This window comes from Olsenella absiana (genome assembly GCF_036408855.1).
Classification (GTDB): Bacteria; Actinomycetota; Coriobacteriia; order Coriobacteriales; family Atopobiaceae; genus Olsenella_K; species Olsenella_K absiana.
Genome location: NZ_JAZGJQ010000013.1, coordinates 1 through 57671, shown reverse-complemented (window position 1 = coordinate 57671; position 57671 = coordinate 1). Strand labels below are relative to the sequence as shown.

Annotated in this window: 38 protein-coding genes (1 of these 38 running past the window's edge); 15 read left to right on the top strand and 23 right to left on the bottom strand. The window is 66.4% G+C overall.

What is annotated here, in order from left to right; all coding sequences use genetic code 11:
• Positions 1–728 carry the 3' portion of a sigma-70 family RNA polymerase sigma factor gene (locus VXJ25_RS09080; protein WP_330958898.1) on the top strand. The gene continues 439 nt to the left of window position 1, outside the view, so only the last 728 of its 1167 coding nucleotides appear in the window; its start codon lies beyond the left edge, outside the window; its stop codon occupies positions 726–728.
• Positions 721–1857 carry a hypothetical protein gene (locus VXJ25_RS09075; protein WP_330958897.1) on the top strand — a complete coding sequence of 379 codons (1137 nt, stop codon included), beginning with the start codon at positions 721–723 and terminating at the stop codon, positions 1855–1857. The genes VXJ25_RS09080 and VXJ25_RS09075 overlap by 8 nt, the downstream gene beginning before the upstream one ends.
• A gap of 471 nt (positions 1858–2328) precedes the next feature.
• On the opposite strand, the gene rpoD is transcribed toward VXJ25_RS09075, so the two are convergent.
• Genes rpoD through VXJ25_RS09030 form a run of 9 tightly spaced genes read right to left on the bottom strand, consistent with a single transcriptional unit; the run spans position 2329 to position 14134 of the window.
• Positions 2329–3684, bottom strand: coding sequence for an RNA polymerase sigma factor RpoD (gene rpoD, locus VXJ25_RS09070; protein ID WP_330958896.1), 1356 nt, complete (start codon positions 3682–3684; stop codon positions 2329–2331).
• 42 nt (positions 3685–3726) lie between these two features.
• Positions 3727–5823, bottom strand: a complete 2097-nt coding sequence (gene dnaG / locus VXJ25_RS09065; protein ID WP_330958895.1) for a DNA primase — start codon at positions 5821–5823, stop codon at positions 3727–3729.
• 1 nt (position 5824) lies between these two features.
• Positions 5825–6961 carry a riboflavin kinase gene (locus tag VXJ25_RS09060; protein WP_330958894.1) on the bottom strand — a complete coding sequence of 379 codons (1137 nt, stop codon included), beginning with the start codon at positions 6959–6961 and terminating at the stop codon, positions 5825–5827.
• The gene (truB, locus tag VXJ25_RS09055) at positions 6961–7905 is read right to left on the bottom strand and encodes a tRNA pseudouridine(55) synthase TruB (RefSeq protein WP_330958893.1); all 945 of its coding nucleotides are present in this window, start codon (positions 7903–7905) and stop codon (positions 6961–6963) included. Before truB ends, VXJ25_RS09060 begins: the two co-directional genes overlap by 1 nt.
• Entirely contained in the window at positions 7902–8969 is a 1068-nt protein-coding gene (locus tag VXJ25_RS09050) for a DHH family phosphoesterase (RefSeq protein WP_330958892.1), read from the bottom strand. The genes truB and VXJ25_RS09050 overlap by 4 nt, the downstream gene beginning before the upstream one ends.
• Before the next feature lie 31 nt (positions 8970–9000).
• Positions 9001–9489 carry a 30S ribosome-binding factor RbfA gene (gene rbfA, locus VXJ25_RS09045; RefSeq protein WP_330958891.1) on the bottom strand — a complete coding sequence of 163 codons (489 nt, stop codon included), beginning with the start codon at positions 9487–9489 and terminating at the stop codon, positions 9001–9003.
• Between the two features lie 9 nt (positions 9490–9498).
• On the bottom strand, positions 9499–12183 hold the full coding sequence (gene infB / locus VXJ25_RS09040; RefSeq protein WP_330958890.1) for a translation initiation factor IF-2: 2685 nt from the start codon (positions 12181–12183) through the stop codon (positions 9499–9501).
• 43 nt (positions 12184–12226) lie between these two features.
• Positions 12227–13486 (bottom strand): transcription termination factor NusA, encoded by a 1260-nt coding sequence (gene nusA, locus VXJ25_RS09035; protein WP_330958889.1) that lies wholly within the window; start codon positions 13484–13486, stop codon positions 12227–12229.
• A gap of 18 nt (positions 13487–13504) precedes the next feature.
• Positions 13505–14134: a ribosome maturation factor RimP gene (locus VXJ25_RS09030; RefSeq protein WP_330958888.1), complete on the bottom strand. Its 630-nt coding sequence runs from the start codon at positions 14132–14134 to the stop codon at positions 13505–13507.
• A 198-nt stretch (positions 14135–14332) separates the two neighbouring features.
• Here VXJ25_RS09030 and VXJ25_RS09025 point away from each other — a divergent pair, with 198 nt between their 5' ends.
• A complete protein-coding gene (locus tag VXJ25_RS09025) occupies positions 14333–15271 on the top strand; it encodes a LysR family transcriptional regulator (RefSeq protein ID WP_330958887.1) in 939 nt (312 codons plus the stop codon).
• Positions 15272–15523: 252 nt separating this feature from the next.
• Here VXJ25_RS09025 and VXJ25_RS09020 read toward each other — a convergent pair whose 3' ends face one another.
• Positions 15524–17251 carry an ammonium transporter gene (locus VXJ25_RS09020; RefSeq protein WP_330958886.1) on the bottom strand — a complete coding sequence of 576 codons (1728 nt, stop codon included), beginning with the start codon at positions 17249–17251 and terminating at the stop codon, positions 15524–15526.
• A gap of 984 nt (positions 17252–18235) precedes the next feature.
• Here VXJ25_RS09020 and VXJ25_RS09015 point away from each other — a divergent pair.
• A complete protein-coding gene (locus tag VXJ25_RS09015; protein WP_330958885.1) occupies positions 18236–19204 on the top strand; it encodes a hypothetical protein in 969 nt (322 codons plus the stop codon).
• A 770-nt stretch (positions 19205–19974) separates the two neighbouring features.
• On the opposite strand, the gene leuS is transcribed toward VXJ25_RS09015, so the two are convergent.
• From leuS to VXJ25_RS08975, 8 genes are all read right to left on the bottom strand, one after another.
• The gene (gene leuS / locus VXJ25_RS09010) at positions 19975–22569 is read right to left on the bottom strand and encodes a leucine--tRNA ligase (protein WP_330958884.1); all 2595 of its coding nucleotides are present in this window, start codon (positions 22567–22569) and stop codon (positions 19975–19977) included.
• A gap of 612 nt (positions 22570–23181) precedes the next feature.
• The gene (locus tag VXJ25_RS09005) at positions 23182–24696 is read right to left on the bottom strand and encodes an IMP dehydrogenase (RefSeq protein WP_330958883.1); all 1515 of its coding nucleotides are present in this window, start codon (positions 24694–24696) and stop codon (positions 23182–23184) included.
• 186 nt (positions 24697–24882) lie between these two features.
• Positions 24883–26157, bottom strand: a complete 1275-nt coding sequence (locus VXJ25_RS09000) for a glycosyltransferase family 2 protein (RefSeq protein WP_407941931.1) — start codon at positions 26155–26157, stop codon at positions 24883–24885.
• Positions 26158–26217: 60 nt separating this feature from the next.
• Complete coding sequence (locus VXJ25_RS08995; protein WP_330958881.1) at positions 26218–27231, bottom strand: RluA family pseudouridine synthase; 1014 nt, start codon at positions 27229–27231, stop codon at positions 26218–26220.
• A complete protein-coding gene (gene lspA, locus VXJ25_RS08990) occupies positions 27228–27734 on the bottom strand; it encodes a signal peptidase II (RefSeq protein WP_330958880.1) in 507 nt (168 codons plus the stop codon). Before lspA ends, VXJ25_RS08995 begins: the two co-directional genes overlap by 4 nt.
• Before the next feature lie 14 nt (positions 27735–27748).
• Positions 27749–30559, bottom strand: coding sequence for an isoleucine--tRNA ligase (gene ileS / locus VXJ25_RS08985; protein ID WP_330958879.1), 2811 nt, complete (start codon positions 30557–30559; stop codon positions 27749–27751).
• 440 nt (positions 30560–30999) lie between these two features.
• The gene (locus VXJ25_RS08980; protein WP_330958878.1) at positions 31000–31722 is read right to left on the bottom strand and encodes an Abi family protein; all 723 of its coding nucleotides are present in this window, start codon (positions 31720–31722) and stop codon (positions 31000–31002) included.
• A 218-nt stretch (positions 31723–31940) separates the two neighbouring features.
• Entirely contained in the window at positions 31941–34847 is a 2907-nt protein-coding gene (locus VXJ25_RS08975; RefSeq protein WP_330958877.1) for an RICIN domain-containing protein, read from the bottom strand.
• Positions 34848–35083: 236 nt separating this feature from the next.
• On the opposite strand from VXJ25_RS08975, the gene ftsH reads away from it, so the two are divergent.
• Positions 35084–37009, top strand: coding sequence for an ATP-dependent zinc metalloprotease FtsH (gene ftsH / locus VXJ25_RS08970; protein WP_330958876.1), 1926 nt, complete (start codon positions 35084–35086; stop codon positions 37007–37009).
• Between the two features lie 176 nt (positions 37010–37185).
• Positions 37186–38148 (top strand): hypothetical protein, encoded by a 963-nt coding sequence (locus VXJ25_RS08965; RefSeq protein WP_330958875.1) that lies wholly within the window; start codon positions 37186–37188, stop codon positions 38146–38148.
• A 115-nt stretch (positions 38149–38263) separates the two neighbouring features.
• Here the strand turns inward: VXJ25_RS08965 and VXJ25_RS08960 are convergent, their stop codons facing one another.
• Positions 38264–38488, bottom strand: a complete 225-nt coding sequence (locus VXJ25_RS08960; RefSeq protein WP_330958874.1) for a hypothetical protein — start codon at positions 38486–38488, stop codon at positions 38264–38266.
• Positions 38489–38637: 149 nt separating this feature from the next.
• The gene (locus VXJ25_RS08955; RefSeq protein WP_330958873.1) at positions 38638–38916 is read right to left on the bottom strand and encodes a hypothetical protein; all 279 of its coding nucleotides are present in this window, start codon (positions 38914–38916) and stop codon (positions 38638–38640) included.
• Here VXJ25_RS08955 and VXJ25_RS09710 point away from each other — a divergent pair.
• From VXJ25_RS09710 to VXJ25_RS08915, 9 genes are all read left to right on the top strand, one after another.
• Positions 38801–39088 carry a helix-turn-helix domain-containing protein gene (locus VXJ25_RS09710; RefSeq protein WP_407941930.1) on the top strand — a complete coding sequence of 96 codons (288 nt, stop codon included), beginning with the start codon at positions 38801–38803 and terminating at the stop codon, positions 39086–39088. The two genes, VXJ25_RS08955 and VXJ25_RS09710, sit on opposite strands and share 116 nt — an antisense overlap.
• Positions 38977–39369: a hypothetical protein gene (locus tag VXJ25_RS08950; protein WP_330958872.1), complete on the top strand. Its 393-nt coding sequence runs from the start codon at positions 38977–38979 to the stop codon at positions 39367–39369. Before VXJ25_RS09710 ends, VXJ25_RS08950 begins: the two co-directional genes overlap by 112 nt.
• Positions 39370–39384: 15 nt before the next feature.
• Positions 39385–39906, top strand: coding sequence for a hypothetical protein (locus VXJ25_RS08945; protein WP_330958871.1), 522 nt, complete (start codon positions 39385–39387; stop codon positions 39904–39906).
• A 567-nt stretch (positions 39907–40473) separates the two neighbouring features.
• Complete coding sequence (locus VXJ25_RS08940) at positions 40474–41730, top strand: DEAD/DEAH box helicase (RefSeq protein ID WP_330958870.1); 1257 nt, start codon at positions 40474–40476, stop codon at positions 41728–41730.
• Positions 41731–41796: 66 nt separating this feature from the next.
• Positions 41797–43971 (top strand): helicase-related protein, encoded by a 2175-nt coding sequence (locus tag VXJ25_RS08935; protein WP_330958869.1) that lies wholly within the window; start codon positions 41797–41799, stop codon positions 43969–43971.
• On the top strand, positions 43953–46748 hold the full coding sequence (locus tag VXJ25_RS08930) for a DUF1156 domain-containing protein (protein WP_330958868.1): 2796 nt from the start codon (positions 43953–43955) through the stop codon (positions 46746–46748). Before VXJ25_RS08935 ends, VXJ25_RS08930 begins: the two co-directional genes overlap by 19 nt.
• Positions 46749–46769: 21 nt before the next feature.
• Positions 46770–50168, top strand: a complete 3399-nt coding sequence (locus tag VXJ25_RS08925) for a Swt1 family HEPN domain-containing protein (protein ID WP_330958867.1) — start codon at positions 46770–46772, stop codon at positions 50166–50168.
• A 38-nt stretch (positions 50169–50206) separates the two neighbouring features.
• Positions 50207–51829 carry an ATP-dependent nuclease gene (locus VXJ25_RS08920; RefSeq protein WP_330958866.1) on the top strand — a complete coding sequence of 541 codons (1623 nt, stop codon included), beginning with the start codon at positions 50207–50209 and terminating at the stop codon, positions 51827–51829.
• A 40-nt stretch (positions 51830–51869) separates the two neighbouring features.
• Entirely contained in the window at positions 51870–52721 is an 852-nt protein-coding gene (locus VXJ25_RS08915; RefSeq protein WP_330958865.1) for a DNA adenine methylase, read from the top strand.
• 218 nt (positions 52722–52939) lie between these two features.
• Here the strand turns inward: VXJ25_RS08915 and VXJ25_RS08910 are convergent, their stop codons facing one another.
• From VXJ25_RS08910 to VXJ25_RS08900, 3 genes are all read right to left on the bottom strand, one after another.
• Positions 52940–54100 carry an IS256 family transposase gene (locus VXJ25_RS08910; RefSeq protein ID WP_330958864.1) on the bottom strand — a complete coding sequence of 387 codons (1161 nt, stop codon included), beginning with the start codon at positions 54098–54100 and terminating at the stop codon, positions 52940–52942.
• A 229-nt stretch (positions 54101–54329) separates the two neighbouring features.
• The gene (locus tag VXJ25_RS08905) at positions 54330–55835 is read right to left on the bottom strand and encodes a ParB N-terminal domain-containing protein (RefSeq protein ID WP_330958863.1); all 1506 of its coding nucleotides are present in this window, start codon (positions 55833–55835) and stop codon (positions 54330–54332) included.
• A gap of 1046 nt (positions 55836–56881) precedes the next feature.
• Positions 56882–57671 (bottom strand): transposase (locus tag VXJ25_RS08900; protein WP_330958862.1); only part of this gene is annotated, 790 nt, incomplete at its 5' end.

Here is a 57671-nt window from a genome sequence, read left to right as displayed (position 1 = left end):
TGACGCCCGGGCCGCGCGTCCTTCTCCCCGACCGGCCACAATACCCGGGAACATTCGTGCCCCGGCCGCATGTTATGGGCAGAGAGGAGGGAGCCATGGGCAACGAAGCAAGGGGCAAGGGCGCGCCGCTGCGATCGGAGGAGTTCCTCGTCAGCGCGATGGAGCGCTTCGGCGGGTCGGTCTACCTGGTCGCGCTCAGCCAGACCCGCTCCGAGCAGGACGCTCAGGACGTGGCGCAGGACGTGTTCGTGCGGCTCTTCTGCAGCACGACGCGATTCGAGAGCGACGAGCACCTAAAGGCGTGGCTGCTGCGGGTGACCATCAACCGCTGCCACGAGCTGTACCGCGGCTTCTGGAGGCGGAGCGTCTCCACCCTGGACGGGGAGCGGGACCTCGACGTGGCGGCGCGCTCCGGCGCCGGCTGCGTCGGTGGCGCCGACGGTGCCGAAGCAGCCGCCGGCCGGCCCGGCGCTCTTGCCGAGGACCCCGCCGACGTGCTGGTTCGCCGGCTGGAGCGCACCCCCGTGTGGTCGGCGGTCGCGCGGCTGCCCAGCGACCAGCGCGCGGCGCTGGTGCTGTTCTACGTCGAGGGGTACAGGTGCGACCAGATCGCGCAGATCATGGGCGTGCGTCCGGCTACGGTTCGCACCAAGCTGCATAGGGCGCGGCTGCGCCTCCGCAAGATGCTGGAGAGGGAGGGCTACGAGGATGGATACGCATATGAGTGACACGCGCAGGGACCGCACGGGCGAGAAGGACGCGCTGGAAGGGCGCGCGGGCGAGGACCGCACGGGCGAGAAGGACGCGCTCGCAGGCGACCCCGTGGCGAGCGAGGTGCAGGAGTTCGCCAGGCTCGGGCGGGACGTGCGGCTCCCCCGGCGCGCGCAGGACTCGGTCCTGAGGGCGGCGCGCGCCATCCGTGACGGGCGCGTCGGGCAGCCTTCGGGCGGGAGCGCGGAAGAGTCCGAGCAGGCGGCTACGGGCGCACAGGCGGCTACGGGCGCGCGGTCGCGCCGTCCCGGGCCGCACCCCCTGACCAGGCGCGGGTTGATCAGGCTGGCCGTCGGCGCGGCCAGCGCCGGCGCCGTCTTCGCCATCGGCTCCGTCTACCGGCGCGGCGGCGACGTCGCGGGGGCCGCGAAGGACGGGTTCGCGCTGCGCGCCTATGCGAACGGCCTGCCGCAGGGCGACGGCAGCTCCGTGCTCGCCGGCCTCGGCAGCGGCGGGTCCGTCTCCGAAGGCGAAGACCGCCGGTGGATGGTGGCCTGCGACATGGACCTGAGCTGCACCGGCGCCGGCATCCGCAGGCTCACGTTCGAGCTGCTGGACGGCTACGCCGACGCAGAGGCCGGCGGCGGTCAGCAGCGGGCGCTGGCGTTCGTGCAGGAGAGCCACCAGGATGTCGGCTTCGGCGAGGAGGTGCCCTACCACCAGAACACGCAGTTCTCGGTCGACTACGACGAGCAGGGCGATGACGAGCTCCTTCCCTACTACCTCACGCGCAAGGTCGTCGCGTGGTTCCCGGCCACCGACGAGATCACGTCGCTCTCCGACGAGATGCGCGGGATGGACCCCGGAGCCGACCTCGACGCCAAGTGGCACAGGCTCATTGCGCTGTGCATGCAGGAGTTCGCGACGATGCTGGCGCAGTCGCGCCTCCGCGTGACGGCGGAGCTCTCCGACGGCACGACCCAGGCGCACGCCTACACCGTCGCACCGGTCGATGACTTCGTCGAGCGCTACGAAGACTTCGAGGCGCGGCGGGAGCAGGCGCCCGCCAGCGGCGCGGACTCGGCCGACGGTGCCGCGGACGGCGTCGACTACCCGCAGCTCTACCTCATCACGCTGGTCGAGTAGGACCTGCGGTCGGGGCGACGTCCGGGCCAGCAGATGCCACGGGCGAGGTGCCGCCGCGCCCCGCTCCGACGGCGCCCCCACGGCGAATCAGCCCCGGGTGCTGAAGCAGAGTGCTGAAACGTAATTACGCACGATTGGCTTTAAGGTTCCTAAAATGCCTGCAAATCCACAAACCCAAACTCAGTCGTGCGTAATTCGGCACCTGCAGGCGGCGTTGGAACCGCGTGTCTGCGGGGCGTCCGGCCGATAAACGAGCGAGAAGGCCCTCGCGCTGCTCGCGCGGGAGCCTTCTCGTGTGCAGTACGTGCCGGCCGAGACGTGCTTGCCGGCCGAGGAGTGCTTGCCGGCCGAGAAGCTGACCCCATAGGTGGGATGAGTAGCGCAAGTGCCGCCCGGCGTGGGCGGCACTTGGGACCGGTTGGGACTCAGTATCTGGTAACGAGGCATCTACCTGCGGTAACGCGGGTCGCCCTACTCCTCCATGTAGTCCTTAAGCCTGCCGGAGCGGCTGGGGTGGCGCAGCTTCACCAGGGTCTTGCTCTCGATCTGGCGGATGCGCTCGCGCGTGACGCCGAACTCGCGGCCGACCTCCTCGAGCGTGCGGGGATGGCCGTCCTCCAGGCCAAAGCGGAACTTGATGACCTTGCGCTCGCGGTCGGCCAGGCCGTCGAGCACCTGGTCGAGCTGCTCGCGCAGCATCGAGTCCGAGGCCGCCTCGGGCGGGGCCACCGCCGTGGAGTCCTCGATGAAGTCGCCGAGCTGGGAGTCCTCCTCCTCGCCGATCGGCGTCTCCAGGGAGACGGGCTCCTGGCTGATTTTCTGGATCTCGCGCACGCGGTCGGCGCTCATGCCCATCTCGGCGCCGATCTCCTCCGGGGTCGGGTCGCGCCCGAGGTCCTGGAGCAGCTGGCGCTGGACGCGAACGAGCTTGTTGATCGTCTCGACCATGTGCACCGGGATGCGGATGGTGCGCGCCTGGTCGGCGATCGCGCGCGTGATGGCCTGGCGGATCCACCAGGTGGCGTAGGTGGAGAACTTGAAGCCCTTGGTGTAGTCGAACTTCTCGACCGCGCGGATGAGGCCGAGGTTGCCCTCCTGGATGAGGTCGAGGAACAGCATGCCGCGCCCCACGTAGCGCTTGGCGATGGAGACGACGAGGCGCAGGTTGGCGCTGATCAGCGCCTGCTTGGCCTCGAGGCCCACCTGTTCGATGCGCATGAGGCGGCGCTGCTCGGCGCGGGTCAGCTCGATGTCGCCGTTCTCCGCGGCCTCCAGCTTCTGCGTCGCCTCGGTGCCCGCCTCGATCTTCATCGCGAGGTGGACCTCCTCGGAGGCGGTGAGCAGGTCGACCTTGCCGATCTCCTTCAGGTACATGCGCACCGGGTCGCCGGTCAGCATGACGGTGGAGGCGTCCGTGCGACGCGCGCGGGCGCGCGAGGAGCGCTTCTTGGAGGTGTGCGGCTTGGTCGACGTGGACCGGAGGGCCTCGCGGACCTCCTTGGTCTCGTTCACGACGCCGGAGTTCTCGTCGTCATCGTCGTCATCGTCGTCGTAGTCGTCCTCGTCCGAGCCGAGGTCGTCATCCAAGTCGGTGTCGTCGTCGCCGACCTCCTCGCCGGAGGAGGAGATGTCGACCCCCTTGGCCCTCACCGCGTCGTAGAGGTCGGAGAGCTCCTCGGAGTCGATGTCGATGTCCTTGACGGCGGCCTGGATGTCGTCCTCGGTCAGCACGCCGCCCGCCTTGGCGGCCTTCTTCTCGAGGTTGGACACGACTTTGTCCAGCTCCGCGGAGAGCTGGACGTCATTCTTGGATTTGTTTGCAGCCACTGATTTCCTTTCGAAAGAAATACGTCGATATGTTACCCAAACTCAGCGGTTCTCAACGTCAGAAAGCCGTCTCGACAATTCGTTCGCATGCCGCTGCATCTCGGTGGCCTCCTCGAACAGCCGCTTGGCGTCGTCGCCCAGGCCGGCGCCCTCCTGTGAGCGCAGCCTGGCGCGAATCTGGCGGATCTTGCGCCTGGTCGAGCACAGCTCCATCGTGTCCAGCACGAACGCCACCTTGTCGGAGAAGGACATCCCCTCCTGGCCGGCCAGCTCCCCCGAGGCCAGGATCCTGGGGGCCTCGGGCACGACGGCGGTGGCCGCCGCGACGACCTCGGCGGGCGCGGTGCCCTCCGGCGTCGCCAGGATCGCCCACGCGATGCCCTCGTGGCGCTCGTCGGTCCACGAGAAGGTCGCGATCCTCTCCGCGTAGGGTCTGAGCTGGTCGGGATAGGCGGCCATCATGCCCAGGAGCTCGCGCTCCGCCGCCACCTGCCTGCGCTCGTCGGCCGAGAGCGCAACCGCCTGCGGGCGAGAAGGACCTCCTCCCCAGGCTCCGCCGGAGCGGCCGTCCCAGGCTCCGCCCGCGGCGAGGTCGCCCTCCGCCTCGGCTGGCACGTAGTCGGTCACGTACTCCGAGCCGGGCTCCTCGTCGAAGCCCGGATACGGCTCCGCGTACGACGCCTGCCCTGGGCCGGCGTACGGCGCCGGGCCCGCCCCGCGGCCGGCACCCGCCCCGCGACCCGCGTACGGCGCCTGCCCGCCGCGCGCGCCGGCGCCCCCGCGCTGCCCGCGCGACCCCGCGCGCGCGGCGCGTGAGGGCGCGGGGCGCACGTCCTCCTCGCCCTGGAACCTCGGGGCCGGGGTCTCACGGATGACGCGCTTGGTCTCGGCCACGTCCATGCCCAGGGCGTCGGCGAGCTGCGTCGCGTAGCCGTCGAGCACGAAGGAGGTCTTGAGCGGCGCGAGCAGCTTGGCCATCTCCTGCAGGGCGGCCACGCGCCTGCCCGGCGAGGCGAGGTCGTAGCCCTCGAGGCGCTTCTCGAACACGAAGTCCATGAGCGGGCGCGCAGACTCGAGGATGGGCCCGAGCTCCTCGGGCTGGTGGGTCGAGAGGAACTCGGCGGGGTCCTGGTCGTCTGGCAGCACGACGCAGCGCAGGTCCGCCTCGGTCTTGTCGATGAACTGGATCGCGCGCTCGGCCGCGCGCTGGCCGGCGGCGTCGCCGTCGAACATGCAGACGATCCGCTTGGCGAAGCGCGAGAGCGTGCGCACGTGGTCGAGGGAGAAGGACGTGCCCAGCGCGGCGACCGCGTTGGTGTAGCCGGCCTCGTGCAGGGAGATGACGTCGGTGTAGCCCTCCGAGACGATGGCCGTGCCCCTGGCCGCGATCGACTCCTTGGCGCGGTCGAACGCGAAGAGGTGCTTGCCCTTGTGGAAGACGCTCGTCTCCTTGGTGTTGAGGTACTTGGGCTTGGCGTCGGTCAGGACGCGCCCGCCGAACGCGATCGTGCGCCCCTGCTCGTCGTGAATCGGGAACATCACGCGGTCGTAGAAGCGGTCGGAGGGGCGGCCGTCGCGCATCACGGCGAGGTCGCAGGCGAGCATCTCCTGGGTGGAGAACCCCTTGGACCTGAGGTGCGCCACGAGCGTGCCGCGCCCCGGCGCGAAGCCCAGGTGCCAGCTCCGGCAGACCGTCGAGCCGAAGCCCCTGCCGCCCAGGTAGCGCCTGCCTGCGTCGGGGCCGGCGCCGCGGCCGCGCAGCAGCATGGTGGAGTAGAACGACTCCGCCTCGCCCAGGCACTCGAGCAGGCGGTTGCGCCGGGGGCCCCTGTGGTTGGGGCCGCGCTCCTCGGAGAGCTCGATCCCGTCGCGCTCGGCCAGGTAGCGGATCGCGTCGGGGAAGTCGAGGCTCTCGCGCTTCATGACGTAGTCGAAGACGTCGCCGCCCGCGCCGCAGCCGAAGCACTTCCACAGGCCGGTCTGGGTGTTGACGTGGAACGACGGGGACTTCTCGTGGTGGAAGGGGCAGCAGCCCCAGAAGTCGGAGGCGCCGCGCTGCCGCAGCTCCACCGTCTCGCTCACGAGCGCAAGGATGTCAGTCGCCTGGCGTACCTTCTCCCTGTCCTCGTCGCTGATCACTTCACACCTCCAGGCCTGACCCGCCCAAGTTCCGCTGCACCCACTCTATGTTCCCAAGGACCACGCGCCTGAGCTCGTCGGTCGAGTCGAACCGCCGCGAGTCGCGCAGGCGCCGCACGAAGACCACGCGCACCGAGCGCCCGTAGAGGTTGCCCGAGAACCCTATGAGGTTCGCCTCCATGAACGCGGGCTTGGGCGCCGAGAAGGTCGGCGGGGCCCCGACGTTGGTCGCCGCCGGCCACGCGCTCGCGCCGGAGACCAGGTAGCACGCGTAGACGCCCTCGCGGGGCAGCGCGTCCAGGGGGTCCGAGACGACGTTGGCCGTGGGGAAGCCGAAGGCGCGGCCCTCCCCCCTGCCGTGCTCCACCACCCCGCGCACGAAGTGGCACCGGCCGAGAAGGACGTTGGCCTCCTCGAGCGAGCCGGCGGCCAGAAGGCCGCGCACCCTGGTCGCCGAGATGGGACTACCGCCGGAGGGCACGAGGTCGTGCGGGAGGACCTCGAAGCCGTAGGCGCGGCCGAGCCCGGCGAGCGAGGAGGGCGTCCCCTCGCCGCCGCGCCCGAAGCTGAAGTTGGTCCCCACGTGCACGGAGACGGGCGCGGCGATCGCGCAGAGCCGGTCGCGCACGAACTCCTCGATCCCGGTGGCCGCGAGCGCGGCGTCGAAGCGGAAGCGCACGACGGCGTCGGCGCCGAGCGCGAGCAGGCCGCGGGCGCGGTCAGCGCAGGAGAGCAGGCGCTCGTTGGGCGCGGGCGCGCCCAGGACCTCGGCCGGGTCCGGGTCGAAGGTGACGGCGACGCAGGGCACGCCGCGGCGCCGGGCGTCTGCGGCGGCGGCGGCGACAAGGGCGCGGTGCCCCAGGTGCAGCCCGTCGAAGGCGCCGATCGCGACGACCGTGCGCTGGCCCCGCTCGAGGCGCACCCCCGGCCTCGCCTCCACGACGGCCCCGGCGAGCTCGCGCTCCTCGCCGCGCACGCCCCAGAAGAGGGAGTCGCGCACGAGGCGGCGGGCGCCGGCCTCGTCGAGCGGCAGCTCCGGGGCGCGGCCCGCCGCGGTGGCGGCCGGGGCGGTCGCGGCGCGCGGGCCCTTATCGGCCGCGGCCGCGGGGCACGGGTCCTTCTCTGCCGGATCTGCCATCAGCGCACCCCCTCGACGCCGTCGGGGAAGTTGACGTCGCAGCAGAGCATGCCGCCGCGACGCCTCCAGACGCCCATGAGCCGGTCCGCGCGGCACAGTGCGACGCGGCCGCCCTCCGGCAGCGCGACCTCCTCGGCGCGGTCGCAGCCGAGCACGCGCCCGACCTCGATGCGCCGGCCGCAGGCGACGTCCGTGGGCTCCTTGCCCACGAGCTCGCGGTACGGCAGGCCGAGCATGGCGGCGGGGTCGAGGCAGCGCTCGGAGACGCGCGCGGCGCCGAGGGCGTCGACCTCCTCCAGCGTGAGGCAGCGCGTGAGGTCCACGCGTCCCGACGAGGTCCTGCGGAGGTTGGAGAGGTGGGCCGCCGTGCCGAGGGCGCGGCCCAGGTCGCGCGCGATGGCGCGCACGTAGGTGCCCTTGGAGACCCGAAGCGCGACCGTCCACTCGGCGGGAGCCACGGCGACGAGCTGTGCGGAGAAGACCTCGATCTCGCGCGGCTCGAGCTCGACCTCCTTGCCGGAGCGAGCGAGCGCGTAGGCGCGCTTGCCGTTGACGGAGATCGCGGAGTAGGCGGGCGGCACCTGGCTGTGCCTGCCCACGAGCGACGCCACGGTGCGCTCCGCGAAGGCGCGGTCGGCCAGCTCGGCCGGCACCGGGGCCTCGCGGACGGGGCGCCCCTCGGCGTCGTCCGTGTCGGTCTCCACGCCGAAGGAGACCTCGGCGACGTAGGTCTTCTCCTCCGCCGTGAGCAGGCCCATGAGCCTGGTCCCCTGGCCCACGCCCACGACCATGACGCCGGAGGCGGCAGGGTCGAGGGTGCCGGCATGGCCGACCCTGCCCTCGCCGAGCGAGCGCCTCACGCGCATCACCACGTCGTGGCTGGTCATCCCCAGGGGCTTGTCGACCCCCAGGAGCAGGTTGAGCCCGCTCTTGCCCCTCCTCACTCGGCCTCCCCCTCCGAAGCCGCGCCCTCGACGAGCTCGGTCAGCATCGGCATGACGGTCGAGAAGGCCTCGTCCACGTCGCCCTCGATGGTGAAGCCGGCGGCCGCCTTGTGCCCGCCACCGCCGACGCGCTGCGCCACCTGGGCCACGTCGAGCTCTCCCTTGGAGCGGAGGTTGCCCCTCACGCGCCCGCCAGGCACCTCCTTGAGGAAGAGCGCGACCTCGGAGCCGGCGACGCTGCGGACGTCGTCAATGAGGCCGTCGGACTCGTCGAGGTCCGCGCCCGTGCGCTCGAAGTCGCTCGCCGTCGCGTAGCTATAGGCGATCCTGCCCTTCTCGAAGGTCACGATGCGCCCCAGCACCAGCGACTCAAGGTGCAGGTACTGCAGGCGGAAGCTCTGGTAGACGTTGAGCGAGACGAGCGCGGGGTTGGCGCCCGCCTCCACCAGCCCGCTCGCCACGCGGAAGGCCTCGGCGTCGGCGTTCTGGTACTGGAAGCGGCCCGTGTCCGTGGAGATGGCGCAGAAGAGGCACTGCGCCATGTCGGGGGTGACCTCCACGCCGAGGAAGCGGACGAACTCCGTGACGATGACGCCGGCCGCGGCCGCCTCGGGGCGGATCACGTAGGCGTCGCCGAAGGGCTCCTCGCAGGGGTGGTGGTCGATGATGGCCACGTGCGGGGCAGCCTCGCAGATGGGCCGCGCGTTGTTGAGGCGCGAGAGGGCGGAGAGGTCCACGACCACGAACAGGTCGGGGACGCGGTCGTACTCGCTCGCCCTCACGAAGCCGTCGGAGCCCGGCAGGAACCGGTAGATCCTGGGCACCGGCGCGTCGTCGGCGAGCAGGTTGACCACCTGCTTCTCGGGCCAGCGCTCCCTGATCGCGAGCGCGAGCGCCAGCCCCGAGCCGAGCGCGTCGCCGTCCGGGGAGGTGTGCGCGCAGATCGCGACCTCCCCCGCCCCCTCGACGAGGGCGGCGATCCGGGCGAACCCGCGCTCCTGCTCCTCGAGCCCCTCGACGTCGCCTTGGGGCGCCCCCTGTGTCTGAGCCCTGTCTTCCGCCATGTCCCTCGCCATGCTCCTAGTCCTCTTCGGCCTACTCGGCTGCGGGCGCGCAGGCGCTGCCTGCGGCGCCGTCCGGCGCGTCGTCGGCGCCACCGGCCGCAGCAGCCCCGCTGTCCTCGGCTGCGCCCGCCCCGTCGCCGGCGGCGACGGGGTAGCCGTTCTCGTCCTTCTCCACGCCGATGGTCGGCGGGACGTTCTGGAGAGCGCGCGTGATGCGCTCCGCCTCGTCGGCCGTCGTGTCGATCTGGAAGATCAGCTCCGGCGTCACGCGCCACCCGAGCGCGTGACCGAGCAGGGAGCGGATCCTGCCCTTGGCGCGCTCGAGCGCCTGGGAGACCGACTCGTAGCGGTCGCTCTCGCAGCTCACGTAGGCCCGGAGGACCGACTTGTCCACCGACACCTCCACCCCCGTCAGGGTGACAAGGGCGAGCTCGGGGTCGGCGACCTCGAACAGGAGGATGCTGGCGAGCTTCTCGCGCGCCTGCTCGTTCACGCGGCGCGAGTTGCGGTTCTGCTTCATCTGGACCACCTACTCGGTACGGGCGACCTGCTCGATCTTGTAGGACTCGATCACGTCGCCGATGTGGATGTCCTGGAAGTTCTCGAGGCCGATGCCGCACTCGAAGCCGGCCTTGACGCTCTTGACGTCGTCCTTGTAGCGCCTGAGCGAGGCGATCTTGCCCTCGTAGACCACGATGCCGTCGCGGACGAGCCTGCACAGGTCGTCGCGGGAGACCTCGCCCTCCTGGACCATGCAGCCGGCGGCCATGCCGACCTTGGGGACCTTGAAGGTGTTGCGGACCTCGATCGTGGCGGTCTGGACCTCCTGCTCGGTCGGCTTGAGCATGCCGATGCGGGCGGCGTCGATGTCCTCGATGGCCTTGTAGATGACGGAGTAGGTGCGGATCTCCACGCCGTCGCGCTCGGCGGCCGCGCGGGCCTTGGCCTCCGGGCGCACGCCGAAGCCGATGATGATGGCGTTGGAGGCGTCGGCGAGGATGACGTCGGTCTCGGTGATGGCGCCGACCGCGGAGTGGATCACGTTGATCCTGACCTCGGACTGGTCCATCTTGTTGAGCGAGTCCACGAGGGCCTCGATCGAGCCCTGGACGTCCGCCTTGATGATGAGGTTGAGCTCCTTGACCTCCTGGTCCTCCATGGTCGCGAAGAGGTTCTCGAGGGTCACGTGCTTGACCTTGTTCTGCTCCTCGATGCGGGCCTTGAGGGCGCGGGACTCGGCAAGCTCGCGCGCGTCGCGGTCGTCCGTGAAGACGCGGAACTCGTCGCCGGCCATAGGGACGCTCGCCAGGCCGAGGATCTCGACGGGGTCGGAGGGCCTGGCCTCCTTGACGTTCTGGCCCTTGGGGTTGAGCATGGCGCGGACGTGGCCGTAGCTCGTGCCCGCCACGACGGCGTCGCCCACGTGCAGGGTGCCGCGGTTGACGAGGACGGTCGCGACCGAGCCGCGGCCGCGGTCGAGCTTGGCCTCGAGCACGAAGCCGGAGGCGAAGGTGTCCGGGTTGGCCTTGAGCTCCAGGACGTCGGCCTCGAGGAGGACGGACTCGAGCAGGTTGTCGATGCCGAGGTGCTTCTTGGCGGAGATGTCGCAGAAGATGTTCTCGCCGCCCCACTCCTCGGGGATGATGCCGTACTCGGTCAGCTCCTGACGGACGCGCGTGGGGTCTGCGCCGGGCTTGTCGATCTTGTTGACGGCGACGATGATGGGCACGTTTGCCGCCTTGGCGTGGTTGATCGACTCGATGGTCTGCGGCATGACGCCGTCGTCGGCAGCAACGATCAGGATGACGATGTCGGTCACCTTGGCGCCGCGGGCGCGCATGGCGGTGAAGGTCTCGTGGCCGGGCGTGTCGATGAAGGTGATGACGCGGCCGTTGATCTTGACCTGCGAGGCGCCGATGGCCTGCGTGATGCCGCCGGCCTCGCCCTCGGCGACGCCCGTGTGGCGGATCGCGTCGAGCAGCGACGTCTTGCCGTGGTCGACGTGGCCCATGACGGTGACGACGGGCGGACGGGGCTTCAGGTCCTTGGGGTCGTCGTAGAAGGAGAAGGAGTTCTCCTCCTCCTTGGTCATGATCTTGACGTCGCGGTGCAGGTCGTCGGCGACGAGCTCGATGAGGTCGTCGGACATGGACTGGGTCATCGTGAGCGGCGTGCCGAGAAGGAACAGGCGCTTGATGATGTCGTTCGCGGGGACCTTGAGGAGGTCGGCGAGCTCTGCGACCGTCGAGCCCTGCGGCACCTTGATGGTGTCGAGCTGCGAGAGGTCCTGGTCGTTGGCGATGGCCTTCTCGATGCGGGCCTCCTGCGCGGCCTCCGCCTGCTGCTTCTTGCGGCGCTCCTTGCGCTTGCGCCTGCGGCCGGCGGACTCCTCGGTGGCCTCCTTCACGGCCTCGCGGGCGTCGGCGAGCACGCGCTCGCGGTTGTACTCCTCCGCCTCGCGCGCCATGCGGCTGTAGCGGTCCTCGCCCTCGCCGGAGCGACGGGAGCCCTTGTGGCCGTGGCCGTGGCCGCGCCCGGCCGCGTCGCGCTCGGAGGGCGCCTCAGCCGCGCCGCGTGCGCCGGAGCGATCGGCGCCGCCGCGCCTGCCGTGGCGGGAGTCGTCGCCTTCGCCCTCGCCCCGCTGAGAGCGGGAGCGCCTGTCGCCGGAGCGGGCCTCGCGGGCCTCCTCCTTGGCGCGCTCCTTCGCGCGCTTCTCCTCCTCGGCGCGCTCCTTCATGATCTTGTCCTGCTGGGCGATCTGCTCGAGCAGGCTCGTGAAGGACGGCACGGACTTGGGGGCGTTGTCGCGGACGCGGTTGCGCTCGGCCTCCTCGGCGGCACGCTTCTCCTCGGCTGCGCGCTCCTCCTCGGCCTTCTTGCGCGCGGCCTCGGCGGCTGCGCGCTTGCGCTCCTCCTCGGCGCGCTCGGCCTCGCGGCGCTTCTCGGCCTCGAGGCGCTCGGCCTCGGCCTTGGCCTTGGCCTCGGCCTCCTCCTTGGCCTTGGCCTCCTCCTCGGCCCTCTTCTGGGCCTCGATCTCCTGGGCGCGGGCCTCGAGGATCGGCTTCAGCTTCTTGCGGACGATGGAGACGTAGGCGTCCTCCAGGGTGGAGGAGGCGGACTTTGCGGGGATCTTCATCTCGCGGAGGTGGCCGAGCATCTCCTTGCTGCTCATGCCGTACTCCTTGGCGAGGTCATGTACGCGAGTTTTGGCCATTTATCAACCTTCCAGACGATGCGGGCTCGGTGGGCGCCGCGGGTTAGATCAGGGAGTCGGGGTCGTTGGAGACGTCGTCCGTGCCGAGCTCCATGAGCTTCTCATGGATGCCGCAGTACTTGGACCCGGGACGCGCCATGTTGCGGCACTGGATCCCGGTCGGGCCGACGTACTCGCAGCGATGGCCGTCCTCGTCCTCCTCGTCGAGGAGGTCGGCCTCGGGGCGCTGGGGAAGGTCGTGCAGGATGTCCTTGGCGAGCGACTCGTTCTTGATGTCGATGTGGTAGCCGGTGAGGCGGGCGGCCAGGCGGGCGTTCTGACCCTCCTTGCCGATGGCCAGCGAGAGCTGGTCGTCGGGCACGATGACCGTGGCGTGGTTGTCCTCGGGATCGACGAGCACGCGGGAGACGCGCGCCGGCGAGAGGGCGTTGGCGACGCAGCGGGCCGGGTCGTCGCTCCACAGCACGACGTCGACGCGCTCGCCGCGCAGCTCGGAGACGACCGTGCGCACGCGGGAGCCCTTGGGGCCGACGCAGGCGCCCACCGGGTCGAGGTGGCTGTCGAGCGAGGAGACCGCGACCTTGGAGCGGATACCCGGCTCGCGGGCGACCGAGCGGACCTCGACGATGCCGTCGTAGACCTCGGGCACCTCGAGCTCGAAGAGGCGCTTAATCAGGTCGGGGTGGGTGCGCGAGATCACGATGGGCGGCCTCTGGCGCTCGCCGCGGACGGGCGGCTGGGTGCTGTTGGGGTCCCTCACCTCTACGATGACCGCCTTCAGGCGCTGGTTGTGGGAGTAGTGCTCCCCCACCGGGCGCTCGTTGCGCTCCTCGGGGTAGCGCCTGAGGTCGAAGTGGGGCAGCTCAGCCTCGACGCCCTCGCGGATCTTCACGATCGTGAAGTCCGGCGTGGACTGCAGCACGGTGCCGGTGATGATGTCGCCGACGCGCTGGGAGAACTCCTCGTAGATCTGCTGGCGGGCGGCGTTACGCACGATGGCGTTGATCTCGGCCTTGGCGTGCTGGGCCGCGATGCGGCTCGTGCCCTTGGGCGTCACGTCCTCCTCGTCGAACTCGGTGTACTCGCCGGTTTCCTCGTCGAAGGAGTCGTCGCGCGGGATGAGCTTGTAGACGTAGACCTTGCCGGTCGCGCGGTCGATCGTCACCTTGGCGCCGAAGTCGAGGTGCAGGACCTCGGCGTAGCTCTTGGCGAGGGACTGCTCGAGGCGGTCGAGCAGGTACAGCTCGTCGATATGCTTCTCCTGGCAGAGGGCCATGAGAGCTTCCATCATCTCAGATGCCATGAAATCGGTTCCTTCCCTCTATTCCGAGGCCTGGCCGGACGTGCCGCCGGCGGCCTTGTCCTTCTTGCTGGCGCCCGGCTCGGGGCCGGCGTCCTTCTCCCCCGCCGCGGGCCTGCCGGCGCCGGCGGCCTTGCGCTTGCCGGGGCCCTTGCCCGGCTTGGGCTTGGGGTCGAGGTCGGGCTTCACGTTGCACGACGCGACCTCCTCGAGCGGGAACGAGACGTCGCCCTCATCGCAGCTGAGGAGCACCCTGCCGTCCTCGAAGCCGACCAGCCTGCCCGTGTAGTGGCGCCGGCCCTCGCGGGCGCGCGTCTTGAGCGAGACCTGCTCGCCTGCGAAGCGCTCGAAGTCATGCGGGCGCCGAAGCGGCCTCGAAAGGCCGGGCGAGGAGACCTCGAGCGTGAAGGAGCTACTCACGGGGTCCATCTCGTCGATCAGCTCGGAGATCCAGGCGGTCTCCGCCGTGACCTCGTCGAGCGAGATCGACGGGGCAGACTCGTCGGCGTGGTCGATGCGCACGCGGACGGTCGGCGCACCGCTCGCGCCGACCACCTCGACGCTCACGATGTCGACGTCGTGGGCAGGCGCCTCCTGCTCGAGGCGAGCGAGGATGCGCTCCGCCAGGGCGTCAAAGGTTGCCGCAGACATTGGCCGTCCCTCCCATCCGGGTGCCTTGCACCCCTGCGCTACATACAGAAAGGAAGCGGGGCGAAAGTTCCACCCCACTTCCTTACAGCTACCTACATAGTCCATTGCACTATAACACGGGTTTCTCGCAAGTCAAGGACATGTGGAGGAAAACCGCCGGCTTTGGCTAGACTGGTGCGAGAGAGAAAGCGAGCGAACATGACCCTACGCCAGCTCAGGTACCTCATCGCCGTCGCGGAGCGCGGCTCGATAAACGCGGCCGCCCAGGGGCTCTACACGACCCAGTCCAACGTCTCGGCCTCCATCCAGGAGCTCGAGGAGGAGCTGGGGATCACCGTCTTCAACCGGACCAACCGCGGCGTCACGCTCACGACCGAGGGCACGGAGCTGCTCGGCTACGCGCGCCAGGTGGTCGAGCAGGCCGACATGCTCGAGGCTCACTACCAGGGTTCCGGCAAAGACGCCCTGCGCCTGTCCGTCTCCACCCAGCACTACGCCTTCAGCGTGCAAGCCTTCATCAACCTGCTCGACGAGTGCGAGGACGCGGACTACGACCTCACCATGCGCGAGACCTCCACCGGCCAGATCATCGACGACGTGGCGAGCTTCCGCAGCGAGGTAGGGATCCTCTACCTCGACTCGTACAACTCGCACGTGCTGGGCAAGGCCTTCCGCGACGCGCGGCTCGTCTTCGAGCCGCTCTTCGAGGCGGGGGTGCACGTCTTCGTGGGCGAGAAGAACCCGCTCGCCAGGAAGGACCTGATCGAGCTCTCCGACCTCGAGGGGCTCACGCGCTACTCCTTCGAGCAGGGTCGCGAGAACTCCTTCTACTACTCCGAGGAGCCCCTGAGCTACCTGCCGCACGCCAAGAACATCCGCATCTCGGACAGGAGCACCCTCACCAACCTGCTCATCCACCACAACGGCTACACGCTCGCGACGGGCGTGCTCACGAGCGCGATGCAGCAGGGCATCGTGTCGGTGCCGCTCGACACCAGCAGGACCATGCGGGTGGGCTACCTCATGCACCGCGACCGCAAGCCCTCGCGGCTTCTGCTCGCCTACATCGACGAGCTCAAGCGCATCGTGCGCGAGAACCCCACCATCTCGGCGGCGCCGGACCGGTCCAAGGAGTAGCCGCCGGAACGCGACCGGCGGCGCGCTGCGACCGGCGGCGTGCTGCGGCACCGACGCAGAGAGGGGCCGCCGGTCGCGTCGGGTGACGCGGCCGGCGGATCTGGTGCCCGTCGGGGAGGTCGACGGGCGGGCGGGTTCTGCGGACGTTCTGCGCGCGGGTCCTTCTCCCCTGCCGTCTGCGCCGGGAGACTGTCCCAGGTGCGGACCCCGATTCGTGCGGGCAACGCGACGCTGGTCGGGGTGTGCCCGGGCCTACGCGTCCTGGTCGACCAGGGCCTCGAGGTCCTGCTCGCCCGTGCGGACCTTGACCACGCGCTCGACGCCGTAGACGAAGATCTTGCCGTCGCCGATGTGGCCGGTGTAGAGGACCTTCTTGGCGCAGTCGATCACGCGCTGGGCCGCAATGCTGCCGACGATGACCTCGACCTTGGTCTTAGGCAGGAAGCGGGCGTCGATCGGGAGGCCACGGTACATGGCGTTGGCGCCCTTCTGGATGCCGAAGCCGGTGACGTGGGACACGGTCATGCCGGTGACGCCGAGCTTGTTGAGCTCGACCTTGAGCGGCTCGACCATCGACGCCTTGCACATGATGGTCACGTTGTGCATGGTGCCGGGCTTGGTGAGGTCGGGCTCGCCGATGACCTTGACGGCGGCGTCGCGCTTGGCGGGGCTGGCTGCCTCGTAGCTGGGCTCGCCGAGGTCGGTGCCCTCGTTGGGGTCGACGATGTCGAGGTTGGCGTAGGTCGGGTCGGAGATGGCGAAGCCGGAGTAGGCGGTGGGCAGGCCGTGCTCGGCGTAGTCCAGGCCGTCGATCTCGATCTGCTCGGGGACCCTGAGGCCGATGGTCTTGTCGATGATGGTGAAGATCACGAACATCACGACGAGGACGTAGGCGCCGACGGCCAGGATGCCGAGGAGCTGGACGCCGAGGGCGGCGGGGCCGTAGCCGTAGAACAGACCGGTGGAGGTGGAGAAGAGGCCGACGGCGAGGGTGCCCCAGGCGCCGTTGACGCAGTGGACGGAGATGGCGCCGACGGGGTCGTCGATCTTCGCGACCTTGTCGAAGAACTCGACGGAGAGCACGACCAGGATGCCGGCGACAAGGCCGATGAAGAAGGCGCCGAAGGGGTCGACAACGTCGCAGCCTGCGGTGATGGCGACGAGGCCGGCGAGCGAGGCGTTGAAGGTGAGGGAGACGTCGGGCTTGCCGTAGCGGACCCAGGTGAAGATCATCGCGGCGACGGTGGCGACGGCGGCGGCGAGGTTGGTGTTGAAGGCGATCAGGCCGGCGGAGACGAGGGTGTCGTCGCCGGTGAGCGAGACGGTGGAGCCGGTGTTGAAGCCGAACCAGCAGAACCAGAGGATGAAGACGCCGAGGGCCATGGCCGTCATGTTGTGGCCGAGGATGGCGCGGGGGTTGCCGTCCTTGTCGTACTTGCCGATGCGGGGCCCGAGCATCGCGGCGCCGAGGGCGGCCGTGGTGCCGCCGACGAAGTGGACCGCGAGGGAGCCGGCGAAGTCGTGCAGGCCGAGCGCGGAGAGCCAGCCGCCGCCCCAGATCCAGTGGCCGGAGATCGGGTAGACGATCAGGCTGATCGCGGCGGAGTAGAGGCAGTAGGCCTTGAAGTTGGTGCGCTCCGCCATGGAGCCGGAGACGATCGTGGCAGCCGTCGCGCAGAAGACGGTCTGGAAGATGGCGTAGACAAGGACCGGCAGGCCGCCGAAGTCGTAGCTCCCCAGGATGAAGGGGTCGAAGCGGCCGATCAGGGCGCCAGTGCCGCCGAACATGAGGCCGAAGCCGACGACCCAGTAGCACGGCGTTCCGATGCAGAAGTCCATGAGGTTCTTCATCAGGATGTTGCCAGTGTTCTTGGCGCGCGTGAGCCCTGCCTCGCAGAGCGCGAAGCCGGCCTGCATGAAGTAGACAAGGAACGCGCCGACCAACGTCCAACCAACATCGACTGAGCTAAAGATACCCATACGATCCTCCCTTGGGTACGGAGCCTCTTGGCTCGCTTCTGTCGGCGGCCCTCGGAGACCTGCGCGGCGCGGGCGCGGCGCGGGGCGGCCCCGGCCTCGCTGGCGATGCCTCGCAGGTGAGGGGCTTGCCGACCGGACGCTGACAGAGTGCCACGGAGGACGTTTCGTGGAGTTTTCGCCGACGCGGTTTTACTGGAGTGCAAGGGGGGCTACATGCGCCCGTAACACTGTTAACCAGGCCTGAAGCTGGGATTATACGGACGAGTCACCATTGTTTCTGAAACGTTGTGCGATGCTTTCGGCGTGCTTTCGCGCGCGAAGGCGGGGTTCGGTGGAGCTAGGCGGACAGACGTAGACGCTTGGGGGGAACCACGTGGGTTCGGCCAGGGAGGAGAACAGCCCCGGCGCAGCCACGCGGGCCACGGCGTGCATCCTTCCGAGTTGTGGACGGCTCCCCGTGCGGCCGGGCGCCCCCGGGGCGCCGCGGGCGGGCCCCCGGGCGCGGCGGGACGGGCGCGACCCCAGGAAGCACGTGCGCCGGGCGGGCCGCGGGGGCGGCCGGAGGCAGCGGGGGCGGCCCCGACCCGTCCACAAGTCCGAAAGGCGCACGGGCGCGCGGGCGGGGTTGCGCCGCGGGGCCGCGGGGCGGCCGCCGGCCCGTGCCGAGCCGGATGACGGGCAGCGGGGCGGAGACGGCCTCGGGCCATCCACAAACCCGAAAGGCGCACATATCAATAGTGAGATCTGCGATGGACCCCTTGCCGTTGCCCCCGAGCCCTTTGTACACGTCCACGACCTCGCCCTGATCACCGTTCGCGCAGAATTGGCGGCTTGTCTAAGCCGTGGTTCGCATGATGCGGGGACCATCTGCACCGCCAGGGCTCACTTGCGGTGCGCTGGCACAAAACAAGCATCAATCTTTTATCTTGCTTTTTGTGTTTACGCAGGTTATAAGGGTAATCCTAATGAATGGAGGATATGCCAATGGAAGCTATTCTCTGCGATGGAAGCGCCCTTCACTACTGGAGAACTCATGTTGACGCTACGGCTTCCACCCTCGGTAGAGGGCCGCTTCTTCCGAAGCGCCGCGGCCGCCTCTGTGTCGACGCCCCTTCCGCGGCGATCGTCAGGGACGTAAAGGAGCTAGGCCTCTGCGGAGACGGGACCGTCTGTCTTCTTGTCGGCAAGACTTCCTCGAAGCGAAAACTCAAGGGAGCGCGCGTCAGGGTCATCTCGAGCGAGGTTCCGAGCCGTTCCCTCGTACGTGTGACGGGGGACCTTTACGTGGTGACGCCTGAGCTGCTGTTCCTCATGGCGGCATCCAAGATGTCGCTTGTCCGACTGCTCGAGCTTGGACACGAGCTTTGCGGCACCTACAGGATGACGGGCTCGGGACCGACGTACAACACCGAACCACTTACCTGCGTCTCGTCCATCAGGAGCTATGTCAAGAAGGCGAAAGGCATCCGTGGAAGAGAACGCGCCCTGGTCGCCTGTAAGTATCTGGCTGACAATTCGGGCTCGCCGGCGGAGACAGCGCTCTCGATCATGTTCCGGCTTCCCTTGTACTACGGTGGATACGGCCTCGGTAATCCGCTGCTCAACCACAGGATCACTTTGAACAAGGGGGCGTCGCGACTTCTTGGAGGCCAGATGACGATAAGGCCCGACTTCTATTGGAGCCGGGCCCGATATCCTGTCGAGTACGACGGCACGCTCTACCACTCGACTAAGGCCGAGAACGACGCCGACGAGCGTCGCCGAAACGCCTACGCCGCCCTCGGCATGGGCGTAACCGTGGTGAAGCCAAGACACCTGCGACGCGTCGACCTGCTAGACGAAATCGCGGGAGCTATTCGGAAGAACACGGGCATTCGCGCCTACCGCCTTCCAGCCAATTACGCGGAAACTCACCATAGGCTATTCATGGAGGCTTGCCGCTACTGGGCGTAGCCTTGCTACTGGGCGTAGCCTTCGCGTGGTGGCGAGCCGAGGGAAGGCCTTACGCCTTCAGCTCTAGCCAGTTCCTGTTCGCGAGGCCATTCCACAGCTCGGGCCAGCGACGCGATGCCGAAGCCGCCGCCAGGAACCAAAGAGCGACAGCCAAGGATGGCAGCAAAGGCTCCACTCGGCCCGCATAGCTGCGGAACAAGCGGGGCCGAAGTCTCTTCAGGACAACAGAACCAGGGCATACGTTGGCATTGAGGTCGGGTCGCCCGGCTCCGGCGCAGCCACGCGGGCCACGGCGTGCATCCTCCCGAGTTGTGGACGGCCCCCCGTGCGGCCGGGCGCCCCCGGGGCGCCGCGGGCCGGCCCCCGGCGCTGCGGGACGGGCGTGACCCCGGGAAGCGCGTGCGCCGGGCGGGCAGCGGGCGCGGTCGGAGCCGGCGGGGGCGGCCCCGACCCGTCCACAAGTCCGAAAGACGCACGGGCGCACGGGCGGGGCTGCGCCGCGGGGCCCTAAGGAGTCTGGCGATCAGAAACTAGCAGCTCAAGGCAAAGGAAAACCGGCACCCTCGCGAGGTGCGGGGGTGCCGGCTAGCCTGGCATACCTGGTTGAGGCGACCCGTGGGCCTACCATCTCGGCCGTCCGGCGTCTCGGGTGTGCGGGCGTCTCGGGTGTGTCCATCTCGGCCGTGCGGGCGTCTCGGGCGCGGACACGTGGTCGTGCGCCCGTACGGGCGTGCGACAGCGCGGCCACGCCGCGCCGTAGCGCGGAAGCGCTAGATGGCCACGATGTTCACGAGCCTGCCGGGCACGACGATGACCTTCTTAATCGTCTTGCCCACGAGCTGGTCGGCCACGGCGGCCTTGGCGGCCTCCTCCAGCTCCTCCTTCGAGACGTCGGCCGCCACGTCGATGCGGGCGCGCACCTTGCCCTTGACCTGCACCGCGATCTGGATCTCGTCGCTCTTGGCCTGTTCGGGGTCGAACTCGGGCCACGGCTCGTTGTAGACCGAGCCCTCGCGACCGAGTGCCGCGTGGAAGAGCTCCTCGGCCCAGTGCGGGATGATCGGGGCGAGCATGGCGACCACGTCGTGTGCGACCCTCATGCAGAGTGCCGCGTCGCGCTCTGCGACCGGTACGTCGTTCACGTACTTGCTCGCGGCGTTCACGAGCTCCATGACCGCGGAGATGGCGGTGTTGAACTGGCCGCGGTCGAAGTCCTCGGTGCACTTGACGCCGTGCTCGTTGAGCTGGCGCCACAGCTCCTTGGACGCACCGGAGAGCTTGGAGGGGTCGAGCGCGGGGCTGCCGGCCGCGGTGCCGGCCGCAGTGCCGGCCGCGGCGCCCTCGGTGAGCAGCCAGACGATGCGCCAGGCGCGCTTGATGAAGCGGTTGGCGCCGGCCACAGCCTCGGGATCCCAGTTGAAGTCCTTCTCCGACGGAGCGATGAAGAGGATGGCGAGGCGCATGGTGTCCGCGCCGTAGGGCCCGATCACGCTGGAGGGAGGCACGACGTTGCCCTTGGACTTGGACATGGTGTCGCCGTTCTCGTCCTTGACCATGCCCTGGCAGAGCAGGTTGGTGAAGGGCTCGTCCACGTCGATCATGCCCAGGTCGCGGCAGACCTTGGTCCAGAAGCGGGAGTAGAGCAGGTGCAGGATCGCGTGCTCGATGCCGCCGATGTAGTTGTCTACGGGCATCCAGCGGTTGACCGCCTCCTTGGAGAAGGGCAGCTCGTCGTTGTGCGGGTCGCAGTAGCGCAGGTAGTACCAGCTGGAGCACGTGAAGGTGTCCATGGTGTCGGTGATGCGCTTGGCCGGCCTGCCGCACTTGGGGCAGGTGGTCTCGTAGAAGGGCGCGTACTCCGCAAGGGTCTCGCCGGCGCCCAGGTCGAGGTTCTCCGGCAGCCTGACCGGCAGATCCTCGTAGGGCACGGGGACGTCGCCGCAGCAGTCGCAGTGGATCATCGGGATGGGGTTGCCCCAGTAGCGCTGGCGGCTGATCAGCCAGTCGCGGAGGCGGAACTGCACCGTCTTGCGGCCGAGTCCGCGCTCCTCGAGATAGGAGATCATGGCGTCGACGGCCTCGGAGTGCTTGCCGCCACGCAAGCCGGTGAACTGGCCGGACTGCACGAGGTAGCCCTCGGCGGCCATGGCGCCGTCCCAGTCGACGTCGGTGACCTCGAGGTCGCGCACGTCCTTCAGGCGATCGTAGAGCGGGTCGTCCTTCTCGCAGATGATCGGCGGGATGGGCAGGCCGTACTTGCGGGCGAAGTCGAAGTCGCGCTGGTCGCCCGAGGGCACGCCCATGACGGCGCCGGTGCCGTAGTCGAGCAGCACGTAGTCGGCGACCCAGATGGGCGCGGGCCTGCCGTTGATGGGGTTGATCACGTAGCGGCCGGTGAAGACGCCGTGCTTCTCGCGGTCGGAGCCCTGGCGGTCGACGCTGGAGACCTTCTCCGTGGCGGCCTTGAGCTCCAGGAAGGCGGGCTCGTACTCGGTGCCGGCGACGAGCTCGGCGGCAAGCTCGCTCTCGGGCGGCAGCACCATGAACGAGACGCCGAAGAGGGTGTCGGCGCGGGTGGTGAAGACCGTGATCTTGCGGTCGGTCGGCGTCACGCCGTCCTTGTCCGCCAGGGTGAAGTCGATCTCGGCGCCCTCGGAGCGGCCGATCCAGTTGCGCTGCATGGCCTTGACGCGCTCGGGCCAGCCGGTCAGCTTGTCGAGGTCGTCCAGCAGCTCCTGGGCGTAGTCGGTGATCTTGAGGTACCACTGGGAGAGGTTGCGCTTCTCGGGGATGCTCCCGCAGCGCCAGCAGCGGCCCTCGACGACCTGCTCGTTGGCGAGCACGGTCTTGCAGCTGGGGCACCAGTTGACCGGCGAGGTGGCGCGGTAGACCAGGCCCTTCTCGTACATCTTGAGGAACATCCACTGGCCCCACTTGTAGTACTCGGGGTCGCAGGTGCGCACCAGGCGGTCGTAGTCGTACGAGAAGCCCATGCGCTTCATGGTGGCGATGGCCGTGTCCATGTTCTTGTAGGTCCACTTGGCGGCCTGCGTGTTGTGCTTGATCGCCGCGTTCTCCGCGGGGAGGCCGAAGGCGTCGAAGCCCATTGGGTGCAGCACGTCGTAGCCCCTCATGCGGGCCTGGCGCGCCATCGCGTCGCCGATGGTGTAGTTGCGGGCGTGGCCCATGTGGAGGTCACCCGAGGGGTACGGGAACATCTCCAGCACGTACTTCTTGGGCTTGGAGGGGTCCTCGTCGGTCTTGTAGAGCTCCTCGTCCTCCCAGGTCTTCTGCCACTTGGTCTCTATGGCCTGCGCGTCGTAGGCAGGCACCTCAAAGTCGTTCTGCTGAGTGCTGTCGCACATGTGAAACCCCTTCTCGCTACTTTGCATAGCCTGTCGATTCTAGCAGGTATCCCACGGAGCGGCGACGATGCGGAACCTGCTCGACATACTGCGCAGGCGGCGGCACGGTGGGCTGAGGCGCGGGGGCTGCGGCGGCTGCGCGGGGACGCGGGGGGCTGCGCGGGGGGCAGCGGCGCGCTTGGCCCCGCGCCCCGAGCGCCCCTTCGCACCGAAAGCACGCGCAGCGCGCTTGGACCCGGACCTCCAGCGCCCCCTCCCGCGCCGGAACTACGCACGGCTGCGTTTAAGGTTTGTGGAGTGCTGGGCTTTTGTCGGCCTCACCCTCAGTCGTGCGTAATTCGGGATCCACGAGTTGCCGCGAGAAGGACCTGGGGCCGCGAGGCGGACCTGGCGAGGCGAGGCCCTCCGGCGCCGGCGCCGGCGGCGCCCGAGACCCCATCGGGGCTTCCGCAAGCACGCGCATCACGCAGGAGGGGCCGCCGGAATCCCGGCAGCCCCTCAACTTACGCGTCCTTCTCCCCTGGCGGGTGCCAGCCTGCAGTCCCGGCGGCCCGCAGCCCCCGCGGCCAGGCCTGCAGTCCCGGCGGCAAGGCCGACTCCCGCCGAGGCCCGCTACCCGCGGTAGTTGGTGTCCGCGTTGCTGTCCTTTAGGATGACGTCGTGCGCGCCGCCCTCGACCAGCGAGGTCGCGGAGACCAGCGTGATCTTGGCCTTGTCGCGCAGCTCGGCCAGGTCGAGCGCGCCGCAGTTGCACATCGTGGAGCGCACCTTGGTCAGCGAGCCGTCCACGCCCTCCTTGAGCGGGCCGGCGTAGGGCACGTAGGAGTCGACGCCCTCGACGAAGGACATGCCCTTCTTGCCGCCGAGGTCGTAGCGCTGCCAGTTGCGCGCGCGGGCCGAGCCCTCGCCCCAGTACTCCTTGACGTAGGAGCCGTTGACGTTGAGGCGGCGGGTCGGGGACTCGTCGAAGCGGGCGAAGTAGCGGCCGAGCATCAGGAAGTCGGCGCCCATGGCGAGGGCCAGCGTCATGTGGTAGTCGTAGACGATGCCGCCGTCAGAGCAAACCGGCACGTAGATGCCCGTCTCGCGGAAGTAGCGGTCGCGCTCGGCGCAGACGTCGATGAGCGCGGAAGCCTGGCCGCGGCCGATGCCCTTCTGCTCGCGGGTGATGCAGATGGAGCCGCCGCCGATGCCGACCTTCACGAAGTCCGCGCCGCAGTCCGCCAGGTAACGGAAGCCCTCGGCGTCCACCACGTTGCCCGCGCCGACCTTGACGGAGTCGCCGTAGTGCTCGCGGATCCAGTCGATCGTGAGCTTCTGCCACTCGGAGAAGCCCTCGGAGGAGTCGATGCAGAGCACGTCGACGCCTGCGTCGATCAGCTTGGGGACGCGCTCGGCGTAGTCGCGCGTGTTGATGCCGGCGCCGACCATGTAGCGCTTGTGCTCGTCGAGCAGCTCGTCGGGGTTGGACTTGTGGGAGTCGTAGTCCTTGCGGAAGACGATGGAGGTCAGGCGTCCGTCCTTGTCCACGATGGGCAGGGCGTTGAGCTTGTGCTCCCAGATGATGTCGTTGCAGTCGTGCAGGCTCGTGCCCTCGGGGGCGGTGACGAGCTTGTCGGCCGGGGTCATGAACTCGGAGACCTTCTTGGCGCGGTCATCGCGCGAGAGGCGGTAGTCGCGCGAGGTCACGATGCCGACGAGGTGGCCGTGCGCGGTGCCGTCGTCCGTGACGGGCATGGTGGAGTGGCCCGTGCGCTCCTTGAGCTCGAGCACGTCCTCCAGGGACATGTCCGGCGTGAGGGTGGAGTCTGATGCCACGAAGCCGGCCTTGTAGCTCTTGACCTCCTCGACCATCGCGGCCTCCTGCTCGGGGGTCTGCGAGCCGTAGATGAAGGAGATGCCACCCTGCTGGGCGAGGGCGACGGCCAGCTTGGGGCCGGAGACGGCCTGCATGATGGCGGAGACCATGGGGATGTTGAGCTTGATCGAGGGCTCCTCGCCCTTGCGGAAGCGCACCAGGGGCGTCTCGAGAGAGACGTTGGCAGGGATGTTCTCATGCGAGGAGTAGCCTGGGACGAGAAGATACTCAGAGAAGGTGTGGGACTCCCCTTCGAAGAACGTTGCCATAGTTTGTGGTCTCCTTCTGCCGCTTCCAATAATTTTTGCGATTGTAGCACCGTCGGAGGTTGGTACACAAAGGCAACATCCGACGGCGCTTTCGTCCACGTGGAGGAGGCGGGACCGAGGGCCCGCCGCGCGCCCGGACGCACGAGGGGCGCCGGGCAGCTGCGCCCCGCGCCCCCCGCTCGCTCGCTACCCCTCGCTCATCACGTCGTCGAAGTTGACCGCAATGTCGTGCTTGGTGGGTACCCACTCGACCTTCTTGAAGAGCGCCACCACCGTGATGGGGATGTAGGTCAGCATGAAGATCGGGAAGGTGAATATGTTGGTCACGATGCGCCACTTCTTGCGGCAGTGGATGTGCTTGCGTTCGGAGATGGTCGTGATTAGCCCCAGGATCCAGAAGACGATGTACATGGACCCGAAGGTCATGACCAGCGAGCCCACGCACATCAGCAGCTCGCCCTGGGTGGCGATGAATCCGTGGCTGAAGTAGCCGATGACCAGGTACGCGCCGTTCACGAAGGCAGAGAGCAGGGTCAGAATCATGCCCGGGGCCACCGTCATCAGCATGTCATAGGAGGAGAACCGCCTCTCCTTGATGATGCCTGAGAGCAGGTTCCGGTTGTAGGAGAAGAACACCTGGTAGAAGCCCTTGGTCCAGCGCATGCGCTGCGTCCAGGACGCCTTGAAGGTGACGGGCTGCTCGTCGAAGAACTCCGCCGGCGCGTAGCCGATCTGGATGCCGTGCGCGCAGCAGAAGGTCGAGAACTGGATGTCCTCGGTCAGCACGTGGAAGTTCCAGCCGTGCATGCCCTTGATGATCTTCTCTGACACGAGCCAGCCGGAGCCGGAGATGGCGCAGCTCGTGCCCACCATCATGCGGACGTTGTTCAGGAACTTGGCCTCGCGGAGGAACCAGGTGGCGTAGGCCGAGCTGATCCAACTCGAGTCGAAGTTCTTGGAGTTGCGGTAGCTGGTGCAGACCAGATAGCCGGCGTCGAAGGCCTGGTTCATGATCTCCACGTAGTTGGGGGCGATGATGTTGTCCGCGTCCATCACGAAGAAGGCCTCGTACTTGTCGCCGTACTCGTTCAGGATGCGGTTGAAGGCGTAGTCGAGCACCCAGCTCTTGCCCTTGCGGACCAGGTCGTTCCTGGACCAGGCGATGGCGCCGGCCTTCTGCGCCTCCTCGAAGGTGTTGTCCGTGCAGGCGTCCGCGACCACGAAGCAGTCGATCAGGCCGTCGTACTTCTGCGTGAGGATCGAGCGCACGAGGTTGCCGATGACCGGCTCCTCGTTGTGCGCGGCGATCACGAAGGCGTAGGAGTGGTTCTTCTTGGCCTTGGGCAGCACCACGTCGCCGTGGATGAGGCCGCGGATGAGGAACACGAGCTGGTAGAAGTAGGCCAGCGTGAAGAAGAGCAGGATGATGAAGTTGAAGATGACGATGGGCGTCAGGCCCATGCGGTTGAGTTCCACCTTGACTCCGCCTCTCTCGAGCGGGCTTTCGCCCTGTCGGGCGCGCTACTCCCCCGGCGCGAGCCGCGGGCAGATGGCCGCGCCCGCCTCGGTGCGGCCCATCGAGCGTTCCTGAAGAGATTCTAGTACACCGTACAGGTCGTGCGGCAGGGAGTCAGCCAGCTCGATGGTTTCTCCCGTGACGGGGTGGTCGAAGCGCACGTGCCAGCTGTGGAGGAACTGCCGGCGCAGTCCCAGGTTCTGCCTGTCGTCGCCGCGGCCGTAGAGCTGGTCGCCCACGAGGGGGTGCCCCACGTGGCGCAGGTGCACGCGGATCTGGTGCGTGCGCCCCGTGTAGAGGTGGCACTCCAGGAGCGAGTAGCCCTCGTCGCGCCTGCCCGCCTCGAAGCGCTCGAGGGTACGGAAGGTCGTGATGGCCTCGCGCGCGCCGGGCGCGTCGGAGACGGCCATGCGGAGCCGGTCGCGCGTGGAGCGCGCGATGCCCGTCTCGATCGTGCCCTCGTCGGGGGCCACGTAGCCCTGCACGAGGGTGACGTAGCGCCTGTCCAGCACGCGCAGGCGGATGAGGTCCTGCAGCGCCTTCTGGGTGACGTCGTCCTTGGCGGCCAGCATCAGCCCCGAGGTGTCCATGTCGAGCCGGTGCACGATCCCGGGGCGCTCCTCCCCCTGCAGGTGCCCCAAGTGCTCGTAGCCACAGTGGGCGACAAGGGCGTTGGCCAGCGTGTCGCTCACGTGGCCGGGCGAGGGGTGACAGACCAGCCCCGCCTGCTTGGAGAGCACGATCAGGTGCTCGTCCTCGAAGCGGATGTCGAGGGGGATGTCCGGGTTGGGCGGGAGCTGGCCGGGGGCGGGCTCGGGCTCGGGGACCTCCGCCTGCACGCGGTCGCCGAGGAGGACGCGCTCACTCTTGCTCGTGGCAAGCGTGCCGTTGATGGTGACGGCACCGCCCTCGACGAGCCTCGCGCAGGCGCTCCTGGAGGGGCAGCCCACCTGCGCGGCGAGGAAGCTGTCGAGCCTCGTCCCGTCGGCCTCTGGCCCCACGAGGGCGCTAACGATCACGCGTCCTCCTCCCCGCCCTTGCCGCGCCTTCGGTCCCAGGCGAGGTAGAGGACGAAGGCCACGGCGACCCCGACCGTCACGCAGACGTCCGCGACGTTGAAGACGGGGAAGTTCATGAAGGTCGTGGCAAGGAAGTCCGTCACCGACCCCTTGCAGACGCGGTCGATCATGTTGCCCAGGCCGCCACCAGCGACGAGGCCGATGGCCACGACCAGGGGAAGCGGCAGGTCGGCGTGGCACCAGACGACCACGTTCGCGCAGGCCAGGACGGCCAGGGCGACGAGTACGAAGAGCGCGCCCGCGCCCAGGCCGATCGAGAAGGCGGCACCGGTGTTCTCGACCAGTACGAGATCGAGAACACCGGGCACGAAGGGCTGGCCCCCCGGCACGACGACCTGGCGGACCGCGGCCTTCGTCGCCTGGTCGACAAGGGCGACGACGCCGACGACGAGCCAGAATACGACGAGCCTCAGGCCCCTCGCGCTTGTGCCCCTAGAGTCCATCCGTCGCTTCCCGCCTACTCCGTCTCGGCGACCGCCTCGCGGCAGCGCTCGCACAGACCGTCCTCGCCGACCTCGCGCCAGTTCCAGCAGCGCTCGCACTTGTGGCCCTCGGCGGGCAGGCACTCGCAGGCGAGCTCCTCGCCCTCGTGCAGGCACACGTCGGAGCAGACGAAGGCCTCGCCGAGGTCGAGCCCCTCCACGCCGGAGAGCGCCTCGAAGGCGTCGTGCGGCACGGTGAGCTCGGCGCGCGCGGCCTGCGTGGTCTTCTCCTCGATGGTGCCGGCCTCGAGCGCCTTGTCGTAGGCCTTGGTGAAGGCGTTGCGCGCCTCGAGCATGGCCTCGTAGGCGCCCAGATAGCGCTCGTAGCCCGCGCGGTCGAGCGGCGCCTCGAACCAGTCGAGGAGGGCGGCGTAGCGCTGGCCCTCGCGCAGGGACTCGGGCAGGTAGGCCATGACCTCGTCGGTGGTGTAGGCCAGGATCGGCTGCAGGTCGTGGACGAGCATGGACAGCAGGTACGACCAGGTCGTCTGCGCGGAACGACGCTCCTTGGAGCCGGCGGCCGAGCAGTACATGCGGTCCTTGGTGGCGTTGAGGTAGCCGTTGGAGAGCTCGGTCACCACGTAGTCGTACAGCGTGCGGTAGACCACGTTGAAGCGGTAGCCCTCGTAGGCCTCGGTGACCTGGTCGTGGACCTGGCACATGCGGGCGAGGTTGAGCTTGTCGTAGGCCGTGAGCTCCTCGAAGGCAAGGCCGTCGGTCGCCAGGTCGAACTGCCCCTCGAGCTCGCCGAGCAGGAAGCGCAGGGTGTTGCGGAAGCGGCGGTAGGCGTCGGCCACGCGGTCGAGGATCTGCTCGTCGCAGGCCACGTCGACCGAGGTGTCGACCGAGGAGACCCAGAGGCGCACGATGTCGGCGCCGCGCGTGTCGCAGACCTTGTTCGGGTCGATCGTGTTGCCGAGCGACTTGGACATCTTGCGGCCCTGGCCGTCCAGGGTGAAGCCCTGGGAGACGACCGACTTGTAGGGGGCCACGCCGTAGGCGCCCACGGAGGTCATGAGCGAGCTCATGAACCAGCCGCGGTGCTGGTCGGAGCCCTCGAGGTACATGTCAGCCGGGAACTGCAGGTAGTCGCGGTGCTTGCAGACGGCCGTGTGGGAGACGCCGGAGTCCCACCAGACGTCGAGGATGTCCTGGTTGGCCTTGAGCTCGTGGCTGCCGCACTTGGGGCAGACGCAGTGTTCGCCCAGGTACTCCTTGGGGTCGTCGGTGAACCAGGCGTCGGAGCCCTTCTCGCGGAAGAGGCGGATGACGTCGTCCAGGGTGTCGTCGTTCACGACGGTCTCGCCGCAGTCCTGGCAGGTGAAGGCCGGGATGGGCACGCCCCAGGAGCGCTGGCGGGAGATGCACCAGTCGGGGCGCTGCTCGACCATGGAGCCGATGCGCTTGACGGAGTGCGCGGGGTAGAAGCGCACGTGGTCGAGGGCGTCGAGCGCCTGCTTGCGCAGGCCCGTCTCGTCCATGGAGACGAACCACTGGTTGGTGGCGCGGAAGATGACCGGCTGCTTGCAGCGCCAGCAGTGCGGGTAGCTGTGCGTGATGTCCTCATGGAGGATAAGGACGTCGCGCTCGCGGAGCCACTCGATGATCTTGGGGTTGGCCTCGTTGACCTCCATGCCACTCCACGGGCCGCCGGTGCCGATCTTATCGCCCTTGTAGAAGCGGCCGTCGTCGTCGACGGGCATCACGATGGGGATGTTGAACCGCATGCCGGCGTTGTAGTCATCGACGCCGTGGCCGGGCGCGGTGTGGACGATGCCGGTGCCGTCCTCGAGCGTGACGTAGTCGGCGTAGATGAACTCGCCCTCGACGCCCTGGTCGCCGAAGATCGGCTGCTTGTAGCGGTTGTGGCAGAGCTCCTCGCCAGTCATGCGCCAGACCTCGCCCGAGGCCGTGCGCGCGAGCTCGTAGGAGTCGTAGCCGAACTTGGCGCAGTCGCGCTCGACGAGGGCCTCGGCGAGGATCTCGCAGCGGCCGTCGACCACGACGGCGACGTAGGAGGCCTCGGGATGCAGGATGACCGCGTCATCGGCAGGCAGGGTCCAGGGCGTGGTGGTCCAGATGTCGACCCAGAGGTTGCCCTCGTAGGCCTCGAGGCCCGCGGGCACCGTCGTCATCTCGAAGCGAACGAAGATGGCGGGCGACACCTCGTCGGAGTACTCGATCTCCGCCTCGGCGAGGGCCGTGTGGCAGTGGCTGCACCAGTGGACCGGCTTGCGGCCGCGGTAGATCGCGCCCTTGTCGTAGATGGCCTTGAAGATCTCTATGTCCGTGGCGTCGTAGTCGTTCACGTAGGTGAGGTAGGGGTTGTCCCACTCGCCGAGGACGCCGAGGCGCTTGAAGCCCTGGCGCTGGGTGTCGACCTGGGAGACGGCCTCCTTGCGGCAGATCTCGCGGATCTTCTCCTTGGGGAGCTGGTTGAACTTCTCGGTCCCGAGCTGCTCCTCGACCTTGTGCTCGATGGGCTGGCCGTGGCAGTCCCAGCCGGGGACGTAGGGCGTGAGGTAGCCGCGCATCGCCTTGTAGCGGTTGATCATGTCCTTGGAGATCTTGTTCATCGCGTGGCCGAGGTGGATGGGGCCGTTGGCATACGGGGGGCCGTCGTGCAGGACGAACTTCTCGTGCCCCTCGTTCTTCTTGAGCAGGAGCTCGTAGACGCCATTGTCCTCCCAGTCCTTGAGGCGCGCCGGCTCGTTCTGGGCGAGGCTCGCGCGCATCGAGAACTTGGTCTTGGGGAGGTTCATGGTCTTCTTGTACTTGTTTGCCACTCCTCTTCCTTCCGTCTAGCGGGCACCACGCAAGAGGCGCCCGTCCCTCCTGCTGGGACGAAGCGCCTCCAGGTACACTTCGCTTGTAGACCACCCAGCGAGCGGATATCCGCCTTACTCGGCTGGCCTGTCTCGGCGGCCACTCCGGCGACGTCTACTCGCGGGCAGAGCCCGCTTTTGGGCCGCAGCTCCGAGGTGATCTTCTCCCGGACGCCGGCGCGGGCTCACACCGTCCCCGCTCGCTCTTGCCTGCGTGACCCGAGGTACTCCTCCTCATCAAAGCCACGGGGGTGATTCTAGCACCTCCCGGGCGCAGTGGCGCCGCCAATCGCGACTCTCCACGGGCGTCGCCGGAAGCCTGAGTCATCGAATATGGTCACAAGCAGTGAAATGGCCTCTTGCACGCCACGAGAGGCCCCAGAAAGACTCGATTCTTGCCGCTACAACCCCACGCCCACGGGCGCCGGGTCGCCGTCGAGGAAGCGCTCGACGCCCGTGCGGGGGTCTTCGCCGAAAAGGCGATCGTAGGCCTCGGGATGCAGGTCGCGCAGCAGCGCCACCGCGTCGGCGTCCACGGCTCTCGGCGAGAGTCCCTTGTCCTTTGGGTCGAAGAGACGCTCATGGTGTGCCACCCTGTTCCTCAACTGGTTCACGGCATAGAGGCGGGCGTTGAGGTCGTTGCGGTCAGACCCGACAGGCCACGCCTTGTGCAAGTGTGGAATCCACAGGTCGCGCTCGCGACTGCGGTCGGTGAGGTGCACCCAGAAGCCGAGCGTGAGTCCCGCCACGACCTGGTCGGCGTTGCTATGGTCGCGCGCGCGTCTCTGCGCATCGTCGATTGCGCGGCGGTTCACGAGGTTCACGTCACGCTGCTTCTTGGCCTTGCTCATGCGCATGATGGGCGCCCTGAGGGGCGAGGAGTCGTCCAGCAGCCATCCGTCCCCCAAGCCATCGCGAAGCACGCGAGCGTAGGAGTTACGCAGAGCAAGCTCGAAGTGAGCGACGTCCATCATCACAGCCCTGCCGAGCGCAAGGTTCCATTCGTGGAGGGCGAGGGCGAGTTCCACGTCGCCGCCACAGTCGGCGAGGTAGGGAGCCAGGCGCGCGGGCGAGAGCCACCTCTTCGCCCACTCGAGGGTCGAAGGCCGCTCTTCTTCCGCCACACCCTCGGCGTTCGCAGGGGATTGTGCCACATCCGGTTTCACGGCCTCGTCCCTCTCCTCGCTCAGCCGTCCCCTCCTATGGACACGATTTAGGCCCGGTGACTTGAATCAGCGGTCATCCCGGGCCCATCGTCTCGTAGTATACCCTCCGACGGAGTTTTTAACAGCACGGCTCGGAATCGCGGCTCTGACGCTGCGCGGCGCCGGTAGCCGCCCCGCTACGAGCGCGACGCCAGGGCGAGCCAGTCCTCCGCGCTGCCGTAGAACTTATCGAGGTCGAGGTCGCCGCTGAAGTTGTCGAGCCTGCCCGTCGCGGAGTACTGGAAGACGGTCGGCCGCTCCCACGCGCCGAAGCTGGAGCTGTTCCCCATCCACGGGGACCCGAGGTAGCCGTACTGGGCGTCCATGTCGGGGTACTGGGCGCACCACAGGCCGTAGCCCGCATCCGCGACCGAGCTCCAGTCGTACTGGTTCACCACTGACCTGCTCATGTAGATGAGCGGGCGCACGCCGGTCAGCCCATAGACGGTGTCGAGCCACTTCTTTGCCGCCCCCACGCCGAGCGAGGTCACGTCGCTGTAGCTCGTGTTCTCCCAGTCGAGGAAGAGCACGGCCTTGCCCAGGTAGTCCTTGACCGAGTCCACGAAGGCCCTGGCCTGCTCGACCATGGAGACGCCGGCCTTGGCGAAGTGGTAGAAGCCAAGGAGCTTGCCCGCGTCGAGTACGCGGTCGGCCATGGAGGTGTAGCTCGAGGCCTCGCCCACGCCGTCGCTCCACTGAAGGCTCGTGCCCTCGGTCGTCTTGATGACCACGAAGTCGCCTGCGACCGAGTAGGGGTCGAAGTGGCCGTCGTAGCTCATGGCGATGTCGACGCCGTCGAGCGTGGTGGCGCTGTCCGCCTGCCTGCGCGCCGCCTTGAAGAGGAAGCCCTTGGAGGAGGACGTGTCGCCGAGGACGAGCGCCGAGCCGGAGGTGGTGCCGCCGGCCTTGACGCCCTCCCCCGCCGCCTGGGCGGCGGCCTTGGCGGTGACGATCCTGATGGCGTTGGTCGTGGGGTCGAAGCTCACGTGCCAGAGCTGGTCGTCCGAGCCGCTGGCCCCCTGCTGCACGACCCTCTCGCCCGCGGCGGTCAGGTACTTGCCCGACTTGACGTTTACAATCTGCCAGCCGCCGGAGGGAAGCCTCACGACCTTGAAGCGCTGTGCCGCGGAGCCGTTGTCCTCGAAGACCTGGAGCGCCACGCCGTCGGCGTCGCTCGCGCCGGGGACGTCCACCACGAGGTCGCCCGAGCCGTCCATGCTCACGATGGTGTAGACCTCGCCCGAGGCGAGGACGTCGCAGGGGACGAAGTGGAAGCGCTGGGCCGCCGAGGCGTTGGTGCCCCAGACCTGAATCCTGGCGCCCGCCTTGGTGGAGTTGCCGTTCACGTCGAGCGCCACGCCGCCGTCCAGGGCGGAGACGAGCTGCCAGCCACCGGCGCCGAGCTTCAAGTACCACCTCTGGGCCTGCGTGCCGTTGTCGGCGTACTGCTGGACTACCGTGCCCTGCGCGGTGGAGCCCGCGGAGACGTCGAGCGCCTTGCCGGAGCCCACGTTAACGAGCTTCACCTTGTCGCCGTCGTAGGAGACGTACCAGCGCTCGGAGAGGCTTGCCTCAGAGATTGCGGCGCTCGTGGCAGGCGAGCCGTCCTCGGCGGTCGCGCCGGAGACGGCGAGCGCGTTTGCGTGGTTGTTCTCGAGCACGATGCGGTAGGTGCCCTCGGCCACGGCGCGCGCTACGCGCGAGAGCGTCCAGCGCTGGGCATCCGTGCCGTTGGACTCAAAGATCTGCACGTTGGCGCCGTCCTGGGCGGAGGCCGCACTGACGTCGAGCGCGCGGCCGTCGCCGAGCGCCGAGACGAAGGAGTAGGTACCGTCGGCGTTGGCCACGAGCGCCCAGCGCTGGGCGCGGGTGCCGTTGGAGGAGTACTGCCAGACGTTGGCGCCGTTGGCATCGCGGGCGCCGTCGACGTCGAGGGCGCGGCCGGACACGGCGGAGAGGATCGTGTAGTAGCCGCTCTCCGCGTCGTAGGTCAGCTGGAACTCCTGGGCCTGAGTCCCGTTCGCGGCGTACTGCTGGACGTTCCCGCCGTCATCGAGGCTCGCGCCGGAGACGTCGAGCACCTTGCCGGAGCCGGCGTTGGCGATGGTGTAGACGCCGTCCTCCACGAGCGGCCCGAGCGAGGTGAGCCCGAAGCTCTGCGCGGCCGTGCCGTTGGGGGTCCAGAGCTGCACTCGCGCGCCCAGGTCCCTGGAGGCCGCGCTCACGTCGAGGGCGAGCCCGTCTCCCCCGCCGGCGCCGAGCTTGGAGAGGAAGAGGTAGCGGCCGGCACGGACCGGGTCGCAGACGATCCTCCAGAGCTGGGCCGGGGTCCCGTTGCCCTCGTACTGCTGCACGGTCGCGCCGGAGGAGGCGCTGCCGTTGGCGACGTCGAGGTACTTGCCTGAGTTGACGTTCTGGACGGTGTAGTAGCCGCCGACTGCCGAGGAGATGCGCCAGCGCTGGGCGGCGCTCTGGTTGCCCGACCACGTCTGCACCACGCCGCCGTTGCCGGTCGCGCCGGCAGAGACGTCCAGATGGCGGTCGTCCGCCACGCCGGAGGTGATGTCGTAGAGGCCGTCTGCGACCTTGGCGTCGACGTAGCCCTCGGCCTCGGCCTCGGACTGCGCGGCCACGAGGGCGGAGGTGTGCGCGCGGACCACGGCGGCCTCTGCCGGGACGGCGGCCTGGGCGGGCTCGGCGTCCTGGGCGGGCTCGACGGCCCCGGCCGCGGTGGCGTCGCCGGTGGTCGCGGCGGGCTGCGCGTCCTTCTCGGCCTGTGCCGCGGTGGCGGGCTGCGCGTCCTTCTCGGCCTGTGCCGCAGCGGCGGGCTGCGCGTCCTGCTCCGCGGCGACCGCCTGCGTCGCATCCGCGGCTGCGGGCGCGGCAGCCACCTGCCCGGACCCGGCGGGCTGCGAGCTCGAGACCTTCTCCCCCGCTGCGTCGGCGCCGGTCGCCTCGACGGCGAGCGCAGGGGTCGCGATCCCCGCGAGGGTGGCGGCGATGGCCGCCGCCGCGACGGCGGACCTCCTCCTCGTGCTTGGCATGAGCCCTCCAAACCGTGTTTCGCCCCGCAAACGGGGCGCGAGTTGTTCGATGGAAAACGGACCTCATACTACTAGCATGGTGCTAGCGCGTCCAACGGGCGAAGGGAGCGTGTGAATGGCGTGCGCAGGTCCGCCCGCGCCTGCCCGCCCGGTGCGTAGAGCCGGGCGGTTTGGGTACCTAATAAGCCAACGCCAACTTACAGGCAATCCCCGGTCTCGGGGAGAGAGGTAACGGTATGGAGATGAACGACAAGAAGCGACGACAGTCGATGATCCTCTACGTGATCATCGCCATCGCCATTCTCTTCGCCATCAACCAGGGGTCGAGCGTCGTGCAGCACCAGCAGGTGCAGCAGGTCAGCTACAGCGACTTCCTCACCATGGTGGACGGCGACAAGGTGGACGAGGTCGAGCTCGACACAGGCGACTCCACGATCCGCTTCACCACGAAGCAAGACGGCGAGGGCAAGGTCTACGAGACCAACGTCTTCCCCAACGACGACGGGCTCGTCACGAGGCTGTCCGAGCACGACGTCAACTTCTCGGCCAACATCACCACCCAGAGTGGCGACAACATCTGGCTGCTCATGTTCCTCTACTACGGCCTGCCGATCATCATCTTCTTCCTGTTCGGCTGGTGGCTCAACCGGCGCATGCGCAAGCAGATGGGCGACGACCCGTCCATGGACTTCAGCGCGGGCGGCTTCGGCGGCTTCGGCGGGGGCGGGCTCGGCAAGTCCAACGCCAAGATAGTGGGCGAGAAGGAGACGGGCGTCACCTTCGCGGACGTGGCCGGCCAGGACGAGGCCAAGGAGTCCCTGCAGGAGATCGCCAACTTCCTCGACAACCCGCAGCGCTACCAGGACATCGGCGCCCGCTGCCCACGCGGCGCGCTGCTCGTGGGACCTCCGGGCACCGGCAAGACGCTGCTCGCCAAGGCCGTCGCAGGCGAGGCCAAGGTGCCCTTCTTCTCCATCTCCGGCTCCGAGTTCGTCGAGATGTTCGTGGGCCGCGGTGCCGCCAAGGTGCGCGACCTCTTCAAGCAGGCCAACGAGAAGGCGCCCTGCATCGTCTTCATCGACGAGATCGACACCATCGGCAAGAGGCGTGACACCTCGATCAACTCCAACGACGAGCGCGAGCAGACGCTCAACCAGCTCCTGACCGAGATGGACGGCTTCGACAACAACAAGGGCATCGTCGTGCTGGGCGCCACCAACCGCCCGGACACCCTTGACCCCGCCCTCACGCGCCCCGGCCGCTTCGACCGCCGCATCCCCGTCGAGCTGCCGGACCTCGTGGGCCGCGAGGCGATTCTCAAACTCCACGCCAACGACGTGAAGATGGAGCCCGGCGTGGACCTCGACGTGATCGCGCGCGCCACCCCCGGTGCCTCCGGCGCCGACCTCGCCAACATCATCAACGAGGCCGCGCTGCGCGCCGTGCGCATGGGCCGCACCCGCGTGAGCCAGGATGACGTGGAGGAGTCGGTCGAGGTCGTCATCGCCGGAGAGAAGCGCAAGAGCACGGTCCTCTCCGACCATGAGAAGCAGGTCGTCGCCTACCACGAGACCGGCCACGCAATCGTCGCCGCCTCGCAGAAGGGCACGGCGCCCGTCTCCAAGATCACGATCGTGCCCCGCACCTCCGGCGCGCTCGGCTACACCATGCAGGTGGACGAGGACGAGCACTTCCTGCAGACCAAGCAGGACATGGAGAACATGATCGCCACCCTGTGCGGCGGCCGCGCGGCCGAGGAGCTCATCTTCGGCGAGGCCACCAACGGCGCCTCCAACGACATCGAGAAGGCCACCAAGATCGCGCGTGCCATGGTCACCCAGTACGGCATGACCGAGCGCTTCGGCATGGTACAGCTCGGCGAGCAGCGCAACCGCTACCTCGGCGGCGGTGCGGAGCTCACCTGCTCGGAGGGCACGGCGCAGGAGATCGACGAGGAGGTCCAGCGCATCGTGGAGGAGGGCCACACCAAGGCCCTCGACACGCTGAAGGCCAACCGCTTCAAGCTCCACGAGATCGCCCGCTACCTCCAGAAGAAGGAGACCATCACGGGCGAGGAGTTCATGAAGATCTTCACCCGCGACGACGGCTTTGCCCCGACGCTGCCCAAGACGGACGCGGCCGGCACCGACGCCGCCAAGTAGCGCAGGGCAAGAAGGACCGGGGCCCGGGGCCCCGCGAGCGAGGCGAGGGGCGCGACCCGGACGGGCCGCGCCCCCTCTTTCTGCGCCGGGCGGGATACGTTTCCGCTAAAACGGGTTAAGGGCATTAAGGTATCTTTAGGTTGTTTTAACTGCCTCCCGCAAATGAGGAGTGGGATATGAGAAGACCCTTGGTCATCCCTATTGTGCTCGCGGCAAGCCTCTCGCTGCTGCCGCTCGCCGGCTGCGGGAAGGCACAGTCTGCCGCGATTGCAGAAGGTGGTTCCAGCTCGGCGACCTCCTCGGTCGAGAAACGAGACATCCAAGATTTCAATCTGACTGAGACCTTCTCGTACCAGGGAGTGGCATTTCTCGGTGACCCGTCTTGGGACGCATCCGCGGACGATTATGAGTACACCGTCTTCTTTGACGGAATGACACATTACAGCCCCCGTCACATCTGGGTGCATACGGCACTCCACGGACAGACCGCGACGTTGGAGGGTGCCTTCAGGGAATACTATGCCTCAGTTGACGCACCTATCCAGACCGACACCTGGACGAAGGACGGCGTCACGTACGCTTCCGGTTATTACGAGACCTCCGGTGGACGCATCTACCTGCTGAGCGGATCGGACTCCGCGACTGGGAGGGGCTTCCTGCTCAACCTTACCATTGCCAATGACGGCTCTACGGAGGACCAGCAGAAGAATCTGTTCGACAAGATTGTGGCGACCATCGAATACGACTCCTCTCAGACAAATATTGATTACCATGAGGCCTTTGCCAAGGCGAATAGCAGCACGGGCGACGGCTCCTCAAACGGCACGAACTCCTCTTCTGGGACCAACACTTCCGACGAGACAACATCGCAAACCAGCAGTGAATCCGACGGGACTGACCCTCAGGCAACAAAGCAGTACGGCACGGGGACGTACAAGGTGGGGAGCGATCTCCCCGCGGGCGAGTACAAGCTGACCTGTACCGACACCGTGCCCGCCTACTGGGCAGTAACCAACTCATCCGCGCCCGATGCGCAGATTGTGGGCAACGACAACTTCACCGGCACCACGTACGTGACCGTGAGTGACGGTCAGTATCTGAAGCTGGTGCGCTGCGTGGCGGAGCCCACTGGCGAGTAGCGCGACACGAAAGGTATGCTGCTACGGCGACCACTACCCTCCCCGGGGCGTGGTCGCCGCGATGGACTTGGACACGCAAGGGAATGGATGCCGACGATGGAGTCGTTTCTCTCCACTACGGACTCTTGCCCGGTATCCTCACGTTACAGAGCGCGTCCAGGAAGTGGCGCCGGCAACCTGCTGAATCGTGAAGCCGGGAGTGCGTGACGAGGCCGAGAACGTCCGCCCTGGGCAGGCGCCCGTCGCATCCCTGGATGCTTTGCGCCTCGTCTCCCAGGGCGCCGGCGATCCCCTCGGCCACGTACTTGCTGTTCCCCGTCGCGGAGAAGTAGTAGACCAACTTCCGATACCTCGCATCCTTGATGTCGCGTGCCCCCACATTCTAGGGCGCGGCGGGGCCGTGGCCTGGACGGGCGCCCCCTTCGCCACGTTCCGTGCAAAGTCCCCCGAATTCAGACTTCACCCGAACGCTTCTCAAAGTCATCCGAACTAGTACGGCTGTGTTGTGGACATCAGTGATATCGGGGCGGCAGTGACGCCGCCTTGAGACATCGCCGGAAAGGGATGACCATAGTTGGCAAAGAGGCCAAGCAGGCAGAGGGGGAAGCGGGAGAGGACGTACTCGCGCCTCACCAAGGCTGACAGGAGGTCCATCGAGGAGGGCCTCGACCGCAACCTGTCGATCAGGAAGATCGCCGACGAAGTCGGCAAGTCCGTCTCGACCGTCCACGACGAGGTCATGCGCCACCGCTTCGTGACCTCGCCCATGGCACGCTACGGAGACCCGACCCCAAGGGACCTGGAGGTGGTCTGCGCGCGTCTCGGAAGGTGGCCAGGTGCTGCAACGGCTGCAAGAGGCGTGGCGGCTACGGACGCCCCATCAGGCCGAAGGTCTACTACCGGGCTTCGATGGCCCAGAGGGCGGCAGACGCGACCCTGAGCGAGGCCAGGCTCGGCGTGGACGAGGACGAGCGGGAGTTCGAGGAGAAGGTCCGCGTCGTCAGGGACTGCCTCTCGCGCGGCATCTCGCCCGAGCGGATCGTCCACATCCATCCGGAGCTCGGGCTTTCGAAGTCCACCGTCTACGGCTGGATCGACAGGAGGGACGCCGGCAAGGGCAACATGGACCTGAGGAGGAAGGCCTCCTACAAGCCCCGCCACCGCTCGCTTCCCAGACGCCCCGCCAGGCACCCCCGTGAAGGTCGCACGACGAGTTCCTGAGGCTGCCGGGGGGACGTGCGCGAGAGCGCCTGGGAGATGGACGCCGTCGAGGGGAGGAAGGTGGACACCCAATGCCTGCCCGCGCTCTACCACAGGCCTTCCGACTTCCAGCTAGCGTTTCCCATCAGGAACCAGACCTCCCCCTCGGTCCTCCATGGCCTCGGCCTCGTCCGGGGCGCCCTGGGGTCCGAGGTGGCCGTGAGGCGCGTCTTCTCGCTCGCGCTCAACGACAATGGCGGCGAGTCCGCGGACGAGGAAGCCCTGGCCCATGCCCTCGGCGAGCGCGACGGGGAGTGCAGGCTCCACTGCTGCGGCCCCCGCCGCGCAGACCAGGAGGGCGGCCGCGAGCGCAACCACTCCGAGATCCGCAAGCTGCTGCCCAAGGGCAAGGGTATAAAGTTCGACCTCCTCACGAGGCGTGACGCATCGCTTCTGATGAGCGAGGTCAACTCGGAGCCCAGGGGCAAGCTCGCCTGGCTCTGCCCCTGCGACCTCTTCGCCCAGACCTTCGGGGAGGACGCGGAGCACCTCCTCTAAGCCTTCGGCATCGAGAGGATAGCCCCGGCCGACTTCGACCTCACGCCCCGGCGCCTCGAGCGCGAGCGTGCGCGAAGGGGCGATGCGTCGCTCGTCTAGCCAGCCTACTGACAACCTGACGGGTTCTCGTCGGACCATTCGGCTGGCCTTTGGACGTGCCCCGGGCGGCTGGGGACACCCTTGTGCCAAGACTCATCCGAACGTCCCTCCACAGGCCCATCATCTGGGAGAACGGTGCCGCTGGAGCTTCCAGCAAGACGAAGGGGCGTTCCGATAAGTGCGGGAACGCCCCTTTGGGCTCATTCGTTCGGATGAGATTTGGATTCAACCAGCGGTTGCTGTGCGTTGTCCGAGGCTCCGATGCGCTTGCGGGCTCGTCCGCTGCTGCCATGTGGCCACATCGCGTAAAGTAGAATCTCGTGCGGATTGCAAGGGGTCGTCTCGCGGATGGTGCCAATCGCCTGGTTGTCGGCGCCCCTGCCGGAGGGCTTCTGGCCGCTCGCAGCTCGCTGCGGTATATTGGATGATATTTGATTCTATCGATTTTCGTCCGGAGAGAGGGATGCGGTGAGGCTGGAGGAGCTCAAGGCCGGAATGCGCGTGGAGGGTGTGCTCCCCACCGAGGTGGTGGAAGTCGTGGCCGTGACACCCAGGGGCAGCGCGACCAACCTCGTGTACCAGCGGCTCGACGGCTCCTTCGACTCCGTGTCGCTCTACCCGGACGACCTCGCGCACGTGTGGCCGGTCACGGCGCAGTCCGGGCGGCGCTACGACGCCGACCCTGACGCGTTCCTTTTGGCCTCCGAGGCGCTGCGCATACGCTACTCCTACGTGTTCGACCCGCGGCTCGCCATGCACACCTCCATCATCGAGCCGCTGCCGCACCAGATCACGGCCGTGTACGAGGACATGCTCCCCAGGCAGCCACTCAGGTTCCTCCTCGCAGACGACCCCGGCGCGGGCAAGACCATCATGGCGGGACTCCTCATCAAGGAGCTTATGATTCGCGGCGAGGTGGAGCGCTGTCTCATCGTGTGCCCGGGAAGCCTCGTGCAGCAGTGGGTGGAGGACGAGCTCGGACCGAAGTTCGGCCTTGAGTTCCGGATGCTCACCAACGACGTGGTGGACTCCACGCGCACGGACAACCCCTTCCGCGACATCCCGCTCATGGTGGCCTCTATGGACAAGCTCGCCCGCGACGAGCGGTTGCAGGCAATGCTTCGCGAGGTGAGCTGGGACCTCGTGGTGGTGGACGAGGCGCACAAGATGGCCGCGCACGTGAACGGCCGCAAGGTGGACTACACGCACCGTTACCGCCTGGGCCAGCTGCTCAGCTCCACGACGCGCAACCTCCTGCTCATGACCGCCACGCCGCACAACGGCAAGGAGGCCGACTTCCAGGAGTTCATGAAGCTTCTCGACCCCGACCGCTTCGAGGGCGGGGCGCGCTCCGGTCTCGCCCGCGACCTCGGCGGCCTTATGCGGCGCCTGCAGAAGGAGGAGCTTCTGTCCTTCGAGGGCAAGCCGCTCTTCCCGATACGCGAGGCGCGCACGGCCGCCTATACGCTCACGCCCGCCGAGCAGGCGCTCTACGAGCACGTGAGCGACTACGTGCGCGAGGGCTTCAACCGCGCCGAGGCCATCGTGCGCGCCGACCGCAAGAACGCCGTGGGCTTCGCGCTCACGTCGCTGCAACGTAGGCTCGCGTCCTCGCCCATGGCGGCGTGGCGCTCGCTCGGGCGGCGACGCAAGCGGCTGGAGGAGCTGGCACAGGAGGTGCGCGAACACGGCACTTACACCGCCCACGGCCGAGGCCACGGGTAGGGCTCGCCCGACTGGGACGAGTGGGACGCCGACGACCTGGAGGACTTCGAGGACACGGACACCGTGATGCTCGACGACGCCACGGCGTCGGAAACCCTCGACGAGCTGGAGGCCGAGATCGCCGAGCTCAAGGCGTTGGAGGCCGAGGCGGCCGACGTGCTGCACGCGGGCGAGGACCGCAAGTGGCGCGAGCTCCTGCGCCTGCTTGAGAGCCCGCAGATGCGCGACGCGGAGGGCCGTCGCGAGAAACTCCTCGTGTTCACCGAGTACACCGACACGCTTGAGTACCTTGAGGGCAAGCTCGCGAGCTACCTCGGCTCGGCCGAGCGGCTGCGCGCCATACGCGGTGGCATGAACCGCGACGAGCGGCGGCGCGTGGAGGCCGACTTCAAGCAGGACCCCAAGGTGAGCGTGCTCGTGGCCACCGACGCCGCCGGCGAGGGCATCAACCTGCAGGTGGCGCACATCCTCATCAACTACGACCTGCCGTGGAACCCCAACCGCATCGAGCAGCGCTTCGGGCGCATCCACCGCATCGGCCAGCGGCACACCTGCTACATGTACAACCTCGTGGCCGACGGCACGCGCGAGGGCGACGTGTGGCACCGGCTCTTCGACAAGCTGGAGCAGGAGAGCGCCACGCTCAACGGGCGCGTGTTCGACGTGCTGGGCCAGGTGACCTACGACGACAAGTCGCTCGGCGACCTGCTGCTCGAATCCATCCGCGAGGACCAGACGCCCGCGCGGCAGGCCTACCTCGACACCGTGATCGACAGCTCGCTCGACACCGAGAGCCTGCGGCGCATCATGGCGCGCGACGTGCTGGCCACCGACTCGCTTGACGTGGAGGACGTGCGGCGCGTGCGGGCCGACATCGAGCGCGCCAACGCCGCGCGCCTGCAGCCCCACTACATCCAGAGCTTCTTCGCGCGAGCGATTGAGGACTTGGGCGGGCATTTGGCCTCGAACCGCGATGGGACGTGGCGCATCCGCCGGGTGCCGCTCGCGCTGCGCGTGAGTTCGGCCACCGGGGCGCGCCGGCCGCTTTCGGACGGCTACGCCTCGCTCGCCTTTGACAAGGACGACGTGGCCGACCCGGGAAGGACCGACCTCGTGGCCGTGGGGCACCCGCTATTGGACGCTGCCGTTGAGGAGACGCTCGCCAAGCACGCGGGCGCGCTGGACCATGGCACCGTGCTCGTGGACGACGGCAACCGCACGCTGGGGCCGCGCCTCATGCTCGCGTACTCGCTCTCGCTCGCCGACGGAGGCGGCCAGGAGGTGGAGCGGCGCATCTACTACGTTGAGGTGGAGCAGGGTCACGAGCCCGCGACCTTCGGACAGGCACCCTACATCGACTACCGCGCGCCCAACGAGGACGAGGCTGCGGCCATAGATCGCGGCGTGGCCGACCCTCTCGCGATTCCTACCGACGCAGAGGAGCGGGCGGAGGCGCTGCTCATGGCTGGTCCCGTGGCCGAGGACGTGCGCAGGCTCGGGGCTGAGCGCCAGGAGCGCGTGGACCGCGTGGCCGACGCCGTGCGGCAGCGGCTCAACCATGCCATCGCCTCCGCGAGCACCGATGCCGAGCGCTGGGCCGAGAAGGCCCGCCGGGGCGACGAAGGGGCGCGCCTCACCGCGTCGAACCGCCGGCGCGACCTGGAGCAGCTCAAGATGCGCCGCGAGGTGCGGCTACGCGAGCTGGAGGGCCAGCGCGTCGTGCGGCCCAAGCCCCTGCGCCTGGTGGAGGCGGCGATTGTGTTCCCCTCGCGGATGCTCCGGCAGGCGCCGGAGGCCGCCAAGGACGCCTTCGAAGCACGCAAGGCAAGCGAGCAGCGCGGCATGGACGCCGTGATGCTCATCGAGCACTCTCTCGGGCACGATCCCACCGACGTCTCGCGCCAGAACGTGGGCTGGGACGTGGAGTCGCGTGTGCCCCACGCCGACGGCACCGAGGACATCCTCTTCATCGAGAGCAAGGGCGTGCGCGAGGACGCGGACACCGTGACGTTTTCCGCCAATGAGGTGTTGAAGGCAGCCGGCAACCGCGCGAGCTTCGTACTCGCCGTGACGCGACCGCACGGCTCCGGCTCCACGACCACCTACTACCACGACGCCATCCGCAACGACTACAACCAGGCGCTCGACTCCTACCCCTTCAAGCTCAGCGAGCTTGGGCGGCGGGCCGCGAGCACCGAGACCTACGACATCGAGGGAAGCACATGCACGCGAAGAAGCTGATAGAGACCTCCATCCCGCTGGACGAGATCAACGCGCAGGCCGTGAGGGAGAAGTCCATCCGCAAGGGGCATCCCTCGACGCTGCACCTGTGGTGGGCGCGGCGGCCGCTCGCGGCGGCGCGCTGCGTCATCTTCGCGAGCATGGTAGACGACCCCAGCGAGCACCCCGAGCTCTTCCCTACGCAGGAGGAGCAGGACAAGGAGCGCGACAGGCTCTTCGGTATCATCAAGCGGCTCGCCGACTGGGACAACATCGGCAACGAACGGCTCTACGAAGAAGCCCACGCCGAGATGGTGAAGTACGCCCCCGACGGGAAACTGCCCGAGTTCCTCGATCCCTTCGCGGGGGGTGGTGCACTACCGCTCGAGGCTCAGCGCTTAGGGCTTAAAGCACACGCGGCCGACCTCAACCCGATTCCTGTGACCATCAACCGGGCCATGATCGACATCCCGGCCCGGTTCTGCGGGCAGGACCCCGTGAACCCCGAGGCCCGTAGGAGCGGCCTTAAGGGCACCTACCCGCGCGCCACGGGCCTCGCCTCCGACGTGGAGTACTACGCAAACGTCATGCGCGAGCGCGCCAAAGAGCGCATCGGCCATAACTACCCCGACGTTGAGGTGACGAAGGGAAACGTGACCAGAAAGGCCACGCCCATCGCCTACATCTGGGCGCGCACAGTGACATGCCCCAACCCCGCCTGCCGCCATGAGACGCCGCTCGTGAAGTCTTTCTGGTTGTCAAAGAAGAAGGCTCATCTTGCTTATGTAGAACCGATTGCCAGCGATGGTCAAATGCGCTATGAGGTGCACTTTGAGGGCGATGGCAGTCCTGCTGATTTCGAGCACGTCCATGGCAGCACCGTTGATCGCCATGGGGCAATATGCCTACACTGCGGTTCTCCTATCTCGCTTGATTACATTCGTGCCGAGAGCCGTGAACATGGTCTCGGTAGCCACCTTATGGCCATCGTGAGCGAGAGCCCTTTCGGAAAAGGAAGATGGTATTCAAGCCCCAGCGAATCGGACTTACTGGCTGCTCAGGTTCACAGACCATCAAATGTTCCTGCTGGCAGGTTGGCAAAGAAATACACAGGCGGCTCATGTGTCACCTACGGCTTTGACACCTTTGACAAGCTCTTCACCAATCGCCAGCTGACAGCACTCACCACTCTTTCAGACATCGTCGCTGACATCCGGCCGACTATCGAGTTGGATGCCGGCACTGCGGGCATGGCCGATGACCATATCGGGCTTAAGGATGGTGGCTCTGGTGCTAAGGCGTATGCTGAGGCGGTTTCGGTTTACCTCGCCTTCATGGTGGACAAGGAGTCTGACTACTGCTCCTCGATTTGCATCTGGCACACCACTAGAGAAACGATGGCAAACACCATGAGGCGTCAAGCAATTCCGATGACATGGGACTATGCCGAAGTTAATCCGCTATCTATATCGTCGGGCTCTTTTCATAGCATGATAGGTCAGATAGCCGAAGCTATAAAGACATTGCCAGCTCTACCCGCAAGTGACGCCATCCAGCGTGACGCCACAAAGACAGAGGGGCTTTCCAACCTGCTCGTGTCTACGGACCCGCCCTACTACGACAATATCGACTACTCCGACTTGTCGGACTACTTCTACGTATGGATGCGCCGCAGCCTGAAGGACGTATGGCCTGAAACTTTCGGGACAATGCTTACGCCGAAATCTGAGGAACTCGTGGCTGTCGCATGGCGCTTCGATGGCGGTGCTGAGGAGGCAAAAACCTTCTTTGAGAATGGTATGCGTGAGACCTTCACTCGACTGACCAAAGCCATGTCGGATGATTATCCCATGACCGTCTACTACGCATACAAGCAGTCAGAAAGCACTGATGACGGCCGTACCTCCTCTGGCTGGGAAACGATGCTTCAAGCCCTGATGGATGCTGGACTACAGATCACGGGCACTTGGCCGATGAGGACTGAGCTGACAACCGCGTTGAAGGGTAAAGTCAACGCCCTCGCTTCGTCTATCGTACTTGTGTGTAGACGCCGCACAGATGAAGCACCGGTTATCGACCGTCCGGGTTTTCTCCGCGCGCTGCGGCGCGGCCTGCGCAACGGCCTCGCGGACTTGCAGCAGGGCTCCATCGCGCCTGTTGACCTGGCCCAGGCGGCCATCGGGCCGGGCATGGCGGCGTTCTCGAGGTACGCGCAGGTCATCGAGGCCGACGGGCGGCCCATGAGCGTGCACACGGCGCTCGGCATCATCAATGAGCAGCTCGACGCCCTCATGGGCGAGAGCGGCGAGGACCTGGACGGCGAGACGCGCTTCTGCCTTTCGTGGTACGCGCAGTATGGCTTCGACAAGGGGCCCTTCGGCGACGCCGAGACGCTGCGCAACGCGCGCGGGGCGTCGCTTGCGGCCCTCACCGACGCGGGCGTGCTGGAGAGCGGCAGCGGCAAGGTGCGGCTCGTGCGGCCCACCGAGGTTGCCGACATCAAGCAGGCGCGGCTTGCCCCCTCGTGCTGGAGCGACCTCATGGCCGAGGTGGGGGCGCTAGAGTCTCGCGACGGCGTGGGCGGGGCCGCTAAGGTGGTGGCCGGCTTCGACGACGCGCGGGCCGAGCGCACCAAGTCGCTCGCGTATCTGCTCTTCCAGACGGCGGAGCGCGGCGGGCGCGGCGAGGACGCCCAGCTGTTCAACGACCTCGTGACCTCGTGGGGCGATGTCACCGAGCGGGCCGAGGCGCTGCGGCGCGAGGCGCCCGTGCAGCAGACGCTCGACCTGGGGCTCTAGTACTTTAGGCAGGAGGCTGACATGGCAATCGGGATGGACAACAACGCGCTCGTCGGGAGCGCCTTCGATGCGATGCGCCCCACGCTGGGCGCCTTCATCATGCGCGAGATGATCCGCAACTACCACGACGGGTGGTGGGACGAGGGCGTGCTCGGGCACCTCTACGACGACCAGCACCGCGACGTGGCGAACGTGGGGACATCCGACACCGAGCGCATCGACTCGCTCGACATCCTGCTCATGCTGCGCCTGGTGGTGCAGTCGTGGAAGGACGTGTTTCGCCCCGTAATGGACCGCCGGAGCCAGACCTGGGTGCGCGAGCTCATCGACACGCGCAACGCCTGGGCGCACCGCACGGGCGACGGATTCACCGACGACGACACGGCACGGGCCCTCGACACGATGGCGCGCTTCATGGACCAGATTGACCCCGAGACGGCCGTGGCCATCCGCGACCTGCGCCGCGAGCTCATGACGCCCGTGGAGGCAGTGCCCGCTCCGGAGCCGCGGGAAACCACGTGGAGCGCCATGGCACCGAACACGAAACCGCACACCGGTACCGGGGCCCTGCGCCCCTGGAGGAGCGTGGTGGCACCCAAGGCCGACGTTGCGCGCGGGCAGTTCAAGACCGCCGAGTTCGCCATCGACCTGGCCAACGTGGCCAAGGGCGAGGCGCGCTTCGAGTACCAGGACCCCAAGGAGTTCTTCTCGCGCACCTACATCACGCAGGGCATGAGGTCGCTCCTTATGAGCGCGCTCAAGCGCGTGTCGGTAACTGACGACGATGACGGCGACCCCGTGGTGGAGCTCAAGACGGCCTTCGGCGGTGGCAAGACGCACAGCATGCTGGCCGTGTACCACCTGATGCGCACCTCCAAGATCGCGCGCGAGCTGCCGGGCGTGGCCGAGGTAATGGACGAGGCGCGGGTGCCGAGCCTGCCCGACAAGGTGTACGTGGCCACGCTCGTGGGCACCGACCTCGACCCCTCGTCCTCGAAGAACCCGCCGTTTTTGCAGGGCAAAGTGAACACGCTCTGGGGCGAGATGGCCTACCAGCTATGCCTGCAGAAGGGCGACCCCGCGCCCTACGCCATCGTGCGCTCAGCCGACTCCAAGGGCGTGGCACCCGGCGCGGACGCGCTCAAGCGGCTCTTCGACGCAATAGGGCCCTGCGTCATCCTCATCGACGAGTTCGTGGCCTACGCTCGCAACCTCTACCACAACGATGGCAAATACCTGCCGGCCGGCACCTTCGAAAACGTGCTCTCGTTCATGCAGCAGCTGACCGAGGCCGTGAAGCGCACCGAGAACTGCATGCTCATCGCCTCCCTGCCCGAGAGCGAGCGCGAGCTGGGCGGAGAGGGCGGCAAGGTGGCGCTCGAGCGCGTGGAGCAGATCTTCGGGCGCGTGAACTCCATCTGGCGCGCCGCCACCAACGAGGAGGGCTTCGAGATCGTGAAGAAACGCCTCTACCAAGGCTACGACGAGACGCTGGTCGAGCCCGTGGTAGACGCCTACATGGCCTACTACGCGGCCGACCCCGACAAGTTCCCCGTGGAGTGCCGCGACGGTGCGTACCGCGAGAGGATGCTGAGGTGCTACCCCATCCACCCGCAGGTGTTCGATAGGCTCTACAGCGACTGGAGCACGCTCCCCAACTTCCAGCGCACGCGCGGCGTGCTGCGCCTGATGGCGACCGTAATCCACGAACTGTGGGAGGCCAACGACGCCGACCCACTCATCATGCCGGGCTCCATCGACTTCTCGGATGCGCGGGTGCGCGAGGAGATACTGCAGTACCTCGACCCCGCCTGGAACGCCGTGGTGGACACCGACGTGGACGGCGAGCAGTCGATACCGGGGGCCATCGACCGCGGCAGCGGGCGGTTCTCGGGCCCGAAGGCGGCGCGGCGCATGGCGCGGGCGATATTCCTGGGCAGCGCCCCCACCTCGCGCGGCGAGAGCCTGCGGGGGCTCGACACCTCCGACGTGCGGCTGGGCGCGGCCGTGCCCGGCACGCAGGTGACCATCTACGACGACGCGTTGGCCAAGATGCGCGACGAGCTGAGCTACCTCTACACCACCGGCACGCGATACTGGTACGACACGCACCCCACTCTGGAGAAGATGGCGCGCGACCGCGCGAGCAGGCAGGACGTGGCCGCCATCGACGCGCGCGTGGTGGAAATCGTGCGCGCAGCCGAGAGACGGGCCGCGAGCGGGTTCCACTCCGTGAACGTGTGCCCGGCCGACGGCTCCGAGGTGCCCGACGAGCCCTCGCTCGCGCTCGTGGTGGTGCCGCCCTCGAGGCCCCACAACGCGCCGCGCGACCTGGGGCGCTCCGCCGCTGTGGCATGGGCGGCGGACTGCCTGAACACGCGCGGGGCCAGCATGCGCGTGAAACGCAACATGCTGCTCTTCGTGGCGGCCGACCCCACGGGGCTCTCCGAAGCTCGCGACGCCGTGCGCCGCGAGCTTGCCTGGAGGAGCATCGACGACGACGCGGACGCGCTGGAGCTGACGCGCCACGCCCGCGACGACGCGAAGGCCAAGCTCTCGAGCGCCACGCAGCGAGCGTCGCGGCTCGTGCTGGGGGCCTACAAGCACCTCGTGTTCCCGCTGCAGGACGCCGGCGACGCCTCGCGGCTGGAGTGGGACGTGGCGGCCATCCCCGGCAGCGACGCCGTGTCGAAGCGCTCCTACGAGCGCGCCAAGGCCGACGAGCTGGTGGCCGAGGTGTACTCGCCGTTCCTCTTGCAGCGCGACCTGGAGTCGCTGCTCCTGGCCGGACGCGACAGCATCGCCGCCTCCGAGCTATGGGATGACTTCTGCCGCTACTGCTACCTGCGGCGGCTGCGCGACGAGGGCGTGCTGGCCGAGGCCATCGCGCAGGGGGCGGCGAGCAAGGACTACTTCGCCTACGCCGACGGGCAGGACGGCGACGAGCGCTTCTTGGGGCTGCGCATGGGTATGCGGCCGGCGGTGGACCTGCACTCGGGGCTCGTGGTGGCGCGCGAGGCGGCGCTCGCGCAGCTGGCGTTCGACCGGGAGCGGGAGGAGCGGAAGCCCGGGGCGGACGTGCCCGGCTCGTCCCCAGAGCCGGGCAGCCGGCAGCCGGGCAACAGGCCCGATGCGGAACCGGGCGGGAAGCCCGGTGGCGAGCCCGAGACGCCATCCGAGCCGCCGAAGCCCGTGATGCACGACGTGGAGCTGGAAGCCGCTCTCGACCAGTGGTCGGCGGGCTCGGACGTGGGGACCATCGTGGAAGAGATCCTGCAGCGGCTCTACGACCTGCGCGGCTCGAGCGCGCACCTCACACTCTCGGCCGAGGTAAGCGTACCCGGCGGCATCGACGACACGACGCTCAGGACCATCACTGAGAACGCGAACACGCTCGGGGTGACGATCAGAGTGAGGTAGGTCTTCGGTAGGAGCTGGTACTAGGAAGGTACGATAGGTTGAAAGCTGTCCGTCTCTACATTGAAGACTTCAGACAATTCAATGACTGCGAGATTGTCGTTGGCAATAAGTTGACTGCTATTGCCGGCAACAACGGTACTGGGAAGTCAACGATACTCGGCTTATTGGCTAACTCATCCGAGCTACGTGGGCACAAGACGTATATCGGTAAAGCGTTTCGCGGGGAATTTGCCGAACTGTTCTCTGGGTCACCCGATTACGATCCCACAGGTAGAAAGATACGTCTCGACTACCGCGAACATGGTAACAATAAATCAGTAGTATTCAGGACGGCTTGGCAAAACAAGGGAACCAGGTTTCGCGTTATCCCGAAAAGACAGTTGTCCGACGGGAAGACAACGGAGTCAAAACTTGAATCCCCGGTCATCTATCTTGGCTTGTCACGGCTGTACCCATTTGGAGAGGTGGCAGAAGGTGCATTGAAGCGCCACACTCAGCACTGGGACAACGATGACGACCGTGATTGGTTCATAGATAAGTACAAAGGAATCCTCAGCATTCGTTCGACATCCATTGAGTCTGTAAGTAGCTTTGACATTGCCCATTCGAGGAAACACGGAACTGGCGTGCAGACTGGAAGCTATGGTCCTGCCGCCAATTCTGCCGGTCAGGATAACCTTGGGCAGATACTCATGGCTGTTCTTTCTTTCAAGAAACTAAAACACGAACTTGGCGATGAGTGGGATGGTGGGTTGCTTCTTATTGACGAGGTTGATGCCACTTTGCATCCTGCTGCCCAGCGCCGTCTTATTGACTTGCTGCTGAAAGAATCAGGCAAATACGGCTTTCAAGTCATATTCACCACCCACAGCACCGTTGTACTTGAATACCTTGTCGACAAGACTGGACACTTTGCCCAGAGTGGACCAAACGACGTCGAGATTGCTTACCTCACCGATGCAAACAGGAAGCTAGAGGTAAAAAGAAACCCCTCGTGGCATACGATGACTAACGACTTGTTTGTCAGGGGGCCTGGTGGGTCTGCTCCAAGAGTTGGCGTCTTCTCCGAAGACGCTGAGGCAAGATGGCTCATGCGGGAACTCATCGAGACTCTGGCTCCCACGCTAATGCCGCATGTTGACTTCATTGAAGCGAGCTTTGGTTGCAAAACGCTGATACAACTATATGAGCATGACTACCCCTACATGAAGGATCGAATCATCGTCTTCGATGGGGATGTTACAGACGACCAGTTTGGAAAGATTCCGAAGCATTACCTCAAAGAAGCCAACAACGTTGTGAGGTTGCCTGGGACCGTTCGACCAGAGCAAATAATCTGGGACTTTTTAAGCAGCGCCGATGAGTCAGATCCTGTGTGGGAAAGCCTCGGACGTTACGACTATACCTACAGGTCGATCACCGAGAATGGTCCATTGACCAGCGTTTACGCTCAATACAGCCCCGACAGGAACAAGTACAAGGAATGGCTCAAGGATTGCGAAGATGACTTCAGCCGCGCTGGTGTAGTCAAGTGTTGGGTCGCCGCGAATCCTGATCCTGCATGGGGCTTCGTTGAGGCTTTTACAATTGCCTACAACAGCGTTGCCCGAAGAACATCAGCTGACCCTGTGGACACGGCTAAACGACCTGTCAACCCCTAATTATAACGCGATAGTATCTTTTTCGGAAGGAGGTGCTATTATGCCAATCACTTATACGCCATTGCGATTCCCCGGAGGCAAATCCAAGATTTACCCTTTCATCATTTCGCTGATTGAAGCTAACGACCTGCGCGGATGCACCTATGCAGAAGCCTTCTGCGGTGGTGCGGGATTGGCAATGAAGCTCCTCCTTCGAGACGACGTCTCGAAAGTTGTACTGAATGATTATGACCCTGCCGTCTATAGTATTTGGGATGCTGTTGTTAACCATTCTGACGAGTTATGCGACTACATTGAGACAGTCCCGCTGGATATGAATCAATGGTATGCCTGCCGAGACATCTATCGGTCAGCAAGCAGCCCCTCATTTGCATTAGGGAAGGCAGCCTTTTATCTCAATCGCACTAATCGCTCCGGAATACTCACTGGCGGTGTAATCGGCGGAAAAGCGCAAACTGGCGCTTACAAGATTGATGCAAGATTCAACAGAGCCACACTTTGTAGAAAGGTTCGGGCTATTGCTGCTCGGGCGGCAGACATTACGCTCTGCAATCTTGACGCTCTTGTCTTTATGAAAGAAATCGCGCCTGCCATGGAAAACAACTCTCTGCTCTATCTTGACCCACCATATGTCAAGAAGGGACCAGGGTTGTATGAGAACAGCTTCACCGATAATGATCATAGGGTCTTGGCCAAGAGCATGCGGTCTTATGGTGGCAAATGGATGGTTACCTATGACACGGATGCACTTGTGAACGAACTGTATGCTCCGAGTGATGACTGGGGTATTACGGTTGGTGAAATCGAGGTTACCTATAGCGCTTCAAGTACTCGCAACGTAGCTACCGAACGACTTGTGCTTAGCCCTGGTATGAAAATGCCAGAGGGATGAACGCCACCATTAACGTCCACTTTGTGACGTCCCTTTAGCCTGAAGGCATCAGGTTAGGGCCGTCCTCATTTGTCGGCCCATGGACAAAAGGCCAGCTTATAGCGGGTAATATTGATGGCGGAGAGAGGTGCGCCAGGCGCAGAGAGTGACGTACAGTGGGGTACCGTCAAGTTTCTTGCGCACTTTCTGACAGGTGGGTGGCCCGCCGTCCGGTACGGCTACTCGTCTAGCAGCGACACGTCCAGGTAGCGGCGCGACCCCCACTCGCTCTCGGCGACGTACTCGGGCCTGGCGGTCGCCAGCATGAGCGCGCTCCTCCCGTCGGGGAAGGTGTCGACCACCCTCGTGCGCCGCCTGATTTCGCGGTTGATGCGCTCGATGGCGTTGTTGGTGCGGATGCGACGCCAGTGCTCCTGCGGGAATCCCGCGTGCGCGAGCGTCTCCGCGTAGCCCTCGCGCACCACCTTCGCGGCCTCCCTCAGCCCCATCCGCCCCAGCTCGTCCGCCACCGCCAGCGCCTTGGCCTCCGAGGCCTCGCGGGACCCCGTCGCATGGATGGCCCTCAGCATCGCGGCGACCTTCGCGCGCCTCGACTTCGGGACCTTCGACAGGGCATTGCGGTAGAAGTGGACTGTGCACCTCTGGTACGCGGCTTCCGGGAACACCTCCGCGATCGACCCGACCATGCCGGCGGCCTTGTCCCCGACGAACATCCGGACGCCCCTGAGGCCCCGCGACCCGGGCCAGGAGAGGAAATCGCGCCAGCACTCGGACGACTCGGCGAGGCCCTCGGCGGCGCCTATCACCTCCCCGTACCCGTCGTCGTCCGCCCCGATGGCCACCATGACGGCCACGTTCTCGTAGGAGCCTCCCCAGCTGCGCTTCAGGCAGGTGCCGTCCACGCAGACGTAGGGGTATGCGCGCTCGAGGGGCCGGCTGCGCCACGCCTCCACCGCCTCGAAGGCCTTCTCGTTGAGGTTGGAGACGGTGGACGCGGACACGCTGGAACCCCAGAGGGCCTCGCCCGCGTCCTCGATCCTGCGCGTCGAGACGCCCGCCAGGTACATCTCGATCATCGCCTCCTCGACGGAGGTCTCGCGCCTGCGGTAGCGCTCGATGATCGCGGTGGTGAACCTCACGCCCTTCAGCTTGGGCATGTGGAGGGTCACCTCGCCCGAGGTCGTGGCGAGCCTGCGGTCGTAGTGGCCCGCCCGGTAGGCCTCGCGGCCGGCGGTGCGCTCGTACCGCTCCGCGCCGACCAGGTCGTCGGCCTCCTCCTCGAGCAGTGCGTCCGGCGTGTCCTCGACCGTCTGGTGGACCAGCTCCCTCAGGTCCCCCTTCAGGCTCCCCTCGTTCAGTGTTACGATTGGCTCGGGCATGGCTTTCCTCCTGTATGCTTCTTGTCTCGACAACTCGAATCATACCGTGACGAGCCATGCCCTCCTTGCTACCTGGGCACTATGCTGCTGTCAAAGTGCACAAAGAATTGTACGTTGCCTAGCTACCAGCGATAGCCGTGAGCTTATTACCGATAACGACCTCGCAGTTCTCGAACTGACAGAAGTCCTCAATGGATAGACGAATGGCCTTCAACCTCTCTTTGCCTCTCTACGTCCAAACCTCATCGATTATCAAAGCAACGAGTTCCGATTGCCTCACCAATGCGGAGCGATCGACAGCAAGTGTACCGTGTGCCCATTTTGCAAATAGGGCCTCGAAGTTGAACTTGCCATCAATCCACTCGGAGGCAAGTACCATGTTGTTGCGCCCAGCTGTATCTACCTTCGCAGAAATCGCAGGCTTGGCCACGCCCTTCAAAAAGTTGGTGAGCGCCTTGTCCCCGTAATCCTCGCCTTTAGATTCAAAGTACTCGCGAGCAACAGTCTCCATTAACAGTCGTAGTGAAAAGGCCAATATTGGGAGCAAATGGACAAGTTCGCCGGAGTGCTTGAGATACTGCTCATCAATCCAATCTATTCCCCGGTATAAATCGTTCGACCTGCAGCCTTTTGGTCGAAGTGCATGACCGAACATCTTCTTTTCATGACTGTGGCTCACCGGCTTCCTACGAGTCGCACCACTTGTACCCGCTGTATCAGTTTGCTCCTCGCCGGCCACGCTCTCATCTGGGGCATCTCTAGCCTGCTGATACTCAGGCGCTCCCGCAGTCGCTTGCATACGAGTCGCGTGTTGGAAATCAAGTGATGTGGCATCGACAGGTACGCCTGCACTAGTGTGAGCTCTTTCGGTCCCCGGAATAACAACATTGCAACCACTTCCTCCTAAGCTGCCCTCTCCCTCATATTCATCCGGCGTGCCAAGCGAGAGTCGTACCTGTCTTGCACCATCAGGCTCAATGCGTTCCGCAGCTTCTTCGACAAGTCGCATACGCGCCCGCTTGTCGTAGATTGCTCCAACGCCTTTGTCTTTCAGCGTCGAGAGTACGTCAAGCAAGAGATCATCATGACCGCCGCGATAGCGTGCATCGCTAGCTGCCACATCGATGCTTAACATCTCACGAACCTCAGGCGTGGTAATCAATCTACCAAGGTTAGTAGGCGGAATAACAGCAGCAGCTATGAATAAGTCTCCTTGACCATAGTCTCTTTGCAGGTGCTTAACAAAGGAAAGCGCACGTGCGGTTTGTGGGTTAGCCTCCTCGTTGAAGCGTGTCGTTTGGGTTGAGTTCCACTTCACCGTACCGATGCCATTGTTCTCGCCGCCGTGACGTAGCAGAAGGAGCCTACGAATCTCCTGTTCGTCATCACATACGCAGCACTCAATGCAGCGGTGAGCTTGCATCGCCGGCGCCAGCTCCTCAAACTGGGGAGCCAGTTTGCGAAAGTCTTCGGGTATTCGTGCGCTGTTCAAAGAAAGCTTTATGGCAGTTACCCGGCGATTTCCCTCACGAACGAGATAGGTCCTTGTCCCCTCTTTCGGACTGACAACGAGCAGTTCGGAGGCATTAAGGCCATGTTCGGCAATATCGCGAGCGAGGTTCAATATCTTGTTGCCATTCCCAAGTCTTTGATCAACAAGAATCGAATATATCGCATCATCCTCAGTGGACACCGCCTCAAAGCGGGGGTTCTCCTCGTCAATAACGAGGTCCACGACGTCTATCGCTCTGCGCACATTCATAGTTCAGCAACCCATCCTTCGTCTACCGGTACCCTCAAGTTTCTTTCACACTTTCCGACAGGTGGGCGGCTCGCCGTCCGATACGAATATACGTCTAGCAGCAATGCTTTCAGGTGGCTCCGCGACCCCCGCTCGCTCTCTGTGACGTGCTCGGGACTGACAGTCACCAGCATGAGCGCACTCGCCCTGTCGGGGAAGGTGCCGATCACTCTCATTCACCTCTTGATTTCGCGTCCGGGTCACTTGATTGCATCGTTGTTACAGATTCGGCGCCAGTTCTTACGGGGTAGGCGTTCAACGTGTCCCCCATAGACTGACGAACCTGCTCCCCGCACTCCTTCAGGTATTGCTTACCCGACACTACGACAGGCACGAGCATATTCCCCTTCTGCATATCTCTTGCCGCGATAACTCGAATCATACCGCGATGTTCACGCCCACCTTGTCGCCTGCACACCTTCCCTCTGTTAAAGTATGCAAGGAATTGTACGTTATCGGACTATCACCTTTGTCAGCCCTGTCGGAAGCTGCCGAAAGGCTGACTCCGGATTGTCCTCTACCCCATTACAATCTGATTTGGCTTCTCCCCACTCCTGCAGGCTTACGGCTCTCGGTCAGCATGTCGCTTATCCTATTTATCTGGGACATGTCCAGCGTCTTACTTCCCACCTCTCAAGCAGTGAATGGGCCCTGCCATTTGGACGCGACAACATCAATGAATCTTGGGGCGCCCTCTCCGCAATTCTGTGGAAGTACTTCATGCCTACGGGCGGAAGAAACCCCGGATACTTCGGAAGTTCGGCGAAAACATGTTCAACCATGAGCGGCCGTTCTAGATTTTCGTCGATTGCAAGCGGACGTTCGAGCGGAGTCAATAGTCTGAAGAGAGATACTAGTGGGAGACCGTGTCTACCTCTGAGTCCGCTTCCCCGACAGATATTACTGATGTGGCTGTCGCCTTTGAGACACCGGTTTGACTATTCTTGAGGCTTCGGTAGTTTGTGTGACAAGGGGCTAGCCTAGGCAGCAACGCTCTTCGCTCCCTTCACGCCCTTCTTCCTCGCCTTCACCGGGCGACCCGGGAGCTGGGGCTGGCAGTCGCCGCACCTGAGCATGAGCAGGGCCACGAGGTTGTCGGTGTTGCGGAAGCCGTAGCCCATCCTCACCGTCACCTTGATCTTGTTGTTGATGGCCTCTACGCGCCCGTTGCTGATGCCGAGCTCGACTGCGGCGATGATGTCGTCGCGCCGGCGGCGCACCTTCTTCTCCACGGCGACGACCTTGGCGATCTTGCAGTAGGCGGCCCTGTGCATCCAGTCGTCGAGCAGCTCGGCGGCCTCGGAGCCGTCGGCTGCCCGGAAGACGGCCCGCAGGTCCTCCTTGAGCTCCCAGGCCCTGACCAGCCGCGAGCCGGCCCTCTTCTTGAGCGCCTCGAGCCTCGCCCTCTGGCCGTCGGTGAGGTCCTCGGGGCTCTTCACGAGCGCGTAGCGGCTGCCCTTGATGGAGGCCGCCTCCTCCTCGAGCGCCCTGACCTCCTCGGGCGGCAGCTCGCCTTTGGCAGGCCTGCCGCGCTTGCCCTCGGGCCTGGGCCTGGCGGCCCTGGCGGCGGCCCTGGCGGCGTTCCACTCCTCGCAGCGCACGGCGTCGAGCGCGTCGTTCATCCACTGGACCACGTGGAAGGGGTCCATGACCCACCTCGCGTTGGGGCAGCGGCGCTTGACCAGCTGCCTTATCCACCTCGCGCCGTCGGCGGTCACCACCTCTATGGCGCGCCTCTGCTCGCGCGTGAGCTCGTCGAGGAACAGGTTG

Bases quoted from the DNA above. Each gene is read 5' to 3' on its own strand.
- VXJ25_RS09075 (WP_330958897.1), top strand. From the start codon at position 721: ATGAGTGACACGCGCAGGGACCGCACGGGCGAGAAGGACGCGCTGGAA.
- VXJ25_RS09060 (WP_330958894.1), bottom strand. From the start codon at position 6,961: ATGGCAGATCCGGCAGAGAAGGACCCGTGCCCCGCGGCCGCGGCCGAT.
- VXJ25_RS09050 (WP_330958892.1), bottom strand. From the start codon at position 8,969: ATGGCGGAAGACAGGGCTCAGACACAGGGGGCGCCCCAAGGCGACGTC.
- rbfA (WP_330958891.1), bottom strand. From the start codon at position 9,489: ATGAAGCAGAACCGCAACTCGCGCCGCGTGAACGAGCAGGCGCGCGAG.
- infB (WP_330958890.1), bottom strand. From the start codon at position 12,183: ATGGCCAAAACTCGCGTACATGACCTCGCCAAGGAGTACGGCATGAGC.
- nusA (WP_330958889.1), bottom strand. From the start codon at position 13,486: ATGGCATCTGAGATGATGGAAGCTCTCATGGCCCTCTGCCAGGAGAAG.
- VXJ25_RS09030 (WP_330958888.1), bottom strand. From the start codon at position 14,134: ATGTCTGCGGCAACCTTTGACGCCCTGGCGGAGCGCATCCTCGCTCGC.
- VXJ25_RS09025 (WP_330958887.1), top strand. From the start codon at position 14,333: ATGACCCTACGCCAGCTCAGGTACCTCATCGCCGTCGCGGAGCGCGGC.
- VXJ25_RS09020 (WP_330958886.1), bottom strand. From the start codon at position 17,251: ATGGGTATCTTTAGCTCAGTCGATGTTGGTTGGACGTTGGTCGGCGCG.
- VXJ25_RS09015 (WP_330958885.1), top strand. From the start codon at position 18,236: ATGGAAGCTATTCTCTGCGATGGAAGCGCCCTTCACTACTGGAGAACT.
- leuS (WP_330958884.1), bottom strand. From the start codon at position 22,569: ATGTGCGACAGCACTCAGCAGAACGACTTTGAGGTGCCTGCCTACGAC.
- VXJ25_RS09005 (WP_330958883.1), bottom strand. From the start codon at position 24,696: ATGGCAACGTTCTTCGAAGGGGAGTCCCACACCTTCTCTGAGTATCTT.
- VXJ25_RS09000 (WP_407941931.1), bottom strand. From the start codon at position 26,157: ATGGGCCTGACGCCCATCGTCATCTTCAACTTCATCATCCTGCTCTTC.
- lspA (WP_330958880.1), bottom strand. From the start codon at position 27,734: ATGGACTCTAGGGGCACAAGCGCGAGGGGCCTGAGGCTCGTCGTATTC.
- VXJ25_RS08975 (WP_330958877.1), bottom strand. From the start codon at position 34,847: ATGCCAAGCACGAGGAGGAGGTCCGCCGTCGCGGCGGCGGCCATCGCC.
- ftsH (WP_330958876.1), top strand. From the start codon at position 35,084: ATGGAGATGAACGACAAGAAGCGACGACAGTCGATGATCCTCTACGTG.
- VXJ25_RS08965 (WP_330958875.1), top strand. From the start codon at position 37,186: ATGAGAAGACCCTTGGTCATCCCTATTGTGCTCGCGGCAAGCCTCTCG.
- VXJ25_RS08955 (WP_330958873.1), bottom strand. From the start codon at position 38,916: ATGGGCGAGGTCACGAAGCGGTGGCGCATGACCTCGTCGTGGACGGTC.
- VXJ25_RS08935 (WP_330958869.1), top strand. From the start codon at position 41,797: ATGCTCGACGACGCCACGGCGTCGGAAACCCTCGACGAGCTGGAGGCC.
- VXJ25_RS08930 (WP_330958868.1), top strand. From the start codon at position 43,953: ATGCACGCGAAGAAGCTGATAGAGACCTCCATCCCGCTGGACGAGATC.
- VXJ25_RS08925 (WP_330958867.1), top strand. From the start codon at position 46,770: ATGGCAATCGGGATGGACAACAACGCGCTCGTCGGGAGCGCCTTCGAT.
- VXJ25_RS08915 (WP_330958865.1), top strand. From the start codon at position 51,870: ATGCCAATCACTTATACGCCATTGCGATTCCCCGGAGGCAAATCCAAG.
- VXJ25_RS08910 (WP_330958864.1), bottom strand. From the start codon at position 54,100: ATGCCCGAGCCAATCGTAACACTGAACGAGGGGAGCCTGAAGGGGGAC.